This is a genomic window from Rhodoplanes azumiensis, from assembly GCF_042682915.1.
Taxonomy (GTDB): domain Bacteria; phylum Pseudomonadota; class Alphaproteobacteria; order Rhizobiales; family Xanthobacteraceae; genus Rhodoplanes; species Rhodoplanes azumiensis.
The window spans coordinates 1-54,771 of sequence record NZ_JBHUIW010000029.1; the positions used below are offsets into that span (position 1 = coordinate 1).

Consider the following 54,771-nt stretch of genomic DNA (forward strand, 5'->3'; position numbering starts at 1 on the left):
CAGAATCAATGCCGTGCACCTCTTCAAGCACAATCCGTGCCGGACAGCCGTGGGGCAAGCCCGGCCATGACGACATCGGACACGACGCCATGACCGACATCGCCGCTCCCTCCAACTCTCTCGTCGATCGCACGCGGACCATCGACGCCGGTGCGCCCGTGGTGGCGGTGGCCTTCATCGGGCTGAAGGGCCGCGAGGTCGCCGCCTTCGCGCTCGGCGAGGACACGGTGCTGCTCACCGGGGACGACGGCGCCGAGCGGCATATCGCCGTCCACGACGGCGGCATCCTGAGCGTGGCGAGCGACGGCGCGCGGCTGATCACGGGCGGCGACGACGGCCGGGTGATGGCGACGGCGCCGGACGGCACCACGAGCGAGATCGCCGCCGACGCCAAGCGGCGCTGGATCGACAATGTCGCGGTCGGCCGCGACGGCGTCGTCGCCTGGTCGGCCGGCAAGGACGTGTTCGTGCGCACGCCGAAGGGCGAGATCCGCACCGCCGAGGTCGGCTCGACGCCGGGCGGCCTCGCCTTCGCGCCGAAGGGCCTGCGGCTCGCGGTCGCCCGTTACGGCGGCGTCGCGCTGTGGTTCCCCAACGCCAAGGAGCCGCCCGAACCGCTCGAGTGGAAGGGCTCGCACACCGGCGTCACCTTCAGCCTGGACGGCCGCTTCGTCGTCACCACCATGCAGGAGCCGTCGCTGCACGGCTGGCGGGTGGCCGACGGCAAGCACATGCGCATGTCCGGCTACGCGGCGAAAGTGAAGTCGGTGTCGTGGACGGCGGACGGGCGCGAGCTCGCCACCGCCGGCGCCGACGCGCTGGTGCTGTGGCCGTTCCACGGTAAGGACGGGCCGATGGGCCAGCAGCCGCGCCTGCTCGCGCCGGCCAAGGATCTGATCGTCGCGGTCGCCTGCCATCCGCGCGAGCCGGTCGCCGCGGTCGGCTACGAGAGCGGCATGGTGCTGCTGGTGCGGCTGGAGGATTCGGCCGAGATCGTCGTGCGCAGGCCGGGCGGCGGCGCCGTCACGGCACTCGCCTGGAACGCCGCCGGCACGCGGCTCGGCTTCGGCACCGAGGCGGGCGACGCCGGCCTCTTGGCGTTGTGACGGCCCTGGCCTAGACGGCGCCGGCGGCCGGCGGCCGGCGGGCGCCGGCGAGTCCGACGCGCTCGAGCGCCTGCTGCACCAGGCCCGCGGCCTTCGCCTCCTCGATCAGCGCGGTCACGCAGGCGAGCGCCGCCGGACGACCCTTCGGCACGGCCACGGCCGTGGTGGTGGAGAGGAACGATCCCGGCAGGATGCGCGAGCCTTCGATCTGCGCCACCAGCCCGGACAGCACCTCGCGACCCATGGCGATGGCGTCGGCGAGCCCGCCATGCATCATCGCGACCGCGTCCTCCGGCGATTCGACCGGGACGTGCGAGGCGCGCGGGGAGGCGCGCAGGGAGGCCCGCAGCGTCGCACTGTTGCGCACGCCGACGATCCGCACGTCCGGGGCGTCGGCTTCGGCGAGCCGGCGAATCGGCGAGCCGGCCGGGACCAGGTAGCTGCTCTGGAGAGTGTGATAGGCGGCGCCGAAGTCGACATGCCGGCGCCGCTCCTCGTCGACCGGCAGGAAGCTGACGTCCCACAAGCCGCGCGCCGCGGTCGCCTGGATCTCGCCGGAACTGGGGAAGGGGACGAACTCGATCGGCAGGCCGGTCGCCGCCGCCAACGCCTCGGCGAGCGCCACCGGAACGCCGCGCAGCGCACCCCCCGCCCGGACCGCATAGACGGCCGACGGTGCTGGGCCGACCGCGATCGCCACGCGCAACCGTCCGGTCGGCGCCAGCTCGGCCGTGAGTTCGCGGTCGGCGAGGATCGCGTGCGCCATGAGCCTTGATAGCACGAGCTCCGGCATCGGCATGGCGATCGACCGGGATTGTCCCCACGGCGAATCAGCGCACCAAATAATATTATGACATCCGTATGGTGAATCAGCTACGACAGATGGCCGCGCGTCACGGGTTCGCGCTCCGGTTTCAGGCGGTTCCGGGATGTGGCGACGGCGGCTCGCCTGCGGGCTTCCGCACGCCGGTCGCGCTGCTAGGGTCTTCGAGGGGCGAATCCCTCCGCCCGTCGGAGACCGCGCATGCATGTGCTCGTGACCGGAGCGGCCGGGATGATCGGCCGCAAGCTCGCCGAGCGGCTCGGCCGTGACGGCGCCCTCGGCGACGCCGCGATCACCACGCTGACGCTGACCGACATCGTCGAGCCGCCGGTGCCGGCGGGCTTCGCCGGCGCGGTACGCCGGGTCACCGCCGATCTCGCCGATCCGGGCGTCGCCGAAAGCCTGGTGTCGGCCCGTCCCGAGGTGGTGTTCCACATCGCCGGCGTCGTCTCGGCCGACGCCGAGCTGAATCTCAAGAAGGGCTACCGGGCCAATCTCGACGGCACCCGGGCGCTTCTCGACGCGATCCGGCGGGTCGCCGACGGCTGGTGCCCCAAGGTCGTGTTCACGTCGTCCTGCGCCGTGTTCGGCGCGCCGTTCCCGGACGTGATCGGCGACGACTTCCATCTGACGCCGCTCACCTCCTACGGCACCCAGAAGGCGATGTGCGAGCTGCTGCTCGCCGACCACAGTCGGCGCGGCTTCCTCGACGGCGTGGCGCTGCGGCTGCCGGCCGTGTGCGTGCGGCCGGGGCCGCCCAACAAGGCCGCCTCGGGCTTCTTCTCGGCGATCATCCGCGAGCCGCTGGCCGGGCGCGAGACCCTCCTGCCGGTCGCCGAAACCGTGCTGCACACCCATGCGAGCCCGCGCGCCACGGTCGGGTTCCTGATTCATGCCGCCGGGCTCTCGCGCGACGTCCTCGGGCCGCGGATCGCCGTCACGATGCCGGGCGTATGCTGTACGGTCGGCGAGCAGATCGAAGCCCTGCGCCGGGTCGCCGGCGATGCCGCGGTCGCCCGCATCAAGCGGGCCCCCGACCCGCTGGTGGAGCGGATCGTCGCCGGCTGGCCGCACCGCTTCGACGCAGCGCGCGCTCGCGCGCTCGGCTTCGTCGCCGAGACGACGTTCGACGAGATCGTCCGCATCCACATCGAGGACGACCTCGATGGGCGAATTCCGGACTGACGCGCGGGCGACCACGGGCTAAACCGTCGCCATGCGATTTCCGACCTCGTTGACCCCGGCGACGCTGCTGCGCCGCTACAAGCGCTTTCTGGCCGATGTGGAGCTCCTGGACGGCACCGTCGTCACGGCGCATGTCGCCAATCCGGGCAGCATGCTGGGGCTCGCCGAGCCGGGCGCACGGGTGTGGCTGTCGCGCTCCGACAATCCGGCCCGCAAGCATGCCTGGTCCTGGGAGCTGGTCGAGGTTGATCTCGGCGCCGGGCTCGAGCTCGTCGGCGTCGACACGGCGCATCCGAACGGGATCGTCGCCGCGGCGATCGCGGCGGGAGGGATCCCGTCGCTCGCCGGTTACGCGACGCTGCGGCGCGAGGTGAGGTACGGGGCGGCGTCGCGCTGCGATCTCTTGCTGGAGGATCCGGCGAAGCCGCCCTGCTGGGTCGAGATCAAGAGCGTCACGCTGATGCGCCGCCCCGGCCTCGCCGAGTTTCCGGACGCGACGACGGCGCGCGGCACCCGCCATCTGGAGGAGCTCGCCGCCCGGGTGGCGGCCGGCGAGCGGGCCGTGATGCTGTTTTTGGTGCAGATCGGCTCGGCCGAGAGGGTCGACATCGCCCGCGACATCGACCCCGCCTACGGGCTCGCCTTCGACCGGGTGCGGGGCGCCGGCGTCGAGGCGATCGCGGTGCGCTGCCGGGTCTCGCTCGACGGCATCGACCTCGACGCGCCGGTTCCGGTGGCTCCGCCCCGGGCCATCACGGCCGTCGTCGTCCCACCGGTCAGGGCCGCGAGCCGACGCGGCGCGCGATCGGGATGACCAGGTGGATCATCGCCAGCACCATGGGCGGCACCACGACGGCGGTCAGCGCCGGGAACGGCCAGCCGGCGGTGAGCGGCGACACCAGGGCCAGCAGCGTGTTGATCACCAGATAGGCGCCGATCATCACGGCGGCGACGAAGCGCAGATGGGCGGCCGAGACGGCGGACAGGCGGGACTTGATCGATCGGAGAAAGGGCGTCATGGGTCGGCCTCACGTCGTTACGAAACGAGCCGTTTCGTTCGTGGCGCTTGATCTATACGGGCCGTTTCGTTACGTCAAGAGGCACGCCGCGGCGGCGCAGCAATTTTCTTGGCGCGAGCTGTCCCGCACCGGGAGCCCGACCTTGGTAGGATGCCGACGGCCCGGGCGACGGCGGTCGCGACCGGCCCCGGAGTGGGCCTCGTCGGCCGGACGCCCGAGCATGGAAGGCCGAGAATGAGCGAGCCCCGAAATCCCGATCCGCCGGATGCCGGTCCTGCCGGCCATCGCCGCGCTTCGATCGGGGCGCGCCGCCATCCCGCGGCCGAGATGGCGATCCTCGAAGCGGCGCGCGCCCTGTTGACCGAGAAGGGCTATGCGGGCTTCTCGATCGACGAGGTGGCGCGGCGCGCCGGCGCCGGCAAGCCGACCATCTATCGCTGGTGGCCGTCCAAGGCCGACCTGTTCATCGCCGTGTACGCGGCCGACAAGGCCGCCGCCATCCAGGCTCCGGATACCGGCGACCTCGCGGACGACCTCGCCGCCTACACGACGGCGCTGTGGCGGTTCTGGCGCGAGACGCCGTCCGGCGCCGCCTTCAAGGGTCTGCTCGCCGAGGCGCAGGCGAGCGACCCGGCCCTGACCGCCTTGCGCGAGAAGTTCCTGCCGGTGCGGCTCTCCGATCTCGGCTGCGTGTTCACCCGGGCGGTCGAGCGCGGCGAGATCGCGGCCGAGGACGCCCCGGCGCTGCTGCGGCTCTATATCGGCTTCCACTGGGTGCATCTGCTGACCGGGCGGATCGACGAGGATCCGGCCCTGATCGATCAGATGGCGCGGCTGATCGCGCGGGCCGGCCGACCGGCCCGGCCGGCCGGGCAGCACGATTGATTCGAGGCGGCAAAGGCCTACATTCGGCGCAACACCGACGAGGCGCGAATTTCATGACCTATATCGATGCGGCGGCGGCACCGCTGCGCAAGAACGGGCAGATCAAGCTGCACGATCCCGAGGCGTTCGCCGGCATGCGCAGGGCCGGGCAGCTCGTCGCCCGCTGCCTCGACATGCTGGTGCCAGAGGTGCGGCCCGGCGTGCCGACCGAGCGGATCAACCAGCTCGTCTTCGAGTTCGCCATGGACCACGGCGCCTATCCGGCGACGCTGATGTATCGCGGCTACAACAAGTCGACCTGCACGTCCATCAACCACGTCGTCTGCCACGGCATCCCCAACGACAAGCCGCTCCGCGAGGGCGACATCGTCAACATCGACGTCACTCTGATCCTCGACGGCTGGCACGGCGATTCCAGTCGCATGTACGGGGTCGGCGAGATCCCGCGCCGGGCCGAGCGGCTGATCGAGGTGACGTTCGAATCGATGAACCGCGGCATCGCGGTGATCCGGCCGGGCGCCACCACGGGCGACATCGGGGCCGCCATCGAGGCCTTCGTCGAGGGCCAGAACATGAGCGTGGTGCGCGACTTCTGCGGCCACGGCCTCGGCCGCCTGTTCCACGACGAGCCCAACATCGTGCATGTCGGCCGCCGCGGCGAGGGCGTGGTGCTGCGCCCCGGCATGCTGTTCACGGTGGAGCCGATGATCAATCTCGGCCGCCCGCACGTGAAGGTGCTGTCGGACGGCTGGACCGCGGTGACGCGCGACCGCTCGCTCTCGGCCCAGTTCGAGCACACGGTGGGCGTCACCGAGACCGGCGTCGAGGTGTTCACCTACTCGCCCATGGGCCTCGACAAGCCGCCGCTGATCACCGGCCGGGCGTGATCGGAGGCCGTCGTGCCGGGGCGCGAGCGGAAAGCTCGCGCGCCGTCGCGCGCTACGTCTCCTTCGGGTCGCGCCAGAACAGCGCCACCACGGTGGCCATCGCGGCGATCACGGCGAGCACCATGCCGACCGTCGCGGGCCAGCCGCCATAGGCCCAGGCGAGGCCGGGCAGCGAGGCGCCGGCGCTGCCGCCGACGTAGAACACCGTCATGTAGAGCCCGACCGCCGAGGAGCGTCCCTCCTTGGCGGTCGCCGTGACGGCGCCGGTCGAGACGCCCTGGCACATCATCCCGCAAGTGGCGCAGGTGGTGAGCCCGATCAGGATGCTCCACACGGCCGGGGTGAGCAGCAGGAGCGCGCCGATGCCCCACAGCATCAGGAGGCCGAGCACGAAGCGCCGGCGGCCGAACCGCGCGACGGCGCGGCCGATCGACGGCACGGTGGCCGAGCCGACCAGATAGGTGAGGAAGATCAGCCCGAGCATCGACGGCGAGAAGCCGTAGGGCGGCCCGGCGAGGTGGAAGTTCACGTAGGTGAACACCGCGATGAAGTTGAACAGCACGCCGAAGCCGACCGCGTAGAGCGGGACGAGCCGCGGGTCGACGAGGTGGCGCATCATCTGGCGCAGCGACGCCTTCAGCCCCTCGGAGCGCACGAAGTGGCGCTCCTTGTCGAGCGCCACCCCGAAGCCGACGGCGCACAGGAGGCTCACGAGCGCCAGCGAGCCGATCGCCGGCCGCCAGCCGACCAGATCGGTGAGCACGCCGGGGATCAGCCGGCCCGAGAAGCCGCCGAGGCTCGATCCCATCATGTAGATGCCGGCGACGCCCGGCACCTCGGCGGGCGGGAACTCGTCGCCCACATAGGCGAGCGCCGTGGCGAAGACGGGCGGCAGCGCGAGCCCCTGCACGAACCGCCAGACCACGATCTCCTGTACGCTGCCCGAGAGAGCGACCATCAGGGTCGGCAGCGCCACCAGCACCATCGCGACGACGATGACGCGCTTGCGCCCGAGCATGTCGGTGACGACGCCGGTGAACGGGGCGGTGAGCGCGATCGAGATCGTGCCGGCCGTCATCACGGCGCTGATCTCGGCCGCCGTGACCCGGAAGTCGTGGGCGAGCGCGGGCAAGAGGGCCTGGGGCGCGTAGAGATTGAGGAAGGAGCAGAAGCCCGCGAGGGCGATGCCGACGCGGCGGGAATCGAGGGTCATTTCAAGTGTCGTCTCGTGACGGGGACGCCGACTATAGCAAAGCCGGCCGACCGTGGTGTGTCACGAGGCCGAAGCGCCCAGCGCGGCGCGCAGGGCCGCCATGGTGTCGGCGGGTGTTCCAGCCGCATCGATCCGGGCCCAGCCGTCCAGCCGGCCGACGTCGTAGGTCTCCTGGTGGCGGGCGACGGCCGCGTCGGCGTCGGAGGCGTCGCGGACGCGGCCGCTCACCCGGGCCTCGCGCGTCGCCAGATCGGCCTCGAGGAACGCGCCGAAGAAGCGGACTCGTGCGGTCGTCGCGACGGCCGCGATCGCGCTCCGCTCCGCCGCGCGGGCGAACACGGCGTCGGCGACGACGCTGTGGCCGGCGGCGAGCACGCGCGCCGCCCGTGCGGCGAGCGCCGTGTAGACCCGCGCGGTCGCCTCCGGCGTGTAGGCCTCGGCCGGCAGCCGCGTGTGCTCCTCGACGCCGGCGAGCGCCTTGCGCAGCACGTCGGAGCGCAGCACCACGGCGCCCGGAACCGGCAGGAGGTCCGGCGCGATGGCGCGGGCGGCCTGCGACTTGCCGGTTCCCGACAGACCGCCGACCGCGATCAGCACGGGCGGCGGCGGATCGATCAGGGCGCAGGCGAGCCGGAAGTATTTTTGCGCGGCCGCGTCGCGCGCGCGCGCGCCGTCGGCCGGCGCCGGCTTCGCCGCCGTCACCTTGGCCCGGATGGCGGCGCGCAGCGACAGGAACAGCGGCATCGCCGCGAGGGCGTCGAGGTCATCGGGGCGGCCGGTCTGCGCGAGCCAGCGGTCGAGCACCCGGTTCGCCGCCCAGGGCAGGTCGCGCTCCCAGAGATCCATGAGCAGGAAGGCGAGATCGTAGAGCACGTCGCCCGACGCGACCGTCGCGTCGAACTCGAGCGCATCGAACGGCACCGGCCGGCCGTCGATCGTCGCGATGTTGCCGAGATGCAGGTCGCCGTGCCCGCGCCGCACCAGCCCGGCGTGTCCACGCGCTTCCAGCAGGGGCCGCAGGCGGTCGAGCGCTTCGCGCGAGCGCGTCGTCAGCATCGCCGTCGCGTCGGGATCGAACAAGTCCGGCCGGGACGCGAACGCTTCGGCGTTCTGCTCGACATAGGCGCCGAGCGCCGCGATCCACGGGGCCGCCGCGACGACCGGCGCGCGCGCATGCGCGGCCGCGACGATGGGACCGAGCGGCTCGACGATCTCGGGCGTGATCGCACCGGCGTCGGCCAGCCGGTCGAGCGTGCGGGTCTCGTCGAAGCGCCGCATCCGCACAGCCCATTCGACGGCCGGCCCCGTCCCGTCGAGCGCCAGCCGGCCGTCCGGCTCGCGCGTTATCGCCACCACGCCCGCGTAGAGCTCCGGCGCGAACGGCCGGTTGGCGACCAGCTCGGCCGCGCAGGCGGCCCTGCGCTTCTCCAGGGTCGAGAAGTCGAGGAACGGGAACGAGACGGCGCGTTTGATCTTGAAGGCATGCTCGCCGGCCAGGAAGACCGACGCCGCATGGGTGTCGATGCGCACCGGTGCGACGCCGCCATGGGTCGCCGGATCGGCCAGGAAGGCCAGCACGTCGGCTTGCGGGTCATCGACAGGCGGATGGTCGTCGTTCACGGCTTCGATTCCGACCCAGATCAAAGGACGTGCGTTCGCCCCGGTCCAAATTCATATTACGTCATCCGGCGACGGCACGGTGTCGCCGACCCGGGAGGATGCCGAGACGTTTCGTCCGGAATGGTTCGTCACGAGAGGCCCGCCATGACCACGCTGCCGCACAGCTTCAAGCGCATCCGGCTGAACCTCGCCCGCTCGAAGGAGCATCCGCTCGGCTCGGCGCAGCACGGCTACGAGTTCGTCGCGCCGCTCTCGGCCGACGGCCACATCGACGTCGAGCAGTGGCGCAAGGAGCGCGAGCATTGCCGCGTCCGCCGCTTCTGGGGCGACGAGGAGGAGGTTGGCCGCCTCGTCCACAAGCCGGGCGGGCCGGAGCACGCCCGCTGGGTGTTCGACTACGACGAGACGGCCGAGGAGGACGACGAGGCCGGCTATCGCTTCGGCGCCCACGCCTTCGTGCCCGGCGAGTACGTCTCGATCCGCGACGAGGACGGCGACATGCACACCTTCCAGGTCGTCACCGTGGAGCCGGCGACGTAGGCGAACGACGCTCAACTCACGCCCTCATCCCGACGTGCTCGGGCGAAGCCCGAGCCTCCGAGGATATGGCCCGGGCCGTCGCCCTTCGAGGCCCGGCTCTGCCGGGCATCTCAGGGTGACGGAGAGAGTCTGCCGAGCGCCGCACGGTTGCCGAGCCTAGTTAAAAGCCTCGGCGCTTCGCTTTTTCTTCAGCGATCAAAGTTGCCGCACAGAGCTCGCCGGAAATGCCGCTCGCCTTTCCTTCGTCCCACCTTCGACGAAGCAGTCCGATCAGATCAGTGTGCTGATCATCACCAATATTATCCAGCGAACGATCCGGGCCACGGTCCTCTTCGGACATTTGTCACGCCTCCTCGCCGACCCTTCGTGCTCACAAGAAGCTCGTCGGGTCGATGTCGATCTCGCGCTTGACGTCGCCCGTGGTCTTGGGGGCGCGGGCGAGCCAGTCGCGCATCCAGCCGGAGAGGTCGAAGGCGCGCGGCGACTTGATCAGCAGGCGGAAGCGGTGGCGGCCGCGCAAGAGCGACACCGGCGCCTCGGCCGGCCCGAGCACGCGCACCCGCTCGTCGCGCGGCGCGATCGCGGCGAGCTTTCGCGCGTGAGTCTCGACCGCGGCGCGGTCGGAGCCCGAGACGATCAGGCTGGCGAGCCGGCCGAACGGCGGGTAGTGCAACCGTTCGCGGATGTCGATCTCGCTCGCGTAGAAAGCCTCGCGGTCGCCGGCGATCAGGGCGCGCATCACCGGATGCTCGGGCTGGTGCGTCTGGATCAGGCCATAGCCCTGGCCTTCCGCGCGCCCGGCGCGCCCGGCCACTTGTGACAACAACTGGAAGGTCCGCTCGGCGGCGCGCGGATCGCCGTTGGAAAGACCGAGATCGGCGTCGACGATGCCGACCAGGTTGAGCCGCGGAAAATGGTGCCCCTTGGCGACCAGCTGGGTGCCGATGATGATGTCGACCCGGCCCTCCTGAATCTCGGTCAGCTCCTCGCGCAGCTTCTCGACGCTGGTGAGCAGATCGCTCGACATGACGAGCACGCGCGCCTCCGGGAACAGCGTGCCGACCTCCTCCTCCAGGCGTTCCACGCCGGGACCGCAGGCCGCGAAGCTGTCGACGGCGTCGCAGTTCGGGCAGGCTGGCGGATGCGGCGTGGAGTAGCCGCAGTGGTGGCAGACGAGCTGGCGCTTGAAGCGGTGGTCGACCAGCCAGGCGTCGCATTGCGGGCAGGCGAAGCGATAGCCGCAGGCGCGGCACAGCGTCAGCGGCGCATAGCCGCGGCGATTGAGGAACAGCAGCGCCTGTTGCTTGCGTGCGATCGCGTCCTTGACGGCGCCGGCGAGCCGCGGCGCGATCCAGCGGCCGCGCGGCGGCCCTTCACGCGACAGGTCGATCGCCTCGACATGCGGCAACGCCTGGCCGCCGAAGCGCTGCGGCAGCGGCAGCCGCCGATACCGCCCTTTTCGTGCGTTCACTTCTGTTTCGACGGAAGGAGTGGCGGAGGCCAGCACGATCGGCAGGGCGCCGATGCGGGCCCGCACCACGGCCATGTCGCGGGCGTGATAACGAACGCCGTCCTCCTGCTTGTAGGCGGGGTCGTGCTCCTCGTCGACGACGATCAGGCCGAGATCGGCGAACGGCAGGAACAGCGCCGAGCGCGCGCCCGCGACGACCTGCACGTCGCCCTCGGCGACGCCCTGCCAGGTGCGGGCGCGCCGTCGCGGCGTGATCTCCGAATGCCACTCGGCCGGCCGCACGCCGAAGCGCGCGGAAAAACGGTCGAGCGACTGCGCGGTCAGCGCGATCTCGGGCATCAGGATCAACACCTGCCGTCCCTGGCGGATCGTCTCGGCGACGCCCTCGAAATAGACCTCGGTCTTGCCCGAACCGGTGACGCCGTCGAGCAGGAAGGTCGCGAACGCTTTTGTCCGCACGGCGTCGCGCAGGATCGCGGCGGCGGCCGCCTGCTCGGGCGAGAGGTCGGGCGGCGCGTGGTCGGCGTCCGGCGCGCGGGCGATCGGCTCGGGCGGCAGCACCACGGTTTCGAGCGTGCCCTCGTCGATCAGGCCGTCGACGACGCCGGGCGATACGCCGGCCTCCTTGGCGGCCTCGCCCTTGGCGCGGACGAGCCCGTCGGCGAGCGCACGGAGCACCCGGGCGCGGGCCGTCGTCATGCGCTCCGGCGGCGCGCCGGCGAGCCGCACGCCGAGGCGCTCGCGCTCGGGGCCGAGCCCGTCGCCCATGCGCAGCGCCATGCGCAGAACCATGCCGCGCGGGGCGAGCGTGTAGTGCGACACCCAATCGACGAGCTTGCGCATGTCGTCGCGCAACGGCGGGACGCCGAGCCTGTCGGCGATCGCCTTGATGCGGTTGTCGAGCCGGGGGTCGAGCGCCGTGTTGTCGCCCCACACGACGCCCGTGCAGGCGCGGGTGCCGAGCGGCACCGTGACGATGTCGCCCGGCGCGACCGCATGATCGCCGGCCGCATAGGAGTAGGGCTGGTCGAGCGCGAGCGGCAGCAGCACGTCGACGATGCGTCGGGCCATGAGCGCCAATGTCCCGCCAGTTAACGACCAGTGAACGATCCCGCTCGATGATGGAGTCGGCGGTCGCTCTCGGCTTCGGTTCACCTCCCCCTGGGCATCGCGGCGAAGCCGCGACCGGGAGGTCGACCGGCCGCAGGCCGGTCGGGAGGGGGTGAGCGGCGAAGCCGTGCTTTGTGGCTTCACCCCACCCCGGTGCGCGCGTTGCGCGCCCCGACCCTCCCCCTCCAGGGGAGGGTGAAGATCAGACGCGACTCGGCGATTATTAGCATAGGCATTCCGGAGCAGGCGGATGCGATCGACCCCGGCGGTGGCCCCTCAGATCGACCTGCCCTTCGCGGGGCCGGACGTGTCGGCCGCGATGGCGCGCTGGCTCGTCCATGTCGGGGCCGAGCGGCGCATGTCCGCCAAGACGGTCGAAGCCTATGCGCGCGACGTGCGCCAGGTGCTTGGCTTCCTGTGCGAGCATCTGGGCGCCCGGGTGACCCTGAAGGCGCTCGGCTCCCTCACCACGGCGGACCTGCGGGCCTTCATGGCGGCGCGGCGCGGCGACGGCATCTCCGGCCGCTCGCTGATGCGGACGCTCGCCGGCATGCGCTCCTTCGCCCGGTATCTCGCCCGCGAGGGACTTTGCGAGATCGGCGCTCTCTCCGCGGTGCGCGCGCCAAAAGTGCCGAAGACACTCCCGAAACCGTTGCCGGTCGGCTCGGCGAAGCGAATCGCCGACGTCGATCTGCGGGCCGGCGAGGAGCGCGAGCCGTGGGTGCTGGCGCGCGACGCCGCCGTGCTGGCGCTGCTCTACGGCTCGGGGCTGCGCATCTCCGAGGCGCTCGGCCTGACGCGGCGCGACGTGCCGGCGCCGGGGGCCGGCGACGTCATCGTCGTCACCGGCAAGGGCAACAAGCGCCGCATGGTGCCGGTGCTGCGCAACGTCCTGCAGGCGATCGCCGACTATGTCGCGCTGTGCCCCTATGCGCTTCCCGACACCGGGCCGTTGTTCGTCGGGGCGAAGGGCGGGCCGCTGTCGCCGCGCATCATCCAATTGACCATGGAGCGGCTGCGTGGCGCGCTCGGCCTGCCCGACAGCGCCACGCCGCACGCGCTGCGGCACTCCTTCGCGACGCATCTGCTGATGCGGGGCGGGGATCTCCGCGCCATCCAGGAGCTTCTAGGCCACGCCTCGCTGTCGACCACCCAGATCTACACCGGCATCGACAGCGAGCGGCTGATGGAGGTCTACCGCGCCGCCCATCCGCGCGGGTAGAGCGAGCATCGGCCGGCGAGCGCCGCCGGGTCTCACGGCTGTGGGCCGTCGTAGCCCTCGACGATGACGAGATCGCCGTTCGAGGCAGCGTCGCGCAGCGCCTTGGCGGCCTGGTACTCGGGCGAGCGATAGCAGGCGAGCGCCGTCTCGTAGTCGGGAAACTCGATCACCACCTGGCGGCTGCGCGCCGTGCCCTCCGGCGCCTCGAAGCGGCCGGCCCGCACCAGAAAGCGCGCGCCGAATTTCGAGAAGGCGGCGGCATTGGCCGCCACATAGGCCTTGTAGGCCTCGGCGTCGGTCACGTCGACGCGGCCGATCCAATACGCCTTGGGCATCCTTGCACCTGTCCGGCTCACACCTGCTCGTTCACGGCGGCCTCGATCTCGGCCACGATGGCGTCGGCGCTCGCGCGCGGATTCGGCGCCGCCACGATCGGCCGGCCGACGACGAGATAGTCGGCGCCGGCCAGGATCGCGTCGCGCGGCGTCTTCACCCGTTTCTGGTCGCCGACCTCGGCGCCGCTCGGGCGGATGCCGGGCGTCACCAGGGCCATGCCGTGGCCGATCTTGGGGCGCAGCATCGCGGCCTCCTCGGCCGAGCAGACGAGCCCGTCGATGCCGATGTCGTGCGCCTGCGCGGCCCGCTCGGCGACCAGCTCCGGCACCGTGAAATCGTACCCGGCGGCGGCCAGATCGGCGTCGTCGTAGGAGGTCAGCACCGTCACGGCGAGGATGCGCAGGTTACTGTCGCCGCGCCCTTGCACGGCGGCCTTCATGGTCTGCGGATAGGCGTGCACGGTGAGGAAGGTCGCGCCCATGCGGGCGATGCTCTCGACCCCCTTCTCGACCGTGTTGCCGATGTCGTGCAGCTTGAGGTCGACGAAGACGCGTCGCCCCGAGAAGATCAGCTTCTGGGCGAGCGCGAGCCCGCCCGCGAAGGCGAGCTGGTAGCCGATCTTGTAGAACGTGACGCCCTCGCCGAGCCGGTCGATCACGGCCTCGGCGGCATCGACGCTCGGCAGGTCGAGGGCGACGATCAGTCGATCGCGCGGATGTTCCACGGCAGTTCCCCTTCTCGGCCGGTCGTCTAGACTCACCCGGCTCGGCGGCGCCATTTTGGTCAACGGACGCCGAGACGGAAGCGAATTTTTCGGGAGCGCGAGTTGGCGAGATGACGGCCCTGCCGAATGGCGACAAGGCGGTTCTCGATATCCGAAAACTCGAGGACTACTGCCTCGATCCGACACATCCGCGGGGCCGGCACAAGGCACGAGTGTTCCAGCATGCGCTCGGGCTACAGCGTTCCGATTCGGTTTGGCTCCGCAGCCTGCTCCTCAAAGCAGCCCGCGCCGATCTTGCGAATTACCTTTCGACGGACTCATGGGGCAGCCGGTGGCAGCTCGACGTCGATCTCTCGATCGGCGCATGACGTGCTAAAATTAGAACCGTATGGATCATAAGAACCGGGGAGGATATCCCACGGTTTGTCACCTGCTGGGTGCCATGATGACCCTCGACGCCGCGAACGACCCGAAAACCTCACAGCTCCTCGACGTGGTCGCCCTCCTGACCGATCGGCCGGACCTGCGGCTCGCGCGTGGGCAGGTCGGCACGATCGTCGAGGAACTCGACGTGGACACCGCGCTGGTGGAGTTCAGCGACGATCAGGGGCGCGCCTACGCCGTGGAACCCTGCGCCAAGGCCGAGCTTCTCGTCCTGCATTACGTCCCGGAGCAGGCCTGAGGGGCTTTCCCGCTCATCCCCGGCGGTAGACGAACACGCGGGCGGGGGGCAGGTTGAGCCAGATGCGCTCGGACGCCTCGGTGCGCACGCGGGCGAGCGAGCGCGGGATCGGCGACACCACCGAATAGGTGAACTGGATGAAGGGGCCGCCGGGCTGCAGGAGCCCGAACGCCTCGTTGAGCAGGCGCAGCCGCGCGCGCAGCGGCTTGGTCATCAGCGGCAGGCCGGAGACCACCGCGGAGACTTCGCCGCGCAAAAAATCGCCGAACAGGCCACGCAGCCGATAGGCGTCGCCTTGGATGACGGTCGCGGCCGGGTAGCGGGCGCGCAGGAGGCGGCAGAAGTTGGAGTTGAACTCGACCAGCACGAGGCGGGATTCGTCGACCCCGTGCTCGACCAGCGCCTCGGTGATGGCGCCGGTGCCGGGACCGAGCTCGATCACCTTGCCGGTCCCGTGCGGGTCGACATAGCTCGCCATGGCGCGCGCCAGCGGCTTGCTCGACGGCATCACGGCGCCGATCGCCAGCGGCTTCTCGATCCACGACCGGAGAAACCTCACATCGTCGTCGATGCGGAGGCCCTTCCTGGCAGTGCCCACAGCAGTCTGAAGCGGCGGCATCTCGTACAACGTGGCTGCGACGCGGCAAATGCACCGTCACGGAATTGTCACGGGTAACGGCCCAGCGCCTCCGGGTCAACCCTGTTCGCGCGCCGCGGTCCCATAAAGGCGCGGCCCGCGGGCGGCGGCGGGACGCCGCGGCGTCACGCCTTGTTGCCGAAGAACTCCTTGACCTTGCCGAAGAAGCCCGAGGATTCCGGGTGCGTCGCCGTGGACGACAGCTTCTCGAACTCGGCGAGCAGCTCGCGCTGGCGCTTGGTGAGGTTCTGCGGCGTCTCGACCACGACCTGGACGTACATGTCGCCCATCTGCTTCGAGCGCAGCACCGGCATCCCCTTGCTGGACAGGCGGAACCGTCGTCCCGACTGGGTGCCGTCCGGAACCTTCACCCGGGTCTTGCCGCCGTCGATCGTCGGCACCTCGAACTCGCCACCGAGCGCCGCCGTCACCATCGAGATCGGCACCCGGCAGTGCAGGTCGGCGCCGTCGCGCTGGAAGAAGGCGTGCGGCGTGATCGACAGGAAGATGTAGAGGTCGCCGGCCGGCCCGCCGCGCACGCCCGCCTCGCCCTCGCCGGCGAGGCGGATGCGGGTGCCGTCCTCGACGCCGGGCGGGATGTTGACCGACAGGGTCCGCTCGCGGGTCACGCGGCCGGCACCGGCGCAGGCCGGGCACGGGTCGTCGATCACCTGGCCGCGGCCGTGGCAGGCCGGGCAGGTGCGCTCGAGGGTGAAGAAGCCCTGGGCGTGGCGAATCTTTCCGTGGCCGCCGCAGGTGGCGCAGGCCTTCGGCTTGGTGCCGGCCTTGGCGCCGGTGCCCGAGCAGACCTCGCAGGTCACCGAGGTCGGGATGCGGACCGGCGCGACCTTGCCGTGGAAGCTCTCCTCGAGCGTGATCTCCATGTTGTAGCGGAGATCGGCGCCGCGCTCGCGGCCGGAGCCGCGGGCGCGCCCGCGCATGCCGAAGAAGTCGTCGAAGATGTCGGCGAAGGTCGAGGCGAAGTCGGCGCCGAAGCCGGGGCCGCCGCCGGCGCCCTGCTCGAAGGCGGCGTGGCCGAAGCGGTCATAGGCCGCCCGCTTGTCGGCGTCCTTGAGAACCTCGTAGGCCTCGTTGACCTCCTTGAACTTCATCTCGCATTCGGAGTCCCCCGGATTGCGGTCCGGGTGGTACTTCATGGCGAGCTTGCGATAGGCGGTCTTGAGCTCGACCTCGGTGACGGTGCGCTGGACGCCGAGCACCTCGTAATAGTCGCGCTTGGACATTCAGCCGGTCCCCCACGCAAAAACCCTCCGCCCCCGGGCCGGGCGAGCCGGTCCGGGGGCGAGAGGGGCAAACACCGTCACGCGCTCTTCTTGTTCTTCTTGTCGTCGTCGACCTCGGTGAACTCCGCGTCGACCACGTCTTCCTTCTTGCCGCCCGCGGACGCGCCGGCGTCGGGGCCGCCGTCGCCTTCGGACTGCTTGTACATGGCCTCGCCGAGCTTCATCGAGGCCTGGGCGAGCGTGTTGGTCTTGGTGCGGATCGCTTCGGCGTCGTCACCCTTGAGCGCCTCGCGCAGGTCGCCCATCGCGTCCTCGATCGCCCGGCGCTCGTTCTCGCCGACCTTCGAGCCGTGCTCGGAGAGCGCCTTCTCGGTGGAGTGCAGCAGCGCCTCGCCGTGGTTCTTGGCTTCCACCGCGGCCTTGCGCTTCTTGTCGTCCTCCGAATGCGCCTCGGCGTCCTTCACCATGCGCTCGATGTCGGCCTGCGACAGGCCGCCCGACGCCTGGATGCGGATCTGCTGCTCCTTCGACGTCGCCTTGTCCTTGGCCGACACGTTGACGATGCCGTTGGCGTCGATGTCGAACGACACCTCGATCTGCGGCACGCCGCGCGGCGCCGGCGGGATGCCCATCAGGTCGAACTGGCCGAGCAGCTTGTTGTCGGCCGCCATCTCGCGCTCGCCCTGGAAGACCCGGATGGTGACGGCGTTCTGGTTGTCCTCCGCGGTCGAGAACACCTGGCTCTTCTTGGTGGGGATCGTGGTGTTGCGGTCGATGATGCGGGTGAACACGCCGCCCAGCGTCTCGATGCCGAGCGACAGCGGGGTCACGTCGAGCAGCAGCACGTCCTTGACGTCGCCCTGCAGCACGCCCGCCTGGATCGAGGCGCCGATCGCCACCACCTCGTCGGGGTTGACGCCCTTGTGGGGCTCGCGGCCGAAGAACTGGCGGACGATCTCCTGCACCTTGGGCATGCGGGTCATGCCGCCGACCAGCACCACCTCGTTGATCTCGCCCGCCGACAGTCCGGCGTCCTTGAGCGCCAGGCGGCACGGCTCGACGGTCTTCTGGATCAGGTCGTCGACCAGCGCCTCGAACTTCGCGCGGGTCAGCTTCAGGGTGAGGTGCTTCGGGCCGGTCGCGTCGGCCGTGATGTAGGGCAGGTTGATCTCGGTCTGCGAGGTCGACGAGAGCTCGATCTTGGCGGCCTCGGCGGCCTCCTTCAGGCGCTGCAGCGCGAGCTTGTCGCGGCGCAGGTCGATGCCCTGCTCCTTCTGGAACTCGTCGGCCAGGTAGTTGACCAGCCGCATGTCGAAGTCTTCGCCACCCAGGAAGGTGTCGCCGTTGGTCGACTTCACCTCGAAGACGCCGTCGCCGATCTCCAGGATCGAGATGTCGAAGGTGCCGCCGCCGAGGTCGTAGACCGCGATGGTGCCGTTCTTCTGCTTGTCGAGGCCGTAGGCGAGCGCCGCCGCGGTCGGCTCGTTGATGATGCGCAGCACCTCGAGGCCGGCGATGCGGCCGGCGTCCTTGGTGGCCTGGCGCTGGGCGTCGTTGAAGTAGGCCGGGACCGTGATGACCGCCTGGGTCACCTTCTGGCCGAGATACGACTCGGCCGTCTCCTTCATCTTCTGCAGCGTGAAGGCGGAAATCTGCGAGGGCGAGTAAGTCTTGCCGTCCGCCTCGACCCAGGCGTCGCCGTTCGAGGCGCGCACGATCTTGTAGGGGACGAGCTTCTTGTCCTTCTCCACCATCGGGTCGTCGTAGCGGCGGCCGATCAGGCGCTTCACGGCGAAGAAGGTGCGCTCCGGATTGGTGACCGCCTGGCGCTTGGCCGGCTGGCCGACGAGGCGCTCGCCGTCGTCCGTGAACGCGACGATCGACGGGGTGGTGTTCTTGCCTTCCGAATTCTCGATGACCTTCGGCGTCTTGCCTTCCATCACGGCGACGCAGGAGTTGGTCGTGCCGAGGTCGATGCCGATGACCTTACCCATTGACTCTGTCCTTTCTTCTCAGCAGGCCGGCCGAGCCTGAACAGCACCCGGAAGCGTCCGCAGGCCTCGTGCCTGCACTGATGCCTTGGGTCCGGCCCCTCTTGGAACGAAGTGGGAACCGCTCGCGAGCGGGTTTCAGACGGTCATATAGGAGGGCGCCGATAAGCCGCAAGGCGGAGTTTTCGCGAATGCCACGGCCGGTTTCGTCGGCGTGCGCGGCGGTTTGGGTGTCTGCGGACAGGGCCGCTCCGGATTAACCCGGACGCAACCGGCCCGCGCCACACTGCCGGTGGCATCGGCGGGCCGAACGGGCGGTGCGGAGGGGTCCGCGCTGCGCGCGCGGGCGGAGCGGCCCGCCCCGCGGCGTCCCCCGCGGCCGACCCGGAGGACGCCAATGGCGATCATCGATGTGCTGGAGGCGGCCCGGACGTCGCCGCGCAAGCGGCGTCTCTACGCGGCCGTCCTCCTGGGCCTGTCGGCCCTGCTGCTGCTCGCCACGACGGCCCGCTTCGCCGGCCTGGTGCCCGGCCGGCGCGTTCCGACCGACTTCGACATCTTCCACATCGCCGGCCGGATGGTCTGGCGGGGCGAGATCGGCGACGTCTACTATTTCGCCCGGCTGAGCCCGCTGATGGCCTCGCTGTTCGAGGGCCAGCACTTCCTCCCCTGGACCTATCCGCCGCCCTTCGACCTGGTCGTCGGCGCCCTGGCGCTGCTGCCTCTGCCGGCCGCCTACCTCGTGTTCACGGCGACGACCCTCGCGGCCTATCTGGCGGCCTTGCGGCGGCTCGCCCCGCACGATCTCGTCACCACCCTGATCGTCTTCTTCCCGGTCCTCGCGGTCACCATCCGGTGCGGCCAGAACGGGTTCCTCACCGGGGCGCTGGTCGCCGTCGCCTGCCTCGCCCTGCGGCGCGGCTCCGCCTGGGCCGGGGTGCCGCTGGGCCTGATGGTGATCAAGCCCCATCTCGCGATCGCCTTCGGGGTGCTGCTCCTGGTCCAGCGCCGGTGGGCCGTGCTGGCCGTCGCGGCCGCGACGGCCGCGGCTGCCGCCGGCCTCGCCACCGCGCTGCTCGGCCCCGCCGTCTGGGTCGCGTTCCTGGACGGGGTGCGGGAGGCGCGGATCTTCCTCGAGGCGGGACTCTATCCCTTGTTCCGCATGGTCTCGCCCTATGCGGCGCTGCGCTCGCTCGACCTGCCGGCGAGCCTCGCCGGCCTCGCCCAGGTCGTGTCCGCGGTCGGCGCGCTCGGCGCCGTCGTGGTGGCGGCCCGGCGCTTCTCGCCCACCCAGGCGCTCGGCGTCACGGCGCTCGTCACGCTGCTGGTCAGCCCCTATGCCTACGACTACGACATGACGATCGTCGCAGTCGGCTTCGCCCTGCTGCTCCCCGATCTGGTGCGGCTCGCCTCCCCGGCCCGCCGGATGGCGATTGACGTCCTATTCCTCGTGTCGAGCGGGTTCGGCCTCGTGCAGAGCTCCTGGCTCGCCGGCGCCCACCAGAGCGAGCCGGACAAGCTGCTCGACGCCGCCCCGGTCTCGCTGGCCGCCGTCGGCCTCGTCGCCGCCGTCGCCATGGTCGTCCGGGTCGTCGCCGGCGCCCGCGAGGGGGCCGCCGCCGCGGAGGCGGCACGACCGTCCTGCGACGGAGCGAGGCCGAGCGGGCCGATCGTCGGCCACGTCGCCGGCGGCAACGCCTTGCCCGGGTGAGCGGCGACGGGACAGCGGCGCACGGCCGCGCGTCCACGCTTCGTTAAGGTTTACGGCGATCGCCGACGCCGGCCGCGGTCCGCCGCAGCCGGCCATTAACGCTCGGCTGCGACAGTCGTCCCGCATCTCGAAACGCCGTCGCGCCGGGGACTGGAGCGCCGCGGCGTGCCACGGACGGGGCCGCGATGACGGTGAGTGACGACGTGTCGGGCCTTCGCGCCTGGCCGCACGAGGGCTGGCCGCACGAGGGCTGGCCGCACGACGGCGGCTCGCGCGCCCGCCGTCCGCTCGCCGTCGGCCCGATGCGCCAGCGGCTCGCGCGCCTGCCGCGGCCGCTGCGCTTCCTCGGCGTCGGCGGCGTCGGCCTTCTCACCGACCTCGGCGTGTTCACGGCGATCCCGCAGCATCTCGACCATCCGCTGATCGTCCGGCTCGTCTCGCTGGCGATCGCCACGCTCGTCACCTGGCGGCTCAACCGCGCGATCACGTTCGCGACGAGCGGCCGGCGCCAGCCCGCCGAGGCGCTGCGCTACGCCGTCGTGACGGCGGTCGCCCAGGGCACCAGCTACGCCGTCTTCGCGCTTCTCGTCCTCACCGTTCTCGGCGCCCTGCCGCAGGCCGCCGCCGTGATCGGGGCGGCGATCGCCGCCGTCGTCTCCTACAACGGCCATCGGCTCTACGCCTTCGCGCCGATCGCCGCCTCGCGTTCCGGAGTGATCGAGCCATGACCTCGCGCCCGCCCGCCCCGCGACCGACGATCTCGCGACCCGCCGCCGCGCGGCAGGCCACCTCCGGTCGGCCTGCCGAGGGCCCCGGCTCCGGCCTGCCGGCCGCCACCCACACCGACGTGTTCGTCGTCGGCGCCGGTCCGGCCGGGCTCACGGCGGCCTACACGCTGAGCAAGCACACGCCGAACGTGATCGTGATCGAGAAGGATCCGGTGCATGTCGGCGGCATCAGCCGCACGGTCGCACACGGCGGCTTCCTGTTCGACATCGGGGGCCACCGCTTCTTCTCGAAGTCGAAGGAGGTGGTCGACCTGTGGAACGAGATCCTACCCGACGACTTCATCGAGCGGCCGCGGCTGTCGCGCATCTTCTACGACGGCAAGTTCTACTCCTATCCGCTGAACGCCGGCGAGGCGCTGCGCAATCTCGGGATCGTCGAGAGCGCCGCCTGCGTGATGTCGTATCTGGCCGCCCGGCTGTCGCCGATCGACCGGCCGCGAACCTTCCACGACTGGGTGCGCAACCAGTTCGGCGAGCGGCTGTTCGCGATCTTCTTCAAGACCTACACCGAGAAAGTGTGGGGCATGTCGTGCGACGACATCTCGGCCGACTGGGCGGCGCAGCGCATCAAGGGGCTCGACCTGAGGGTCGCGGTGACCAACGCGCTCCGCCGCTCGCTCGGCGCCCCGCCGCGCAAGCCCGGCGCCGGCGAGCCGGTGGTGAAGACGCTGATCGAGACCTTCCGCTACCCCCGCAAGGGGCCCGGCATGATGTGGGAGGCGGCCGCTCGCAAGATCGAGGAACACGGCGCACGGGTGCTGATGGGCCGCGACCTCGTCTCGCTCGCCTACGACGAAAAGCGTGAACTGTGGGACATCGAGGTGGCGACCGCCGACGGCACCGAGCGCTACACCGCGTGGCACGTGATCTCGTCGGCGCCGCTCGCCGAGCTCGTCGAGAAGATCCGGCCGCGGCCGATCTCGACCTTTCACGCGCGGGCGCTGCGCTATCGTGATTTCCTCACCGTCGCGCTGATGGTCGACGAGCCCGATCTCTTTCCGGACAACTGGATCTACGTCCACGATCCGGCCGTGAAGGTCGGCCGGGTGCAGAACTTCCGCTCCTGGTCGCCCCATATGGTGCCGGAGGGCAAGACCTGCCTCGGTCTCGAGTACTTCTGCTTCGAAGGGGACGGGCTGTGGACCGCTTCGGACGACGAGCTGATCGCGCTCGCCACCCGCGAGGTCGCGCAGATCGGCCTCGTCGCGGCGGCCGCCGTGACGGGCGGCTGCGTGGTGCGCCAGCCCAAGGCCTATCCGGTCTACGACGACACCTATCGGGACAACGTCGCGGCGATCCGGCGCGACCTGGAGCTCGGCTGCCCGAACCTGCATCTCGTCGGCCGCAACGGCATGCACAAGTACAACAACCAGGACCATGCCATGATGACGGCGATGCTCACGGCGGAGAACATCCTGTCCGGCGAGCGCCGCTTCGACGTGTGGAACGTCAACGAGGACGCCGAGTATCACGAGGCCGGCGGCAAAGCCGCGCCCGACGGCCGCCGCACCGCGCTCACCAGCGAGCGCGCCGTGCCGAAGAAGGTGTCCGACGCGGCGTGAGGTCGCCTTCCGCGGCGACCTCTCCTCGCGTGCGGGGAGAGGGAAGAAGGCTGCGCGCTCCGAGCTCAAAAATACTTCTTCAGATCCGCCGCGGCGTCCTCGGGGGCGCGCTTGATGTTGAAGGGGGCGACGAACTTGCCCTGCTTGTCCATCAGATAGACGATGGCGGTGTGATCCATCGTGTAGTCGCCGGCCTCCAGCGGAACCTTGCGGTAATAGACCCGGAACGCCTTCGCCACCGCCGCGATCGCCTCCGGCGTGCCGGTGACGCCGCGCAGGCCGGGCTCGAAGCTCGACAGATAGTCCTTCAGCACGGCCGGGGTGTCGCGCTCGGGATCGACCGAGACGAACAGCACGGCGGTGCGGCCGGCGTCCGGCCCGAGCGCGCGTAGAAGCTCGGAGGCCTCGAACAGCGCGGTCGGGCAGACGTCGGGGCAATGCGTGAAGCCGAAGAACATCAGGAACGGCTTGCCGCGCAGATCCGTGTCCGAGATCGGCTGGCCGTCCTGGTCGACGAGCCGGAACGGGCCGCCGACCGCCGCGGCGGTCGCCACCGACGAGTTGCCGCCGAGCCGGCCGGTCGCCACCAGCACGAGGCCGAGGCACAGCAGCAGGCCGATCGAGAAGGCGCCGGCCAGAAGGGCGAGGCGGGAGGCGCGTGAAGCCACGGATGTACTCCTCGGAACAAGTCGTCTCGGAACAGTCGTCGGCGCGCCGTGGGAGGGCGCCGATGCGGCAGGGCGGACGGTCAGAAGCAGCCGGCGATGCCGGCGACGATGACCTCGTAGAACACGGCCGGGCCGAGCCAGGCCCACAGGGCGAGCGTCGCGGCGATCATCACGGCGACGACCACGACGATCGCCACGCGGATGGCGCGCCGCGGGGCGGCCGCGGCGCGGGCGGAAAATTCGGCCGCCAGAGGATCGGACATCGCGGGTTCGGAGATCGCAGGGTCGGACATCGCACGCTCCCGCCCGGAAAGGGCTCGCGCCGGGACGGCCGGTCACGCGGCGGCACCGTGGCCCGCACTCCCGGAGGGCGCGTGCCCATCCTGGCGGGCTCCGGCGCCGCCGTCGTTGACATAGGTCGGTTCGGGCGCGGCGCCAACCCCGTCGGGCTCGGCGCCGGCGTTGCGGCCCGCGGCGCGGCGGGTCCGGTCAGGGCGCCGGGCGAAAGGCCGGCGGCACCGCAGGGGCCGCCGCCACGGTGGCCGGCCGGGTCGCCGCCTCGGTGACGGCGTCGGCCATCAGGCGGCCGAAGCAGGCATAGCCCCAGTCGTTCATGTGGAGCCCGTCCGGATCGATGAAGGTGTCGACCGGGATTCTCTCGGTCTCGTGCCAGCGCTTCATCACGGCGAAGCGGGGGAACAGGTCGGCGCTGCCCTCGCGCGCCATCGCGGCCAGGAGCGTGACCATCTCGGCCGCGTGCGGCTTGGCCAGCACGGCGGGGGCGTATTGCGGGTCGATCAGCACCACGTCGATGCCGAGCCGGCGCAGCCGGGCGATCCCGTCGGTCACCAGAACCCGTACATCGTCGAGCGAGTGGCCGCGCAGCAGCGCATTGGTGCCGGTCTGCCAGATCACGAGATCCGGCTTCTCGGACAGCACGCTGGCCTCGAAGCGGGCGAGCATCTCCTGGACATCCTCGCCGTTGACGCCGCGGTTGAGCACGCGCAGGGGCTGCTCCGGCAAGGTCTCGTGCAGGCGGGCCTCCATCCGGCTCGGATAGGAGGCGGCCGGGGAACTGGCGCCGGCGCCGGCCGTCGACGACGAGCCGAGCGCCACGATGGTGAGCAGCTGCTTCCGAGCGATCTTCTGCGCCGTCCGGGTCAGCCGGTCGGCGAAGCGGGTGAGGTCCGACTGCGACCGGCACGGCGGCGCCGCATCGGGCGCCGGGTCGGAGGCGGCGGCGGGCAGGACGAGACCGAAGGGGACGAGGAGGGCCGCCGCGAGAAGCGTGCGGCGCACCCGAGCGAGGCGGGACACCATCATGGCCGATCGTTTGCTTTCCGTTCCTCTCTTGTCAAGGCGACCCCGTCGAGAATCAGCCTTGCGAGAAGCTTGCCGAAGCACGCGTGTACCCGCTCGGCCATGTCCATTTTCTTAGTGACGGTCGTCAGATCGAAGATACCCGCCTCGTTCCAGTGCTTCATGACCGCAAATCGGTCGAAAAGGTTGACGGAATGCTGCAGAGCGACGAACCGCATGGTGTCCGCGTAGGCATTCACCGCGATCATCGACTCGGTGCGCGGGCTGAACTGCATGTTCATCAGCAGCACGTCGGCGCCGCCCTTCTGCAAGGCCTCGGTGCCTTCCTCGAGGGCGATGCGGAAGTCCTCCGGATCGACGCCGCGGATCGCGTCGGCGGTACCGGACTGCCAGATCACCAGTGCCGGCTTCTTGGCGGTCAGGATCTCCGGAATCGCGGCCTGCATCTCGGCGGCGCTCTGCTTGGGCTTGGCGAAGGTGCTCACCGTCACGGCGACGCCGGGCAGGGCGGCTCTCAGCGCCGCCTCGAGCGGCCCCGGATAGGCCTTGCCGGCGCCGGCCGGGCCGGCGAGCGCCGAGGAGGCGCTGCCCAGGACGGCGATCTCGAGCGTCTTGGCGGCGATCGCATCGGCCACCCGCGGCATCGCGAAATCCGCTTGGACCAAGCCGTCAGGCACCTGGCACGCGGCCTCCGGCTCGGCCAGCGCCGGGCCGGCGAGCAGGGTTGCGAGGAGGGCGAGGACCGCGCGGGTCATGACGAGCTCCCGGCCGGCCCGGCGCTCGACGTGGCCCGTGACCCGGCATGGCGGCCTTCGATCAGCTTGTACCAAGACATAACGGCCGCCGCGGCAATCATAACCATAACCCCGGCGACGCTGACAATGATCTGCATCGCGATTCCGTCCCACAACTCCGCCATGACGAAGTGCGCCGCGAAGGCGAGGAACACGCCGAGGCAGAAGATCTCTAGCGAATGCTGACCGCAGACCACGGCCGGCCGCGCCCAGCGCGACTTCAGGGCCGGCCAGTCGCGCGGAACGAAACGCACCGCCAGCACGGCGAGGGCGAAGAAGTGAGCGACCCGCAGGACGTCGAGATTGGTCTTGTCGATCGGGTACATCCACTCGGCCAGCGCCTTCGGGACGAACCGGGTCCATGGCGGCACGTACCAGGTCAGCACGACCGCGAAGGAGACGAGCAGATAGGCGACGGCGAGCGCCACCACCCAGGGCGAGCGGATGAAGCCGCCGATGCGGTCGATGCCGCCGAGCGCGCACCAAGCGCCGAAGCAGAACAGCAACTGCCAGGCGAACGGGTTGAACACCCAGTGGCCGCTCGGATAGGCGGGCAGGTTGATGCCGAACTCCCAGGCGAGCGCATAGACCGCCACGGTGACGAACAGCGCGACGGTCGGGGCGCGCAACGCCAGCCAGACATAGGGCGGGAAGAACGCCAGCAGCACGATGTAGAGGGGCAGGACGTCCATGTTGGCCGGCTTGAACTTGAGGAGAAGGGCCTGGACGAGCGTCACGTCGGGCTGCCGCAGGAACTCGAAGACGCCCATCTCTTCGGCGTAGAGCGGGTTCTCGAAGCTCGCCGAGACATAGGCGATCTCGGCCATGTAGATGGTGAACAGGAAGATGTGGGCGACGTAGACCTGCCAGGCGCGGCGCAGGATGCGGGCCGAGGCGACCAGGAAGCCGCGCTCCTGCATGGTGGCGCCGTAGACGAAGGCGGCCGTGTAGCCGGAGATGAAGACGAAGATTTCGGTGGCGTCGCTGAAGCCGTAGTTCCGGATGGTGATCCAGCTCACCACGTTCGACGGAATGTGGTCGAGGAAGATCAGCCAGAGCGCGAGACCGCGGAAGAGGTCGAGGCGCAGATCGCGTCCGCCGGCTGTCGACATGAGTGCGTCCCGAATCCGTCCGCATTGCACGAGACCCGACTTATTGCGACGCAATGGGGCGAAGCGACGACGGTGCCGTTCGTCGCGCGCGATCGGGTCGCGCGGCAGCCGGTCACACGGCAGCCGGTCACACGGCAGCCGGTCACACGCCAGCCGGTCGGATGGGCACCGGTCGGACGCCCACCGGTCCGATGGCCGCGATCCCCCGGCGCGGGGGCCGGGTGGACCGGTGCGGCGGCGGGACGGTTCGTTCCCGGCGGTCGACCGGGTATAACGGTCGGTGCTCGACCCCCGCACCCGCATTCCGCCGCGAGGAGCCCATGTTCATAACCCGGACCCGCGACATCGAGGTGAAGGTGACGCCGCGTTTCCTGCCGGAGCGCTCGTCCGCCGACAAGCGGTATTACTTCTGGTCCTACACGATCGAGATCACCAATCACGGCGACGCGACCGTGCAGCTCGAGAGCCGCCACTGGCGCATCACCGACGCGCACGGCCGCGTGCAGGAGGTGCGCGGTGCCGGCGTGGTCGGCGAGCAGCCCGTGCTCGCGCCCGGCGCCAGCTACGAGTATACCAGCGGCGTGCCGCTGACGACCGACTCCGGCTTCATGACCGGAAGCTACACGATGGTCGACGACGCCGGCGAGCGCTTCGAGGTCGCCATCCCGACCTTCTCGCTCGACCTTCCCCACGCCGCCGCCCGGGTGGTGAACTGAGGGGCCGGCGGAGCGTCATGCGGGAGGCGAGCCCGACGGACCGCCGCGGTCTTTTGCATGACTCCGGCAATCGTGGTCTGCGCCGGCGAGGGTATTGCGCGATCCGTCATCCCGGGCGCGAACCATAGGTTCGCGAGCCCGGGAGCCATAACCCCGGTGTCGGTGGCGCACGAGAGACAGGGCGTATGGATCCCGGGCTCGGCGCGTGCGCGGCGCCCCGGGACGACGGAGCAGATCCGCAAAGCCCTTGCCTTCGCGGATCTCGACGGGGGAGCGACCCCGGACCCAGGTCCGCTCAGAAATGCCCGAGGTCGTAGTCGTCGCAGGAGCAACCGAACTGGTCGAGCGCGTCCTCGAGATGGTCGGGCAGCATGGGCTTCGAGAGCAGGTAGTCCGCGGTGCGCTTGTTGTGGGCGCGGGCCGCCTCGGCGCGCAGATCGTCCCAGTCGTCGAGCGAGCCGTCACCGCGTCCCAGCCAGGTGAGGGCGACGAGATCGACCTGTTCGTCCTGATTGAGCGAGCGGATGAACGCCTTGAGCTCGCGATAGGTCGGGTCGTCGCGGCGGGCGTCGAGCGCCGACCAGCTCGTCTCGTCGGCGTCGTCGTCGCTGTCGGTGGCGACGTCCTGAACCTCGAACTCGCGCGCCTTCATGATGACGTAGCAGACTTTCTCGGGCGAGATGGTCAGGGCAGGCGCGGTGATCATGGCTGGCGTCCTCGTGCGGCCAGTCCCATGTCGACGTCGAAACCGGCCCTCACCCTCCGTCTGCTTCGCCGACAGCACCGACCGCTTGCAACCGGTGGAAAGCTTATGGCCGGGCGGCGCGCGGGCCTTGATTTGCGTCAAGCAGCCGGCTGCCCGCGGCTGCGCGCCGCGGGGCATGGCCCCGCCCGCTCCGGGGATTGACGCCCCGTCGCGACTGCCGCCACCCTGCGCGCTGCGACGCACGATCTTCCGCGACACCACAGATCCCCGACAGCACACAGATAGGCGGCGCACGCCGCCGGAGGCGAGGCATGAAGAAAACCTATCGGGTCGCCGTGATCCCGGGCGACGGCATCGGCAAGGAGGTGGTGCCGGAGGGCGTCCGGGTTCTCGAGAAGGTCGCCAAGCGGCACGGCTTCGCGCTCCAGCTCGACTGGTTCGACTTCTCCTCCTGCGACTACTACCTGAAGCACGGCCGCATGATGCCGGAGGACTGGAAGCAGCAGGTCGGCGGCCACGACGCGATCTTCTTCGGCGCCGTCGGCTGGCCGAAGGCGGTGCCGGATCACGTCTCGCTGTGGGGCTCGCTGCTGCTGTTTCGGCGCGACTTCGACCAGTACGTCAACCTTCGGCCCGTCAAGCTGATGCCGGGCGTGCCCTGTCCGCTCGCCGGCCGCGCGCCCGGCGACATCGACTTCTTCGTCGTGCGCGAGAACACCGAGGGCGAGTACTCCTCGATCGGCGGCAAGATGTTTCCCGGGACCGAGCGCGAGTTCGTCGTGCAGGAGACCGTGATGACCCGCACCGGCATCGACCGGGTGCTGAAATACGCCTTCGAGCTCGCCCGCCGGCGGCCGAAGCGCCATCTCACCTCGGCGACCAAATCGAACGGCATCTCGATCACCATGCCGTACTGGGACGAGCGCGTGGAGGAGATGGCGAAGGCCTATCCGGACGTGCGCTGGGACAAGTATCACATCGACATTCTGACCGCGAACTTCGTCCTGCATCCCGACTGGTTCGACGTCGTCGTCGCCTCCAACCTGTTCGGCGACATTCTGTCCGATCTCGGCCCGGCCTGCGCCGGCACGATCGGCATCGCGGCGGCCGCCAACATCAATCCGGAGCGCACCTGGCCGTCGGTGTTCGAGCCGGTGCACGGCTCGGCGCCCGACATCGCGGGGCAGGGCATCGCCAACCCGATCGGCCAGATCTGGTCGGGCGCCATGATGCTCGACCATCTCGGCGAGGGCGAGGCGGCCGCCGCCGTGCTCGGCGCGATCGAGAAGGTGCTGGCCGAGAAGACGCTGCGCACCCGCGACCTCGGCGGCAACGCCGACACGGTCGCCTGCGGCAAGGCGATCGCCGAGATGATTTGATCGTCGTCATTCCGGGGCGCGGCATCTCCTCCCCGTCGCGGGTCATCACATGTCCCGACGGATGGGCCGGCCCCTTGAGCAGATGGCGTTGGCGTTCTCTGACGGTACGGCGAGTCCAGCGCCGCTCCCTCTCCCCGCAGGGGAGAGGTGAAAACAAGATCGCGGAACGCCTACGCCCTCACACCCCGTTCGGCTCGCCGCCGGGCTCGTCGGGGGCGTCGCGCCAGCGGCGGACCGTGCCGGTGTCGATGTCGAACAGGTCGAGCACGCGGCCGACCGTGTGGTCGATCATCTCCTCGATCGATGCCGGCTTCGCATACATGGCCGGCACCGGCGGATAGACGATCGCGCCCATCTCGGTGACGGCCGCCATGTTGCGGATGTGGCCGAGATGGAGCGGCGTCTCGCGCGCCACCAGCACCAGCCGGCGGCGCTCCTTCAGCACGACGTCGGCGGCGCGCGGCAAGAGCGAGCCGGTGATGCCGTTGGCGATCTCGGCGAGCGTGCGCATCGAGCACGGGCAGACGATCATGCCGGCGGTGCGGAACGAGCCCGACGAGATCGCCGCGCCGATGTCGTTGGTCGCGTACCACACGTCGGCGAGCGCCTGCAGGTCGGCGAGCGTGCGGTCGGTCTCGAGTGCGAGCGTCACCTTGGCGGCGCTGGAGACGACCACATGGGTCTCGACGTCGACGGTGCGCAGGATCTCCAGGAGCCGCAGCCCGTAGACGATGCCGGAGGCGCCGCTGATCCCGACGATCAGGCGGCGCGGCGTCGTGGTCATGCGGGTCTCCTGTGACGGGCCGGCCGTGGCGGGACGACCGGTGGCGGCGACCGGCGGGCGGTGCGGTCGCGCCGGGGCGGGGTGGTGCGAGGGTCGGCCGCGCGGGACGGCATCGGCCGGAGGCCGACAGCTAGCGCAGTTCGGACGACGATTCATCCCCCGAATCGCGGCGCTCGCGGTATCATGACGCCGAGCCTGTGCGCGTGCCGCGTGATCGCGGCGCACTCGCGCCGCTCGACCGCGCAGGCCGCGTGCAACGACGGGCCAGGGGACGCCGATTTGCCGTCCCTTTACCAAATTCTCAGGGTTGGAATGCAGTCTCGAACCGCGGCGGACACGGTTTCCGCCTTGTTGCTGCCCTAACTTCTTCCCAGATGGTCGGCAATATCGGGCTCGAATTCGAGGGGGACGAGTCTTTTGCGCGCAACCTGTCTGATCCTGCTGGCCGCCGGCGTCGGGGTGTCCGCGCTGGCGACGTCCGCGGTCGATGCCACGGCCCAGACCTATCCGGGCGCCTATCGGACGCCGGGCACCTACGGTGCCCCGGGCCCTTACGGATCGGCGCCCGTCATGGACGAGGACGACGAGGTCGCGACCTATCCGGGCGCGCCGCAGCGTTCGATGGGCGGTGCCTACGGGAGCGGCGACCTCAGTGGCCATCCGGCCGCCGCGCCGGTGCCCTACGAGACCCAGCCGCTGCCGCCCCCCGGCCAGGCCGACTATTCGCGCGGCGTCGCGCCGACCTATCGGGACGGCACGCCCTATCGCGAGGCGCCGACCACCATCTACCGCGAGCCGCCGTCGTCCGCGCCCTACCGCGACACCTTCGCGCCACCGCAAGGCGCGATGCCGCGCTACGCCGCGCCGGCCCCGGCCGACGGTGCGCTGCGGCCGCCCGGCGAGATCGCCGGCCAGTCGCCGGTCGGCCAGCCGCCGATGGGCGGCCAGGGCTATGCGACGGCCGCTCCGCCGCCGGGTTACGGTGCCCAGCAGGCTCCCGGTTATGGCGCGCAGCCGGGTTACGGCGTCCAGCCGGGCACCGGCTACGGGGCCGCTCCGCCGGCCTACGGGGCGCAGCCCGGCTACGGGGCACCCGCCTATGGCCGTCCGGCCGAGGCCGACCGCGCGCCGGTCGGCAGCATTCCGCAGGGCAACCAAGCCTACGCCGCGCTGGGGCCCGACTACCAGCCCGAGACGGAGCGCAAGGAGCTGCCGCCGCAGTTCAAGCGTCAGCTCGTCGATTACCCGACCACCGAGCCGGCCGGCACCATCGTGGTCGACACGCCGAACACCTACCTCTACCTCGTGCTCGGCAACGGCAAGGCGATGCGCTACGGCATCGGCGTCGGCCGCGAGGGCTTCACCTGGGCCGGGGTCGAGCGCGTCACCCGCATGGCGGAGTGGCCCGACTGGCACCCGCCGGCCGAGATGATCGAGCGCCAGCCCTACCTGCCGCGCTTCATGGCCGGCGGCGAGAGCAATCCGATGGGCGCCCGCGCCCTCTATCTCGGCAAGACCGTCTACCGCATCCACGGCACCAACCAGCCGTCCACCATCGGCACCTTCGTGTCGTCGGGCTGCATCCGGCTGGTCAACGAGGACATCGAGGATCTGTATCGCCGGGTCGGCGTCGGCACCCGCGTGGTGGTGAAGCCGAAGGCGTCGTCCAGCGCCGCGCCACCTCCGCCGGCCGCGGCGCAGCGGCCGCGTGCCGCCGGTTTGCCGCAGGTGATCCGCTGACGGCTCGCGCCGGGCACCGAATTCGAGGACGACGGCCGGGGGATCCCCCGGCCGTCGTCGTATCCGGGAGACGGCCCGGAAGACCGGGCGGCGGCGATTGACGGGCCGGGGGCGGCGCAGCACCATCGCGGCGAGGGGGGACGACAGGATGAGACGCGCGATCACCGGTTTCGCCGGGCTGGCCGTCGCGGCCGCGCTCGGCGGCTGCGTGACACCCTCGACGACCGCCCCGAACACGGCACCGCTCGAGCTCGGGATGACGCCGCAGGCGGCCTCGATGGCGCTCGGCGTGCCGCTCGAGCCGGTCGCCGGGCAGGGCGCCTCGCGCACCCAAGGCGACTCGCGCATCTATGTGGCGCGCCTGCCGGCCGCGACCCCCGGCCTCACCTCGGTCGACGGCCTGGTCTGGCTGCAGTTTCGCGCCGGGCGGCTGACCGGCTTCAAGCGCGACTGGCACATGGGGCCCGGACCGACCCGGCCGTTCTGAGCCGGGTCCGACAGCCCGTCACGGCCGGCCGTCACGGCCGTCCGAGGCTTCGCCGCACGCCCAGATAGACACCGGACGATCCGCCGCTCCCGGATCCGGCCTCGTCGCTGCGGCCGCCCGGCCGAAACCCGCCCTTGAGCGTCACGCGGTCGTCGACGTCGTAGCCGACCCCGAGTCCTTCGAGATGAAGGCGCCGGGTCCGCGCGGTTCCGGCCGCGCGTGGGCCGGCCGCCGCGCGATCCGCGACCGTCCCGGGCGTGGTCGCCAGAACCGAGAAGTCCGGCTGCGTCGGCTGCGCCAGGACCGCACCGGCTCCGGCCGGCAGAGCGAGCCCGAGCCCGACGACGAGCACCCACGGCTTGACCATCCGGGCCTCTCCTGCGTTCGGGTTCCGCTTCGCGCCTGGTACGCTCGTGCCGCCCCGCGTCCTTCGCGTCGTCGCGGCACCCGCTTGCCACCCGAAGGAAACCCGCGGGCGCCGCGTAAAAGGTCCAGGAGCGCGGCCGTCAGGGGGTCGGAGGCCGATGGAGAACGACGTCGACGAGGGGCTCGTCGCGCAGGTCGCCGCCGGCGACCGGCTCGCCTTTCGTCGTCTCATGGAGCGTCACATGCCGCGCGCCGTGCGGGTCGCCCAGCGGGTCACCGGCAATGCCGCCGATGCCGACGACATCGCCCAGGAGGCGTTCCTGCGGGTGTGGACGCGGGCCGGCTCGTTCGATCCGGCCAAGGCGCGCTTCACCACCTGGCTCTACCGGATCGTCACCAATCTCGCGATCGACCAGCGCCGCCGGCCCTCGCACGCCGAGCTCGAGCTCGCCGCCGAGGTGGCGGACGGCGAGCCGGGCCCGGACGCGACCCTGGAGGCGCGCGAGGAGCGGCGCGCCGTCGACGCGGCGATCGCGGCGCTGCCGGCCCGGCAACGCGCCGCCGTGGTTCTGTTCCATATGGAGGGCCTGAGCGGCCGCGAGGCGGCGGCCGTGCTGGATCTCTCCGAGAAGGCGTTCGAGTCGCTGCTGATCCGCGGCCGCGCCGCCGTCAAGGCGGCGTGCCGGCCGCGCGCGGAAACTGCCGGGAGGGTACCGTGACGTTCACCGAGTTTCGCCGTCTCGCCGAGACCTATGGCGGCGATGTCGCGCGCTGGCCGGAGGCGACGCGCGACGCCGCCCGGGCGATCGCCCGCACGCCGGAGGGCCGGGCGGTGCTCGCCGCCGAGCGCCGGCTCGATCTGATGCTGGAGGAGGCGCCCGAGGTGCCGCGGCGACGGGCCGACGACCTCGCCTTCGCGGTGATGCAGCGGCTCGCCACGGCCCCGCCGGCGACGCTGGTCCAGCGTCCCGGGGGGCCGCCTTCGGGGCGGCCGATCGGCGCGACGGCGCGCGGCTGGCTGCGCTGGCTGGTGCCGGCCGCGAGCCTCGCCTGCTCGCTCCTCGTCGGCGTGTCGCTCGCGCGCGAAGTGCCCTACGCGGTCGGCCCGTCGCCCGCCGCCACCATCATCGCCATGGTGGTCGACGCCGGCGCCATTCCGAACGACTGGGGGCGGCCGTGAGTGTTCCGTCGCGCTTTCTTTCCGGACTCCGCGCCCGCAAGCTGCAGGTCGCGCTGCTCGCCTCGCTGTGCCTCAACGTCGGGCTGGGCAGCTATGTCGCGACCCAGTGGCTGGCGCCGCGGCCGCTCATCGCCACCGCGGCCGGGGCGCCGATGCGCCTGATCGACTCCATCGCGGACCGCCTGCCGGAGGAGGACGCGACGCGGCTGCGCCGCATCTACGACCTGAGAAAACCGGCTGTCGTCGCAGCGCAGGCCGACTACGAGCAGGCGCTGCGCCGCGCGATCCTGAAGCTCGCCGACCCGCGCCTCGACGCGGCGTCGTTCCGGGCCGCCGTGATGGAGGCGCGCGACAAGCGCGTCGCCATCGGCGACATCGTGATCGACGCCGTGGTCGAGGCCGCCGTCGAGATTCCGCCGCAGACCCGCGCCGACCTGGTCGGCCGGCTGCGCGGACGCTGATCACGTGGCAAGTGATCACGCGATCGAGTCTCACGAGATCGAGACACACGCGATGACCGTGCGGCGCGAAGGAAACGGCGGCCGGCGCCGTAGCAGGGCAAACGGCACCCGCCGTTCTCACCCACGGAGACCCTCATGACCCTGCTCCGCTCCACGCTCGCCGCGGCGCTTCCGGCCGCGCTGCTCGGCCTCGCCGTCCTGCCCGCACAGGCCGCCGACGTGGTCGTCCAGAACGGCCGTTATGTCGTCGTCGCGCCGCCTCCGCCGCCGCCCGTGATCGTTCCGCCGCCGCCGCCCGTGGTGGTCGCCGGTCCCTATTATTACGGCGGTTATTACGGCCGCTATTACGGCCCGCGCCCTGCCTATGTCCCGGCCGCGGGCGTCAGCCGCACCGTGGTGGCGGGGCCGAACTGCACCTGGCGCACGACGCGTGTCTGGGTCGGCGGCGGCTATGCGATGCGTCGCGTCCGCGTCTGCTGAGACGACTGGACGTGATCACGTCGGTGGTCGTTCCGCGGCGGCGCGCAGCGCCGAACCCGGAGTCCAGCCGAGAACCAGGAGCATGCCGCTGAATTCCGGGTTCGCGCCTTCGGCGCGCGCCCCGGGATGACGGACCTCGTCAGCCCAAACAGACTCTCGTCCCTCACCCCGCACGATCAACATCAGGAGAAGACGACATGCGATCGATCCTCGCCGCCACCGGCCTCGCCGTGCTGCTCGCCGCCGGCGTGCACGGCCCTGCTTTCGCGCAGGACCAGGGCGTGCTGCGCGACGCCTGCAAGGCCGACTACCAGAAGCTCTGCCAGGGCGTGCAGCCGGGCGGCGGCCGCATCATCAAGTGCCTGCAGGACCAGAGCGACAAGCTCTCGCCCGGCTGCAAGACGGCGTTGTCGTCGCGCAAGTGATCAGATCACCGGGACGTTAGGGACAACGACTCCGTCATGGCCGGGCTCGTCCCGGCCATCCACGTCCTTGCCGTGCCGCAGCGGCAAAGACGTGAATGCCCGGCACGTGGCCGGGCATGACGAGTCTCTCGTATGGTGCGACGGTAGTGGCTCGCAAGAACTGACTCTCTACCCTTCCGCATCCTCCGGGCCGACCACGCTCGCGGGATCGAACTCGTAGCGGGTGTTGCAGAACTCGCACGTCACCCCGATCCGGCCGTTCTCCACCATGGCGGCGCGGTCGGCGGCCGGGAAGCTCTTCAGGATCGTCTCGACGCGCGCGTGCGAGCACGAGCACTGGGCCTCGACGTCGACGGCGCGGAACACTCGCACGCCGTGCTCGTGGAACAGCCGGAACAGGAGCCGCTCGGTGGACAGCGCCGGATCGAGCAACTCGACGTCCTCGACGGTGGCGACCAGGGCCTGGCCCTCGACCCAGGCGTCGTCCTCCGGCACGACGTGCGGCGCCGTGCCCTCCGGCGCGTCACCGGGATGAAGATCGGCGACCCGCTGACGCTCCTGCGACTTCGGCAGGAACTGCAGCATCAGGCCGCCGGCCCGCCACCGCCGCTGCGCGCCGCCGCCGCCGGCCGCCGCCGAGAACTCCTCGGCGACCGCGAGCCGCACCCGGGTCGGGATCTGCTCCGAGCGCAGGAAATACTCGTGCGCGGCCTCTTCGAGCGTCCCGCCGCCGAGCGCCACGAGGCCCTGATAGCGGTTCATGTCGGCACCCTGGTCGATCGTCATGGCGAGATGGCCGCGCCCGAGCAGATCGCCGTCGGTCGTGCCGGTCAGCGCCGCCACGGCGTCGGCGTCGAACTGGGCGTAGGCCCGCACCTTGCCGGGGCTGCGCCAGTCGACCACCAGCATGCGCACCGGTCCGTCCGTCTGGGTCTGCAGGATGAAGCGCCCCTCGAACTTGAGCGACGAGCCGAGCAACACGGTCAGCACGATCGCCTCGCCGAGCAGGCGCGACACCGCGGTCGGATAGGCGTGGCGGGAGAGGATCTCGTCGACCATCGGGCCGAGCCGCACGGTGCGGCCGCGCACGTCGAGCGCCGCGACCTCGAACGGGACGACGGTGTCGTCGTGCGGGATCTCGCCGGGGGCGCGGGACGGAATGCTGATCTGGCTCATCGGACTCCTTGGCGACCAGGGTGAGGCGGACGCGGACGCGGCGAACGAAATTCGACTGCGAACGCAAGGCGACGGCCGGCGGGAGGCCCGCCGGCCGTTCGCGACGACCGCATCCGTCCTCAGATAGTCACTGGACGGCGGCTTGGAAGCACCAGGCCAGGATGCCCTTCTGGGCGTGCAGGCGGTTCTCGGCCTCGTCGAAGACGACCGACTGCGGTCCGTCCATGACGCCGGCCGTGACCTCCTCGCCGCGATGGGCCGGCAGGCAGTGCATGAACACCGCGCCCGGGGCGGCCTTGGCCATCAGCCGCTCGTTGACCTGGTAGGGCTTGAGCAGGTTGTGGCGGCGCGCACCGTCCTCGTCGCCCATCGACACCCACATGTCGGTGAGCACGCATTCGGCGCCGGCCACCGCCTCGTCGGGATCGGTGCCGATCCGGATCGCGGCCCCCGACTGCTTCACCCAGTCGACCAGCGCCGGCCGCGGCGCCAGCTCGGGCGGCGTCGCGATGGCGAGCTCGAACTCGAACCGCTCGGCGGCGTGCATCCACGAGGACAGCACGTTGGAGGCATCCCCCGTCCAGGCGACGCGCTTGCCGCGGATGGGCCCGCGGTGCTCCTCGAACGTCATCACGTCGGCCATCACCTGGCAGGGATGCGACAGCTTGGTGAGCCCGTTGATCACCGGGATGGTCGCCTCGTTGGCCAGCTCCTGCACCTTCTCGTGATCGAGGGTGCGGATCATGATGGCGTCGACGTAGCGCGACAGCACCTTGGCCGTGTCGGCGATGGTCTCGCCGCGGCCGATCTGCAGCTCGTTGCCGTGCAGCACGATCGTCTCGCCGCCGAGCTGGCGCATCGCGACGTCGAACGACACCCGGGTGCGGGTCGACGGCCGGTCGAAGATCATCGCCAGCATCTTGCCGGCGAGCGGCGCCGGGTGGGCGTCGGGATGGCCGTTGGTCTTGCGCGCCGCCTTCATGGCGAGGCTGGACTCGAGCATCCGCCGCAGCTCCGGCCGCGGGATGTCGATCAGGTCGAGAAAGTGCCGAACTCCGCTCACGCCTTCAGTCCTTCGAGTTTTGGCGCGACGCCTTGCGCGGCCCCGGCGGCGCGCTCGAGACGGGTCGCAGCCCGATCGATCCGGTCCACCGCCTCGGCGATCTCGGTCTCGTCGATGATCAGGGGCGGCAGAATGCGTACCACGTTGTCGCCGGCCGCCACGGCGAGAAGCTTCTCCTCGCGCAGCGCCGTGATCAGGTCGTTGTTCGGCACCACGCAGGCGAGGCCGAGCAGCAGCCCTTCGCCGCGCACCTCGCGGACGACGGTCGGATGCCGGTCCGCCACCGCGGCGAGCCGCTGCTTGAGCAGCAAGGCCTTGTGCTGGGCGGCCTCGAGAAAGCCGGGCGCCAGCATCACGTCGAGCACGGCGTTGCCGGCCGCGACCGCGAGGGGGTTGCCGCCGAAGGTCGAGCCGTGGGTGCCGACCGTCATGCCCTTGCCGGCCTCCGCCGAGCACAGCACGGCGCCGACCGGGAAGCCGCCGCCGAGCGCCTTGGCGATGCCCATCACGTCGGGCGTGACGCCGACGCGCTGGTGCGCGAACAGCGGTCCGGTGCGGCCCATGCCGGTCTGCACCTCGTCGAACACCAGGAGGAGGCCGTTCTGGTCGCAGATCTCGCGCAGCCCGCGCAGGAACTGCGGGGTGCCGACCCGCACGCCGCCTTCGCCCTGCACGGCCTCGACCAGGATCGCCGCGGTCCGTGGGCCGATCGCCGCCTTCACGGCGTCGAGATCGCCGTAGGGCACCTGGTCGAAGCCCTCGACCGGCGGGCCGAAGCCTTCCATGTACTTCTTCTGGCCACCGGCCGCGAGCGTCGCCAGTGTGCGGCCGTGGAAGGCACCCTCGAACGTGACGATGCGCACGCGCTCCGGCGCGCCGTTCGCCGCGTGGTACTTGCGCGCGACCTTGATCGCGCCCTCCATCGCCTCGGCGCCCGAATTGCAGAAGAACACCAGGTCCGCGAAGCTCGCTTCGCACAGGCGCGCCGCCAGGCGCTCGGCATCCGGCACGCGGAACAGGTTGGAGACGTGCCACACCTTCTCGGCCTGTGCCTTGAGCGCCTCGACCAGCACCGGATGGGCGTGGCCGAGGGCGTTCACGGCGACGCCGCAGTGACAATCGAGGTAGCGCTCGCCCGTGGTGGAGACGAGCCATGCGCCTTCGCCCCGCTCGAAGGCGAGGTTCGCACGCGCGTAGGTCGGCAGGAGATGCGACATGGCCGAACTTCTTCTGGCGACTCGTGAATTGAGCGGCGCACGCCGAAGAGATGCGCGGCCCATGAAATGAATCGTGCCGCCCCAGGGGCGGCACGACGACATCATTCTAGGTCCGGGCGGCGCGGTGTCAACCGGACCCGCGGCATCCGTCGTCTCACTTACGGACTCGAAACGGCCATGAATTGTGGATGCAATACTGGGGACTCTTGCGTGGGACTCGCGCCATATAGTAGCGTTTTCTTCGTAAGTATACGATATCTCGTGCGGCGGACTGCTCTCTCAGTTTCACATCCAGTTCCTGCGTACCCGCCGGTGGAGAGGCACCGCCGCGCGGCGTTGGGGGATTCGGTGAGACCCGTCCCGCGCCGCGAGGCGAAGAGGAACACATGTGGACCGACGAGCGCGTGGAACTACTCAAGAAGCTTTGGAACGACGGTCTCTCAGCGAGCCAGATCGCCGTCGAGCTGGGTGGCATTACACGCAATGCGGTGATCGGTAAGGTTCACCGACTGGGCCTGTCCGGACGGGCCAAGAGTCCTGCGGCGGCGGTGCCGCGGGCGAGAAAGCCGCGCGCGGCGGCGCCGGTGATGCGCGTCGCGCGGCCGGCGATGCGCGGCAACACGGCGCTGGCACGCGCGCCCGTCTACGAGGTCGAGTACGAGCAGGAGGTCGAGGCGGTCGCCAATGTGGTGCCGATGGGCCAGCGCTGCACGCTGCTCGAGCTCGGCGAGGGCAAGTGCCGCTGGCCGGTCGGCGATCCGGGCTCGACCGACTTCTTCTTCTGCGGCGGCCGCACCGCCGAGGGGCTGCCCTATTGCGGCTACCACGCGCGGATCGCCTATCAGCCGGTCGACCGCCGCCGCGACAAGCGGCTCGGGCGGATCTGATCCGACACGATTCCGGCGTCCGGCGCGGCCGGACGCCGAACCGTTCGGCGCCGCACGCCACGGGCGCTGCACGACATCATCGCGGGATCGCGCAGGATTGCCGGATCGCTGTGGTCCGCGATGCGGCAATCCGGCCATGACGTCGCTGCATTGCGCGCGACATCCGGGACGCACGCTGGTCGCGACCGCCGCGCACGCGCCGTTCGAGCCGGGGAGCGTGGCGGGCGGGCGCCCGCCGCTCCGTCCGGCCCCTCACGCTTCCGCGCTGCCGTAGCGGTCGTTGAGGGCGTAGCCGGCGCCGCGCACGGTGCGGATCGGGTCGGAGCGCTGGCCGCGGTTGAGCGCCTTGCGCAGCCGGCCGACATGCACGTCGACGGTGCGCTCGTCGATATAGACGTCGCGCCCCCACACCCGGTCGAGCAGCTGCTCGCGCGAGAAGACGCGGCCCGGGTTCTCCATCAGGAACTCGAGCAGGCGGAACTCGGTCGGCCCGAGCGGCACGTCGCGCCCGGCCCGCGCCACCCGCTTCTTCTCGCGGTTGAGCTCGATGTCGCCGGCGGTCAGAACGGCGGCGACCCGCTCCGGCTTGGTGCGGCGGAGCAGCGCGCGGATGCGCGCGAGCAGCTCGGGCACGGAGAACGGCTTGACGATGTAGTCGTCGGCGCCGGTGGCGAGCCCGCGCACCCGCTCGCCCTCCTCGCCGCGCGCCGTGAGCATGATCACCGGGAGCTGCTGGGTCTCGGTGCGGGCGCGCAGCCGCCGGATCAGCTCGATGCCGGACAGGCCGGGCAGCATCCAGTCGACGATGGCGAGATCGGGCGGGCTCTCCTTGAGGCGGAGATCGGCGTCGTCGCCGCGGCCGGCGGCGTCCACGGCGTAGCCTTCGGCCTCGAGATTGTAGCGCAGCAGCAGCGTCAGCGGCTCCTCGTCCTCGACGATCAGGATGCGGGCGGCCATCGGGTGGTATTCCTCTCGAGAAGCGCGAGCGCCCGGCGGCGGACGCTCGTTCCCTTCGTCAGGCGTCGAACGGAACCACGGTGCTCGCCGTCGTGTCGCCCTTCGGGCGCTCGTCGACGAGCGACTTGCCTTCGATCATGTAGTAGACCGACTCGGCGATGTTGGTGGCGTGATCGCCCATCCGCTCGATGTTCTTGGCGCAGAACAGCAGATGGATGCAGATGCCGATGTTGCGCGGGTCTTCCATCATGTAGGTGAGGAGCTCGCGGAACAGCGAGTTGTTGACGGCGTCGATCTCCTCGTCGGCCCGCCACACCGCCACGGCTTTCTGCAGGTCGCGCCTCGCATAGGCGTCGAGCACGTCCTTGATCTGCGACAGCACCAGCTCGGTCATGTGCTGGACGCCACGCATCACCTGCTGGGCGCGGAACTCGTTGTCGAGAGCGACGACCCGCTTGGCGATGTTCTTGGCGAGGTCGCCGATCCGTTCGAGATCGTTGGAGATGCGCATCGCCGCGACGATGTCGCGCAGATCGACCGCCATCGGCTGGCGCCGCGTGATGGTGAGCACCGCCTTGGCCTCGATCTCGCGCTGCAGCACGTCGATGCGGGTGTCGGCTCCGACCACCTTCTGGGCCGCGACCAGGTCGCGGCGGTCGAGCGCCTCGGTGGCGTCCGAGATCTGCTGCTCCGCCATGCCACCCATCTCGGCGACCATGCGCGCGAGATCCTGCAGGTCGGTGTCGAAGGCCTTGTGCGTGTGTTCGCCCATCGGGGGGGTCTCCGGAACGTCGTTGGGTCGGGTGTCGTCTTCGGGGGCCTTCATGGGGGTCATCCGAAGCGACCCGTGATGTAATCCTGCGTGCGCCGGTCCTTCGGCGTCGTGAAGATGTCGCTGGTGATGCCGATCTCGACCAGGACGCCGAGATGGAAGAAGGCGGTGCGCTGCGACACCCGGGCGGCCTGCTGCATCGAATGGGTGACGATGACGATCGTGAAGTTCTCGCGCAGCTCGTCGATCAGCTCCTCGATCTTCGCCGTGGCGATCGGGTCGAGGGCCGAGCACGGCTCGTCCATCAGGATGACCTCGGGGCTCACCGCGATGGCGCGGGCGATGCACAGGCGCTGCTGCTGACCGCCCGACAGGCTGGTGCCGGAATCGCCCAGGCGGTCCTTCACCTCGTCGAACAGGCCGGCCCGCTTCAGGCTGATCGCGACGATCTCCTCGAGCTCGGCCTTGTTGCGGGCGAGCCCGTGGATGCGCGGTCCGTAGGCGACGTTCTCGAAGATCGACTTGGGGAACGGGTTCGGCTTCTGGAACACCATGCCGACGCGGGCGCGCAGCTGCACCACGTCGAGCTGCGGGTCGTAGATGTCCTGGTCGTCCATGGCGATCCTTCCGGTCACCCGACAGGCCGGGATGGTGTCGTTCATCCGGTTGAGGCAGCGCAGGAAGGTCGACTTGCCGCAGCCGGAGGGGCCGATCAGGGCCGTCACGGCGCGCTCCTGGATGTCGAGGTCGACGTCGCGCAGCGCGTGCTTCTCACCGTAGTAGACGTTGACGCCCTGCGCCACGATCTTGACCGGGTTGCCCGCCACGGCGGCGGCCGCGGCGATCGCGGTCGCCGAGTCGAGCTGGACCATGCTGTTCATCCGGGGGGCCTCCCTGCCACCTGACTTACCACCGACGCTCGAACCGCTTGCGCAGCACGATCGCCGCCCCGTTCATGACGAACAGGAACACGAGCAGAACCATGATGGCGGCCGCCGTCTTCGCCTGGAAGGCGATCTCGGGCAGGTCGGACCACAGATAGATCTGGACCGGCAGCACCGTCGCGGCGTCCGTGATGCTGGTCGCCGGCTCGACGATGAAGGCCACCATGCCGATCATCAGCAGCGGAGCCGTCTCGCCGAGCGCGTGCGCCATGCCGATGATGGTGCCGGTCATGATGCCCGGCATCGCGAGCGGCAGGACGTGGTGGAACACCGCCTGCTGGTGCGACGCGCCGACCCCGAGCGCCGCCTCCTTGATCGACGGCGGCACCGCCTTGATGGCGGCCCGCGACGCGATGATGATGGTCGGCAGCACGAGGAGCGCCAGCACCAGGCCGCCGACCAGCGGCGCCGAGCGGGGCAACCCGAAGAAGCTGAGGAACACCGCGAGGCCGAGCAGGCCGAACACGATCGACGGCACCGCGGCGAGATTGTTGATGTTCACCTCGATGAGCTCGGTCAGCCGGTTCTTCGGCGCGAACTCCTCGAGATAGATGGCGGCGGCGACGCCGATCGGCAGGCACAGCACCAGCGTCACCAGGAGGGTCAGGGACGTGCCGACCAGCGCGCCGCGGATGCCGGCGAGCTCCGGCTCGCGACTGTCGCCGGCCGTGAAGAAGAGGGTGTTGAAGCGGTTCTCCACCATGCCGCGGTCGCGCAGCGCCTCCAGCCAGGCGATCTCCTGGTCCGAGACCTTGCGATTGGTCGCCGGGGTCAGGTAGGTGACGAGCTGCCAGTCGCCGGGCTTGGCCGTGGCGCCGCCGGAGGCGAGCGGCAGCAGCACCTCGCCGGCGGCGTCGCGAGCGCCGATGCGGGTGAGCTTGACGAGGCCCCCGTCGACGGCGACGAGCAGGCTCGGCACGGTGACGCCGAGCGGCTCCTCGGCGGTGGTCGCCTCGAAGCGCGCCTGCAGGGCGGCGGCCGTGTCGGACAGCTCCGTCATGCGGGCCGAGAGGCTCGTCGCCTCCTCGGTCGCGGCGGCGACCCGGCGCTCGGCGGCGGCGGCCTTCGCCGCGTCGCCGGCCGCGCGGGCGGCGGCGAGGTCGCGCTCGGCGGCGGCGCGGCTTCCCTCGATCGACTGGACGATGGTCCGCAGCCGGGCGGCCTCGGTGCGGGCCGTGCGGGCCTGAGCCGACAAGGTACGCTTGACGGCCGCGAGGGACGCGGCGAAGTCGTCGGCGGTCGAGCTCAGCGTCACCTCGCCCGTGGTGCCGGCGACCGTCAGCGTGCCGCGGCCGGGCGTGCGCTCGATCCGGGTGCCGATTCCCTTGAAATAGAGATCGACGTCGTCGGAGACCAGCACCGGCACCTTGACGGTTCGGCCGATCAGCGACGGGTCGGCGACGACGCGGCGGCGAAGCTCGTCGCCCGCGCCGGAGGAGAGGAGCCCGTCCAGCGCGCGACGCCCGAGCCGGCTGGTCACGTCCGGGAACTGGGCCCGCAGCGCGTTGCGCACCAGGAGCTGGAAGTCGCCGGTGCGGATCACGGCGGGGTCGTTGGTGCCCTGCGGGTCGATCTCGCTGCGGTCGACCATCACCTCCATCTCCAGCACGTGCTGGGTGAAGGCCGGCAGGCCCTTCACGACGATGTCGGCGAGCACCACGAGCAGAAACACCGCGGTCAGCGCGATCGCTCCGATGCCGTAGGCGCGGAACCGGGCTTCGGCGCGGTACCGTGCACGGATCCGGGCCTTGGCAGCGTCCGAGGTGACGTCGACGGTGCGGGTGGCGGGAAGCGCTAGGTCAGTCATATTGCTCTCGATACCGTTTGACGATCTGCATCGCGATGACGTTCAGCGTCAAGGTGAAGAAGAAGAGCACCAGGCCGAGCGCGAAGGCGGAGAGTGTCTTGGCGCTGTCGAACTCCTGGTCGCCGACCAGGATCGTCTTGATCTGGACCGTGAAGGTGGTCACGGCCTCGAGCGGGTTGAAGGAGAGGTTGGCGGCGAGGCCGGCGGCTATCACCACGATCATGGTCTCGCCGACGGCCCGGCTGATGGCGAGCATCATGGCCGAGACGATGCCCGAGAAGGCGGCCGGCAGCACCACCCGCTTGATCGTCTCCGACTTGGTCGCCCCCATGCCGTAGGAGCCGTCGCGCAGCGACTGCGGCACCGCGTTGATGACGTCGTCGGAGAGCGACGAGACGAACAGGATGATCATCATGCCCATCACGAGCCCGGCGGCGAGCGCGCTCTCCGAAGCGACGTTGAGGCCGATCCCCTGACCGAGATCGCGCAGCCACGGGGCGAGCGACAGGGCGGCGAAGAAGCCGAGCACCACGGTCGGGATGCCGGCGAGGATCTCGAGCAGCGGCTTGGCGACGGAGCGGACGCGCGGCGAGGCGTACTCGGCCAGATAGATCGCCGCGAACAGGCCGATCGGGCCGGCGACCACCATCGCGATCAGCGTGATCAGCGTGGTGCCGACGACCAGCGGTGCGATGCCGAAGGCGCCGGACGAGCCGACCTGGTCGGAGCGGATCGCCGTCTGCGGGCTCCACTCCAGGCCGAACAGGAAGTCGAAGGGCGACACCTTCTGGAAGAACCGGAGCGACTCGAACAGCACCGAGAAGACGATGCCGACCGTGGTGAGAACGGCGACGCAGGCGCAGGCGAACAGCACCACCTTGACGACGCGCTCGACCCGGTTGCGGGCCCGGAAGCCGGCCGAGATCGCGCGCAGCCCGTAGGCGATGCCGAGCAGGCCGACGACGGCGCCGGCGGTGAGGATCAGGCCGTCGGTGAAGCTGCGCAGCGACGACCAAGTCTCGGCGGCGCGGGCCAGCGCCGGCGAGACCTCGCCGGTGTGGCGGCCCGAGGCGACCGCGACGATGTCGCGCAAGGCGGCGCCGCGTCGCAGCTCGTCGTCGAGCAGGTTCGGGTCCAGGGCCTCGATGGCGCGGGTCTCGACGATGTGGTGCGCGATCGGGACGCCGATCATGAACACCAGCATCATCGGCAGCAGCACGCTCACCACCACGAAGGCGCCGTGATAGTGGGGGCGGGAGTGGAACGTCTCGGTGCGGCTGGCGACCGTCGCCCGGTTGCGGCCGAGCACGAATCCGGTGGCGACGAGCACGGCGAGGCCGATGAAATAAACCAGAGACATGCTCTCGGTCCCTCGAAAGTTCGCAACCGAAGTCGCCGGAACGCGATCAACCCGATGCGACGGACGGTAAGGTGCGACGGACGGTAAGCGGCACGACAGCGAATGCTTGCAGGCTAGATGCCTGCAGGCCGGATGCTTGCAGGCAGGTGGACCGGCGGAGCGCGACGAGCATCGGACGAGACGACCCGGCCACGACGACCTCGCCACGACGATCTGGCCACGACAACGGCGGCTGCGTCACGAGACGCAGCCGCCGCCGTTGATCGGATGTCAGCTTATCACGACAGCGGGTCGGCCGTCATCGGAACCATACCCTCGACGTTCTTGCGCGAGATCTCGAGCTGGTTCTTGGGCAGGGTCACGAGACCCTTCTTGGCGAGATAGCCGTCCTCGCCGGTCGCCTTGTTGGAGACGTACTCGGCCGCGAACTTGTCGAGGCCCGGGATCACGCCGATGTGCGCCTTCTTGATGTAGACGTACATGCGACGCGAGCCCTTGTACTTGTCCGAGGCGATCGTGTCGAAGTCGGGGGCGACGCCGTCGATGGGGACGCCCTTGAGCTTCGCGATGTTCTCCTCGAGGAACGAGTAGCCGAACACGCCGAAGGCGTTCTTGTTGGCCTCGAGCTTCTGCACGATCACGTTGTCGTTCTCGCCGGCCTCGACATAGGCGCCGTCCTCGCGGAGCGTCTTCCAGACCTTGTCGAACGCCTTGACGTCGGACTTCTTGAGGGCAACGAGAGCCGGGATCTGCTCGGCACCCTTCTCCATGAACAGCTCGTGCAGCGAGTCGCGCGTGCCCGAGGTCGGGGGCGGGCCGAGCACCTCGATCTTGATGTTCGGCAGCGACTTGTCGATGTCGGACCAGTTCTTGTACGGGTTGGCGACGAGCTTGCCGTCAGCCCCCGGAACCTCCTTGGCGAGCGCCAGGAAGAGCTGGCCGAGGGTCAGCGACATCGTCGGGCCGGCCTTGGACTGGGCGAGGGTCAGGCCGTCGAAGCCGATATTGATCTCGATGATGTCCTTGACGCCGTTCTTCTGGCACTGCTCGAACTCGTTCTTCTTCATCCGGCGCGAGGCATTGGTGGCGTCCGGATGATCGACGCCGACGCCGGCGCAGAACAGCTTCATGCCGCCGCCCGTGCCGGTCGACTCGACCACCGGCGTCTTCACGCCGCTGGTCTTGCCGAGCTGCTCGGCCACCGTGGTGGTGAACGGATAGACGGTCGACGACCCGACGATGCGGATCTGATCACGGGCCTCGGCGGCGCCGGTGAGCGCCAGGCCGGTCGCCGCGATGGCACCGACGGCGATGAGGGAACGGTAAAGCTTCACGGGGCTCTCTCCTGCTGGCAGCCGCCATCGACCGATGCGCAGGGCCACTCCGCATCAAGGGGGCGATCGATCGCGTCTGGCTTCTGGGACGTCTGTCGTTTCCCGGTTGACCCGAGGACCGGTGCGAACAATACCGGCGACCGGTCCGAACCTCGGCCCGACGGACCGGGTCCGCAGCCGTTGTAGGGACTCTCGATGACGGTTACATGACAGCGTAATGCCTTGAAGTATTTCATAAATACGTCATATCGCGGTCGATGTCGCAATTCGTCGCGGTCAGCCGACGGGATGCGCGGTATCGGGCTCCGGAAGCCGCTCGGCGAGCGGCGGGAGCCGCACCGTGAAGGTGGCGCCAGCGCCGACCGTGCTGTCGATCCCGAGCCGGCCGCGATGGCGCTGCAGGATGTGCTTGACGAGCGCGAGACCGAGGCCGGTACCGCCCTGGGCGCGGCTGTCGGCCACGTCGGCGCGATAGAACCGCTCGGTCAGGCGGGGCAGGTGCTCGGGCGCGATGCCGGGGCCGTAGTCCTTCACCGAGACCGCGACCTCCTCGCCCTGGGCGGCCGGGGTCAGCGCCATCCCGATGTCGACGCGGCCGCCGCTGGCGCCGTATTTCAGCGCGTTCTCGATCAGGTTCTCGAAGGCGCGCACCAGCTCGTCGCGGTCGCCCGCCACGGTGACGCCGCCTGGCGGCGGCTCGAAGGCGACGACGACGCCGCGCTCGGCGGCGAGCGGCTGCAGCCCCTCGACGACCTGGCGGAGCAGGAGGACGAGATCGACCGGCGTCTCCGGCCGGACATGGGCTTTCAGCTCGATGCGCGACAGCGACAGGAGGTCGTCGATCAGGCGCGCCATGCGGCTCGCCTGCGCCCGCATGATGGCGAGGAATTTTTCGCGCGCCGCCGTGTCGGCGCGGGCCGGGCCCTGCAGCGTGTCGATGAAGCCCGACAGCGAGGCGAGCGGGGTGCGCAGCTCGTGGCTGGCATTGGCGATGAAATCGGCCCGCATCTGCTCGGAGCGGCGCAGCGGTGTGAGGTCGTGGAAGCTCACCATCAGGAGCCGCTCGCCGGCCGGCCGACCCGGACCCGGCGGCAACCGTACCGGCGTGATCACGGTCTCCCACCAGCGTTCGGTCGGCACCCGTTGGGCCATCTCGGTGCGCACCGTGCCGGCCGTGCCGGGCTCCTCGGCGGCGCGCCGGACGGCGTCGAGGACGCCAGGATGGCGCAGCGCGAAGGACAGCGGCCGCGCCGTGGCGAGTGCCGGCGCCACCTCGACGGCGCGCCGGTTGAAGGCGCGCACCAGACCGCCGCGCTCGAGCACGATGACCGGGTCGGGGACGCCCGCGATGGTGGCATCGATGACGAGGTCCAGGGCCTCGGTGCCCAAGCCGCGGTCGACGGTGTCGGCGGCACGTGCCCGCGCGGCGCGGCGCTGGTCGACCGCGAGGGCGAGCGCGACGGCGGCGAACACCAGCACGGCCGGCAGCGGGGCGAGCTCGCGGGCCAGAACGGCCGCGAGCAGGGTGGCGGCCGTGATCACCACGGCCACCCGGACACGGCGGACGTCGCCGACCGCGGTGCTGATGAGCCGCCGCGCCCCGCCGGTCTCCTGCGGTTCGTTCGCCACGGCCATGCGCCTCCGCCCTGTCTGTGTCTGTCCTGCGCCCCGCCGGGGGGCGCTTCGCCGGCCGTCGCCGCGGTCCTGCCTCGCCGGTCGGCCTTCCGGGCCTTCCGGTCCCTGGCCGTCCGGCCCTTCGCCGCTCGGCTCCCCGGCCCGGTGCTCAGCCGGTCCGGTGCTCAGCCGGTCCGCTCGTCCCCGGCGGCGGCCTGGGCGGGCCCGAGACCCGCCGCGGGCTCGGTCGACCGGCCGCGGCTGCGCGCGATCGCGAGCCACGCCTCGCGGCCGCCGAGAATCAGCAACGCCAGCGCGAACGGCACCAGATAATACAGCAGCCGGAACAGCAGCAGACCGGCGAGGAGCTGCTCCTTGTCGAACTGCCACAACGCCACCAGCATGGCCGCGTCGAACACCCCGAGCCCGCCCGGCGAGTGGCTGGCGAAGCCGAGCAGGGTCGCGGCGACGAAGATCACGGCCAGCGTGACGAAACCGATATACGGCTCGTGCGGCACCAGCATGTACATGGCGGCGGCGCAGCAGCCGAGATCGATGATTCCGATGGCGATCTGGAGGAGCGTGAGCGGCCCGCCCGGCAGCGTCACCTCCCAGTTGCTGCGGCCGATCACCCGCCGGGTCTTCCACACCCAGCCGACATAGGTCGCGAGCGCGATCAGGGTGACGATCGCCAGCCCCCGGTTGATCCAGGCCGGCACCTGGTTGATGGCGGAGGCCGCCTCCGGGGCGATCGCGATGCCGAGCCCCAGCACGGTCGCGTTGCCGAGCCAGAACGTGAAGCCGGCGACGAAGCAGACCTTGGCCACGTCGATGGCCGACAGCCCGTGGCGCGAGTAGATGCGGTAGCGCACCGCGCCGCCCGTGAAGGCGCTCGCCCCGACATTGTGCCCGACCGAGTAGCTGGTGAAGCCGGCCAGGGCCGCGATCCGGTACGGCACGTCGCCGCGGCCGATCGTGTGCAGGGCGAAATAATCGTAGAACGTCAGGGTGAAGTAACCCGCGGCGACGAAGGCGCCGGCGACCACGATGTCGAAGCGCGGGATCGCCTTCACGGCGGCGATCACCTCGTGCACGTCGATCCCGCGCAGCATCCGCCAGAGCACGACGGCCGCCGCTGCGATCACGGCCAGGCTGACCACGAACCCCACCCGGTGCCAGCCAATCTTCCGGTCGAAGGCCTCCGAGGCCGCACGCAGCCGATGGTACATCTTGAGATCCTGGCGCTCCGTGCAGGGAATCCGGGCGGGGGTCGCGCGCCCCGGCCGGCGCGCCGTTCGCGTCTAACAGAACCCCGTGCGGATTACGAGCACGGGGAACTGCGACCCGTTCCCGCGCCGGCCGCCCTCCGGCGGTCCCCCGCCGGCCCACCGCGGGCGGCCCGGCCGGACCGCCGGGTCGGCGGCCGCGATGGACAATCCGGCCGGCATCGGGAATTGTCCGGATGCTGCAGCGCCGTAGGCTCTGGCCGCCGGGCGGGGGCGCCGGAGCGATCCGAGGGGGAGAGGATGACCGAGACCGACACGATGCTGGCGAACGTCGCGGACGGCATCGGCACCATGACGTTCAACAATCCGGAGCGCCACAATGCCGTCTCGCTGGAGATGTGGGAGGCGGCCGGGTCGATCCTGGAGGATTTCGCCAACGACCCGCAGGTGCGCGTCGTGGTGCTCACCGGCGCCGGTGGCAAGGCCTTCGTGTCGGGCGCCGACATCTCCAAGTTCGAGGACGAGCGGGCGAGCCAGGCCGCCTACGAGCGCTACAACGCCGCCGTCGACCGCGCCTCGACGCTGCTCTCCGACCACCCGAAGCCGACCATCGCCAAGATCCGCGGCTGGTGCCTGGGCGGCGGCGTCGGGCTCGCGACCTGCTGCGACCTTCGGATCTGCTCGGACAATTCCCGCTTCGCCGTGCCGGCCGCCAAGCTGGGGCTGGGCTACGCCTACAAGGGGCTGAAGAAGATCGTCGATCTGGTCGGGCCGGCCTACGCCAAGGAGATCCTCTACACGGCGCGCCAGTTCACGGCCGCCGAGGCGCACGGCATGGGGCTGGTCAACCGGGTCGTCGCGGCCGACGATCTCGACGCCTACGTGCAGGACTACGCCGTCACGATCGCCGGCAACGCGCCGCTCACGGTCGCGGCCGCCAAAGTGGCGGTCGGAGAGGCCACGAAGCCGGACGCCGAGCGCGACCTCACCCGCTGCGAGGCGATGGTCAACGCCTGTTTCGCCAGCCAGGACTACGTCGAGGGTCGCCGCGCCTTCATGGAGAAGCGCAAGCCGGACTTTCAGGGGCGGTAGACGAGCGCCGTCGAAGAGCGGCGCACCGTGCGCTTCGCAGTTGCGAAGCAGATCGAGCGTGCCGTTCGGCACGGGAGCCATGCAAGAGATCTCCTGCGACATCTCTTGCGGCGAGGGTGGGGATGCAGAACACTGCGCCTCCCTCCATGACACGCACGCGCCCCGCGCGTCGCCGTTCCGGGTGAGCCCATGGCTTCCGTCAGCCGCCGTCTCTTCGCATCCCTGGCGTTGGTCGCCGCGTTCGCCGCCGCGCCGCTCGCGCTCGCCGAGCCGGACGTCAAGACCGACCTCAAGACCGACCTCAAGACCGTCCTGGCGCCGTCCGGCAAGCTGCGCGCCGGGCTCTACCCCGGCACGCCGACCTCGTATCTGGCCGGCGAGAACGGCGCGTCGCCGCGCGGCGTCGGCTACGAGCTCGGCAAGGCCTTGGCCGAGAAGCTCGGCGTGCCCTACGAGCCGGTGGTCTTCAAGAAGAACGCCGAGGTGCTGGAAGCCGTGCAGAGCGGCGCCGTCGACGTCGCCTTCACCAACGCCTCGGTGGCGCGCGCCAAGGTGATGGATTTCGGCCCCGCTTATCTCGACATCGAGCTCGGCTATCTGGTGCGGGAGAACGCGCCCGTGACGGCCGTCGACGCCGTCGACAAGCCGGGCGTCAAGATCGGGGTCACCAAGGGCTCGTCGTCGGACGGCGTGCTGACGCGCGAGCTGAAGACTGCCGAGGTCGTGCGGGTCGAAACCGTCCTGCTCGCCGCGGAGTTGCTGAAGGAGGGCAAGATCGACGCCTTCGCCACCAACAAGGCGACCCTCTACGAGATGGGCGAGAAGGTGCCGGGCGCCAAGGTTCTCGACGGTCGCTGGGGCATGGAGCGTCACGCCGTCGCGATCCCCAAGGGCCGCGAGGCCGGCCTGCCGATGGTGCGCGCCTTCACGGCCGAGGTGAAGGCGAACGGCCTCGTCGCTGGTGCCGTCCAGCGCGCCGGCCTGCGCGGCGCCCAGGTCTCGGAGATGAAGTAGGGGGCAAGCGGCGTTCTGATCATCTCCTCATGGCGAGGAGCGGCCGAAGGCCGCGTCTCGAACCATGCGGCCCCCGCGGTGGCCGTCCCCGCCCTTCGAGACGGCCCGCTGCGCGGACCCCTCAGGACGAGGACGGAGTGGAGTCCGCGCTGATGGCGCGGTCTCCGACCTCTCCCCGCAAGCGGGGAGAGGCTCTTGGGCGGAGAGGCTTTTGGTCAGCAGCGCCTCGGATCACGGCTGCTGCACGCCTGCCGCCTTCACGACCTCCTGCCACTTCTTGCGCTCGGCCGCGATGAAGGCGGAGAACGCCTCGGGCGTGCTGGGCGCCGCGACGGCGCCGACCTCGGCGAGCGTCGTCTGCACCTCGGGAGTCGAGAAGATCGCCTTCACGTCGGCGGCGAGCTTGTCGACGATCGGGCGCGGCGTGCCGGCCGGCGCGAACAGGCCGTGCCACGAGGTCGCGTCGAAGCCCGGCAGTGTCTCGGCGACGGTCGGGACGTCGGGGGCGATCGGGCTGCGCTTCAGGCTGGTCACCGCGATCGGGCGCACCGTGCCGGCCTTCGCCTGCGGCCAGGCGAGCGTCATGTTGTCGAAGGCGAGATCGATATGGCCGCCGATCAGGTTGTTCATGATCTCGTTGGAGCTGCGATACGGCACGTGCGTCATCGTCGTGCCGGTCCTGATCTTGAACAATTCGCCGGCGAGATGGTTGGAGGCGCCCACCCCCGAGGAGCCGAAGGACAGCTTGTCCGGGTTCTTCTTCAGATAGTCCGCGAGCTCGGCGACCGTCGCCACCGGGAGCTTCGGGTTGACGACGAGGAGGTTCGGCAGGGTCGCGAACAACGACACCGGCTGGAAGTCCGTCTCCGGGTCGTGCGGCATGTTTTTATAGACGAACTGGTTGATCGAGTGGCTCGACACCGTGCCGACCAGGAGCGTGTAGCCGTCCTTCGGCGCGCGGGCGACGACGCTCGAGCCGATATTGCCGCCGGCGCCGGCCCGATTCTCCACCACGAACGGGATGCCGGTCCGCTGCTGCATCGCGTTGGCGAAGATGCGGGCGAACATGTCGGTGGTGCCGCCGGCCGTGAACGGCACCACGACCGTGACCTGCTTGGTCGGCCAGGCCGGGGCGCCACCGCCGGGGGCCGCCTGCGGCGCCGGGGCCTGGGCGGCGGCGGTGCCGAGCGCGGCGGCGAGCGCCAGTGCGACGGCGACGAGAAGCTTTGGCATGCGACGTCTCCACGGTCCCGCGCGTGTTCTTCGGCCGCCGGACCCGCGGGGCGTCGCAGGGCGGCCATGGTCGCCTCGTTAGGCGCGCCTCCGTCAGGGGTCAATCTGTAGTGCATCAGATTGACAGACTGGTGCATCAGTGCCTATGAGCCAAAAGGCGCCCGGACGGCGATTCGAACGGCCGAAGGCGCGGCACGAAGGAGACCCGCGTGAGCATCGTCGACCTGACCGCAGCCCGGGACGCGGGGGACGAGGCGGGGCCGCGCCTGCCGGCGGGCGCGACCGTCTACGAGCGGCTGCGCCAGATGATCGTGACGCTGGCGCTGCCGCCGGGCGCCGCGATCAACCGCGCGGAGCTGCAGGCGAGCTTCGGCCTCTCTTCGACGCCGGTGCGCGACGCGCTGACCCGGCTCGCCGAGGAGGGGCTCGTCGACATCAAGGCGCAGAGCGCCACGCGGGTGAGCCTGATCGACGTCGCCGCCGCCCGGCAGGCGCAGTTCCTGCGTCGCGCCGTCGAGCAGGAGGCGGTGCGCCTTCTCGCCGCGCTGCCCGACAAGGAGTTCGAGCCGGAGCTGCGCGCCCTCCTCGACGCGCAGACGCTGCGTGCCGCCGCCGGCGATCTCGACGGCTTCGACACGCTCGATCGCGCCTTCCACCGGCGCCTCGTCGAGCTCGCCGGCGCGCCCGATCTCGATTCCCTGGTGCGGTCGCGCTGCGGCCATATCGACCGCATCCGCCGGCTGCATCTGCCGGTGCGCGGCAAGGCCGAGGAGGTGGTGCGCGACCACGCCCGCATCCTCAAGGCGATCGTCGCCGGCAATGCCGAGAAGGCGCAGGCGCGGGTGCGCGACCACCTGGCCCGCTCGCTCGCCTATGTCGAGACGCTGCGGGCCGCCCATCCGGGCTTTTTCCGCGGTTGAGCGCTGTGCCAAGCGACCACCTCGCTGTCATTCCGGGGCGCGGCGAAGCCGCGAACTCGGAATCCAGCGACGCGTTCCGAAGTCTCGGCTGGATTCCGAGTTCGCGGCTTCGCCGCGCCCCGGAAGGAATGACCACCGAGTTGATCGAGCGAAGACGTGTGAACAAGCCGAGCCGGGAGACACGAAATGTATATCGGCGAGCAGCTCATCGCCCCGACCGACGCGCGGCTGCGCCTCTCCGCCCAGCTCGGCTGCCGCGGCATCGTCATCGACACGCGCCCGGCCCTCGAGGTGATCGAGGCCGACGGCGCGTGGAACCCGCAGAAGGTCGCGGCGCTGCGCCGGCGCATCGAAGGCTTCGGGATGCGGCTCGACGGCATGGCGCTCGACGTCGGCTCGCTGCTGCTCGACAGCCTCCGCGCCCCCGACAGGGCGAAGGAGACCGCGGCGCGGCTGCGCCAGCACATCCGGGCCGCCGCCGAAGGCGGCGTGCCGCTGCTCAAATACACGGTCGCGATGGTCGGCATCACCCGCACCGGCATGGTCGAGGGCCGCGGCGGCATGCAGTGCAGTGCCTTCCGGGCGGCCGACTACCGGCCCGAGGCGGATGCACGCTTCTCCTACTGGGGCACGGTGCTGCCCGAGGACGGCGAAGGAAACGGCGGTGGCGGGGTGTCACCCGTCGATCGGCAGGGCGCGCCCGAGACCTGCGGGCAGGTGATGGCGAGCGCCGCCGGCCCGATCAGCGAGGCCGACGGTTGGCGGGCGATCGCGTTCCTGG

Annotated in this window: 55 protein-coding genes and 3 pseudogenes (1 of these 58 only partly in view); 26 read left to right on the forward strand and 32 right to left on the reverse strand. The window is 70.6% G+C overall.

The window, feature by feature from the left end; all coding sequences use genetic code 11:
- The first annotated feature begins 89 nt into the window (after positions 1–89).
- A complete protein-coding gene (locus ACFSOX_RS20195) occupies positions 90–1,106 on the forward strand; it encodes a WD40 repeat domain-containing protein (RefSeq protein ID WP_378479627.1) in 1,017 nt (338 codons plus the stop codon).
- Positions 1,107–1,116: 10 nt separating this feature from the next.
- Here ACFSOX_RS20195 and ACFSOX_RS20200 read toward each other — a convergent pair whose 3' ends face one another.
- The gene (locus tag ACFSOX_RS20200; protein WP_378479628.1) at positions 1,117–1,905 is read right to left on the reverse strand and encodes a transporter substrate-binding domain-containing protein; all 789 of its coding nucleotides are present in this window, start codon (positions 1,903–1,905) and stop codon (positions 1,117–1,119) included.
- A 225-nt stretch (positions 1,906–2,130) separates the two neighbouring features.
- Here ACFSOX_RS20200 and denD point away from each other — a divergent pair, with 225 nt between their 5' ends.
- Complete coding sequence (gene denD / locus ACFSOX_RS20205; protein WP_378479629.1) at positions 2,131–3,114, forward strand: D-erythronate dehydrogenase; 984 nt, start codon at positions 2,131–2,133, stop codon at positions 3,112–3,114.
- Positions 3,115–3,145: 31 nt separating this feature from the next.
- Positions 3,146–3,928 (forward strand): DNA/RNA nuclease SfsA, encoded by a 783-nt coding sequence (gene sfsA, locus ACFSOX_RS20210; protein WP_378479630.1) that lies wholly within the window; start codon positions 3,146–3,148, stop codon positions 3,926–3,928.
- Here the strand turns inward: sfsA and ACFSOX_RS20215 are convergent.
- Entirely contained in the window at positions 3,891–4,133 is a 243-nt protein-coding gene (locus ACFSOX_RS20215) for a putative antibiotic biosynthesis monooxygenase (protein ID WP_378479631.1), read from the reverse strand. The two genes, sfsA and ACFSOX_RS20215, sit on opposite strands and share 38 nt — an antisense overlap.
- Positions 4,134–4,367: 234 nt before the next feature.
- On the opposite strand from ACFSOX_RS20215, the gene ACFSOX_RS20220 reads away from it, so the two are divergent.
- Both ACFSOX_RS20220 and map read left to right on the forward strand, forming a co-directional pair.
- The gene (locus ACFSOX_RS20220) at positions 4,368–5,018 is read left to right on the forward strand and encodes a TetR/AcrR family transcriptional regulator (RefSeq protein WP_378479632.1); all 651 of its coding nucleotides are present in this window, start codon (positions 4,368–4,370) and stop codon (positions 5,016–5,018) included.
- 53 nt (positions 5,019–5,071) lie between these two features.
- The gene (gene map / locus ACFSOX_RS20225) at positions 5,072–5,905 is read left to right on the forward strand and encodes a type I methionyl aminopeptidase (protein WP_378479633.1); all 834 of its coding nucleotides are present in this window, start codon (positions 5,072–5,074) and stop codon (positions 5,903–5,905) included.
- A 52-nt stretch (positions 5,906–5,957) separates the two neighbouring features.
- Here map and ACFSOX_RS20230 read toward each other — a convergent pair whose 3' ends face one another.
- Positions 5,958–7,118: an MFS transporter gene (locus ACFSOX_RS20230; protein ID WP_378479634.1), complete on the reverse strand. Its 1,161-nt coding sequence runs from the start codon at positions 7,116–7,118 to the stop codon at positions 5,958–5,960.
- 60 nt (positions 7,119–7,178) lie between these two features.
- Positions 7,179–8,738, reverse strand: a complete 1,560-nt coding sequence (locus ACFSOX_RS20235) for a bifunctional aminoglycoside phosphotransferase/ATP-binding protein (protein WP_378479635.1) — start codon at positions 8,736–8,738, stop codon at positions 7,179–7,181.
- Positions 8,739–8,882: 144 nt separating this feature from the next.
- Between ACFSOX_RS20235 and ACFSOX_RS20240 the strand changes: the two genes are divergently transcribed.
- Positions 8,883–9,278: a hypothetical protein gene (locus tag ACFSOX_RS20240; protein WP_378479636.1), complete on the forward strand. Its 396-nt coding sequence runs from the start codon at positions 8,883–8,885 to the stop codon at positions 9,276–9,278.
- A gap of 160 nt (positions 9,279–9,438) precedes the next feature.
- On the opposite strand, the gene ACFSOX_RS20245 is transcribed toward ACFSOX_RS20240, so the two are convergent.
- A complete protein-coding gene (locus ACFSOX_RS20245; RefSeq protein WP_378479637.1) occupies positions 9,439–9,618 on the reverse strand; it encodes a hypothetical protein in 180 nt (59 codons plus the stop codon).
- A 30-nt stretch (positions 9,619–9,648) separates the two neighbouring features.
- A complete protein-coding gene (locus tag ACFSOX_RS20250) occupies positions 9,649–11,820 on the reverse strand; it encodes a primosomal protein N' (RefSeq protein ID WP_378479638.1) in 2,172 nt (723 codons plus the stop codon).
- Between the two features lie 289 nt (positions 11,821–12,109).
- Between ACFSOX_RS20250 and ACFSOX_RS20255 the strand changes: the two genes are divergently transcribed.
- Positions 12,110–13,081 (forward strand): tyrosine recombinase XerC, encoded by a 972-nt coding sequence (locus ACFSOX_RS20255; protein ID WP_378479639.1) that lies wholly within the window; start codon positions 12,110–12,112, stop codon positions 13,079–13,081.
- Positions 13,082–13,113: 32 nt separating this feature from the next.
- On the opposite strand, the gene ACFSOX_RS20260 is transcribed toward ACFSOX_RS20255, so the two are convergent.
- Together ACFSOX_RS20260 and pyrF are read right to left on the reverse strand one after the other, a co-directional pair.
- Positions 13,114–13,416, reverse strand: coding sequence for a DUF1330 domain-containing protein (locus ACFSOX_RS20260; protein WP_378479640.1), 303 nt, complete (start codon positions 13,414–13,416; stop codon positions 13,114–13,116).
- A 17-nt stretch (positions 13,417–13,433) separates the two neighbouring features.
- Positions 13,434–14,195: an orotidine-5'-phosphate decarboxylase gene (gene pyrF, locus ACFSOX_RS20265; RefSeq protein WP_378479641.1), complete on the reverse strand. Its 762-nt coding sequence runs from the start codon at positions 14,193–14,195 to the stop codon at positions 13,434–13,436.
- 56 nt (positions 14,196–14,251) lie between these two features.
- Here pyrF and ACFSOX_RS20270 point away from each other — a divergent pair.
- Positions 14,252–14,587 (forward strand): annotated as a pseudogene (locus ACFSOX_RS20270) (DUF6883 domain-containing protein).
- Positions 14,587–14,823 carry a DUF4926 domain-containing protein gene (locus ACFSOX_RS20275; RefSeq protein ID WP_378479642.1) on the forward strand — a complete coding sequence of 79 codons (237 nt, stop codon included), beginning with the start codon at positions 14,587–14,589 and terminating at the stop codon, positions 14,821–14,823. The pseudogene ACFSOX_RS20270 and the gene ACFSOX_RS20275 overlap by 1 nt, the downstream one beginning before the upstream one ends.
- 13 nt (positions 14,824–14,836) lie before the next feature.
- Here the strand turns inward: ACFSOX_RS20275 and ACFSOX_RS20280 are convergent, their stop codons facing one another.
- From ACFSOX_RS20280 to dnaK, 3 genes are all read right to left on the reverse strand, one after another.
- A complete protein-coding gene (locus ACFSOX_RS20280) occupies positions 14,837–15,442 on the reverse strand; it encodes a class I SAM-dependent methyltransferase (protein ID WP_378479643.1) in 606 nt (201 codons plus the stop codon).
- A gap of 143 nt (positions 15,443–15,585) precedes the next feature.
- Entirely contained in the window at positions 15,586–16,704 is a 1,119-nt protein-coding gene (gene dnaJ, locus ACFSOX_RS20285) for a molecular chaperone DnaJ (protein ID WP_378479644.1), read from the reverse strand.
- Between the two features lie 77 nt (positions 16,705–16,781).
- Positions 16,782–18,698, reverse strand: a complete 1,917-nt coding sequence (dnaK, locus tag ACFSOX_RS20290; protein ID WP_378479645.1) for a molecular chaperone DnaK — start codon at positions 18,696–18,698, stop codon at positions 16,782–16,784.
- 394 nt (positions 18,699–19,092) lie between these two features.
- Between dnaK and ACFSOX_RS20295 the strand changes: the two genes are divergently transcribed.
- From ACFSOX_RS20295 to ACFSOX_RS20305, 3 genes are all read left to right on the forward strand, one after another.
- Positions 19,093–20,406, forward strand: a complete 1,314-nt coding sequence (locus ACFSOX_RS20295) for a glycosyltransferase family 87 protein (RefSeq protein ID WP_378479646.1) — start codon at positions 19,093–19,095, stop codon at positions 20,404–20,406.
- A 185-nt stretch (positions 20,407–20,591) separates the two neighbouring features.
- On the forward strand, positions 20,592–21,134 hold the full coding sequence (locus tag ACFSOX_RS20300) for a GtrA family protein (protein ID WP_378479647.1): 543 nt from the start codon (positions 20,592–20,594) through the stop codon (positions 21,132–21,134).
- A complete protein-coding gene (locus ACFSOX_RS20305; RefSeq protein WP_378479648.1) occupies positions 21,131–22,756 on the forward strand; it encodes an NAD(P)/FAD-dependent oxidoreductase in 1,626 nt (541 codons plus the stop codon). The genes ACFSOX_RS20300 and ACFSOX_RS20305 overlap by 4 nt, the downstream gene beginning before the upstream one ends.
- A 65-nt stretch (positions 22,757–22,821) precedes the next feature.
- Here the strand turns inward: ACFSOX_RS20305 and ACFSOX_RS20310 are convergent, their stop codons facing one another.
- The 5 genes from ACFSOX_RS20310 to ACFSOX_RS20330 all read right to left on the reverse strand — a co-directional run bounded on the left by ACFSOX_RS20310 (position 22,822) and on the right by ACFSOX_RS20330 (position 26,650).
- On the reverse strand, positions 22,822–23,424 hold the full coding sequence (locus ACFSOX_RS20310; RefSeq protein ID WP_378479649.1) for an SCO family protein: 603 nt from the start codon (positions 23,422–23,424) through the stop codon (positions 22,822–22,824).
- Positions 23,425–23,504: 80 nt separating this feature from the next.
- Positions 23,505–23,687 (reverse strand): hypothetical protein, encoded by a 183-nt coding sequence (locus ACFSOX_RS20315; protein WP_378479650.1) that lies wholly within the window; start codon positions 23,685–23,687, stop codon positions 23,505–23,507.
- 226 nt (positions 23,688–23,913) lie between these two features.
- Complete coding sequence (locus ACFSOX_RS20320) at positions 23,914–24,747, reverse strand: SGNH/GDSL hydrolase family protein (protein WP_378479651.1); 834 nt, start codon at positions 24,745–24,747, stop codon at positions 23,914–23,916.
- Entirely contained in the window at positions 24,744–25,499 is a 756-nt protein-coding gene (locus tag ACFSOX_RS20325; protein WP_378479652.1) for an SGNH/GDSL hydrolase family protein, read from the reverse strand. Before ACFSOX_RS20325 ends, ACFSOX_RS20320 begins: the two co-directional genes overlap by 4 nt.
- Positions 25,496–26,650, reverse strand: a complete 1,155-nt coding sequence (locus ACFSOX_RS20330; protein WP_378479653.1) for an OpgC domain-containing protein — start codon at positions 26,648–26,650, stop codon at positions 25,496–25,498. Before ACFSOX_RS20330 ends, ACFSOX_RS20325 begins: the two co-directional genes overlap by 4 nt.
- Before the next feature lie 320 nt (positions 26,651–26,970).
- On the opposite strand from ACFSOX_RS20330, the gene apaG reads away from it, so the two are divergent.
- Complete coding sequence (apaG, locus tag ACFSOX_RS20335; protein ID WP_378479654.1) at positions 26,971–27,366, forward strand: Co2+/Mg2+ efflux protein ApaG; 396 nt, start codon at positions 26,971–26,973, stop codon at positions 27,364–27,366.
- Positions 27,367–27,661: 295 nt separating this feature from the next.
- Here the strand turns inward: apaG and ACFSOX_RS20340 are convergent, their stop codons facing one another.
- Positions 27,662–28,072 (reverse strand): DUF3775 domain-containing protein, encoded by a 411-nt coding sequence (locus ACFSOX_RS20340; RefSeq protein WP_378479655.1) that lies wholly within the window; start codon positions 28,070–28,072, stop codon positions 27,662–27,664.
- A gap of 311 nt (positions 28,073–28,383) precedes the next feature.
- Between ACFSOX_RS20340 and ACFSOX_RS20345 the strand changes: the two genes are divergently transcribed.
- A complete protein-coding gene (locus tag ACFSOX_RS20345; protein WP_378479656.1) occupies positions 28,384–29,451 on the forward strand; it encodes a tartrate dehydrogenase in 1,068 nt (355 codons plus the stop codon).
- Between the two features lie 178 nt (positions 29,452–29,629).
- Here the strand turns inward: ACFSOX_RS20345 and ACFSOX_RS20350 are convergent, their stop codons facing one another.
- Positions 29,630–30,235 (reverse strand): UbiX family flavin prenyltransferase, encoded by a 606-nt coding sequence (locus tag ACFSOX_RS20350; protein WP_378479657.1) that lies wholly within the window; start codon positions 30,233–30,235, stop codon positions 29,630–29,632.
- A 417-nt stretch (positions 30,236–30,652) separates the two neighbouring features.
- Between ACFSOX_RS20350 and ACFSOX_RS20355 the strand changes: the two genes are divergently transcribed.
- Together ACFSOX_RS20355 and ACFSOX_RS20360 are read left to right on the forward strand one after the other, a co-directional pair.
- Entirely contained in the window at positions 30,653–31,975 is a 1,323-nt protein-coding gene (locus tag ACFSOX_RS20355; RefSeq protein ID WP_378479658.1) for a L,D-transpeptidase family protein, read from the forward strand.
- Positions 31,976–32,123: 148 nt separating this feature from the next.
- A complete protein-coding gene (locus tag ACFSOX_RS20360; protein ID WP_378479659.1) occupies positions 32,124–32,462 on the forward strand; it encodes a hypothetical protein in 339 nt (112 codons plus the stop codon).
- A 31-nt stretch (positions 32,463–32,493) separates the two neighbouring features.
- On the opposite strand, the gene ACFSOX_RS20365 is transcribed toward ACFSOX_RS20360, so the two are convergent.
- The gene (locus ACFSOX_RS20365) at positions 32,494–32,829 is read right to left on the reverse strand and encodes a hypothetical protein (protein ID WP_378479660.1); all 336 of its coding nucleotides are present in this window, start codon (positions 32,827–32,829) and stop codon (positions 32,494–32,496) included.
- A 157-nt stretch (positions 32,830–32,986) separates the two neighbouring features.
- On the opposite strand from ACFSOX_RS20365, the gene ACFSOX_RS20370 reads away from it, so the two are divergent.
- From ACFSOX_RS20370 to ACFSOX_RS20390, 5 genes are all read left to right on the forward strand, one after another.
- Complete coding sequence (locus tag ACFSOX_RS20370) at positions 32,987–33,547, forward strand: RNA polymerase sigma factor (protein WP_378479661.1); 561 nt, start codon at positions 32,987–32,989, stop codon at positions 33,545–33,547.
- Entirely contained in the window at positions 33,544–34,008 is a 465-nt protein-coding gene (locus ACFSOX_RS20375; protein WP_378479662.1) for a hypothetical protein, read from the forward strand. The genes ACFSOX_RS20370 and ACFSOX_RS20375 overlap by 4 nt, the downstream gene beginning before the upstream one ends.
- Positions 34,005–34,469, forward strand: coding sequence for a periplasmic heavy metal sensor (locus ACFSOX_RS20380; RefSeq protein ID WP_378479663.1), 465 nt, complete (start codon positions 34,005–34,007; stop codon positions 34,467–34,469). Before ACFSOX_RS20375 ends, ACFSOX_RS20380 begins: the two co-directional genes overlap by 4 nt.
- Before the next feature lie 135 nt (positions 34,470–34,604).
- Positions 34,605–34,949: a hypothetical protein gene (locus ACFSOX_RS20385; RefSeq protein WP_378479664.1), complete on the forward strand. Its 345-nt coding sequence runs from the start codon at positions 34,605–34,607 to the stop codon at positions 34,947–34,949.
- 197 nt (positions 34,950–35,146) lie between these two features.
- Positions 35,147–35,374 carry a cysteine rich repeat-containing protein gene (locus tag ACFSOX_RS20390; RefSeq protein WP_378479665.1) on the forward strand — a complete coding sequence of 76 codons (228 nt, stop codon included), beginning with the start codon at positions 35,147–35,149 and terminating at the stop codon, positions 35,372–35,374.
- 168 nt (positions 35,375–35,542) lie between these two features.
- Here ACFSOX_RS20390 and ACFSOX_RS20395 read toward each other — a convergent pair whose 3' ends face one another.
- From ACFSOX_RS20395 to ACFSOX_RS20405, 3 genes are all read right to left on the reverse strand, one after another.
- Positions 35,543–36,550, reverse strand: a complete 1,008-nt coding sequence (locus ACFSOX_RS20395) for an Hsp33 family molecular chaperone (protein WP_378479666.1) — start codon at positions 36,548–36,550, stop codon at positions 35,543–35,545.
- Positions 36,551–36,677: 127 nt separating this feature from the next.
- The gene (gene argF, locus ACFSOX_RS20400; RefSeq protein ID WP_378479667.1) at positions 36,678–37,613 is read right to left on the reverse strand and encodes an ornithine carbamoyltransferase; all 936 of its coding nucleotides are present in this window, start codon (positions 37,611–37,613) and stop codon (positions 36,678–36,680) included.
- Complete coding sequence (locus ACFSOX_RS20405) at positions 37,610–38,830, reverse strand: aspartate aminotransferase family protein (RefSeq protein ID WP_378479668.1); 1,221 nt, start codon at positions 38,828–38,830, stop codon at positions 37,610–37,612. The genes argF and ACFSOX_RS20405 overlap by 4 nt, the downstream gene beginning before the upstream one ends.
- Positions 38,831–39,216: 386 nt before the next feature.
- On the opposite strand from ACFSOX_RS20405, the gene ACFSOX_RS20410 reads away from it, so the two are divergent.
- Positions 39,217–39,717, forward strand: coding sequence for a GcrA family cell cycle regulator (locus ACFSOX_RS20410; RefSeq protein ID WP_378479669.1), 501 nt, complete (start codon positions 39,217–39,219; stop codon positions 39,715–39,717).
- A 252-nt stretch (positions 39,718–39,969) separates the two neighbouring features.
- On the opposite strand, the gene phoB is transcribed toward ACFSOX_RS20410, so the two are convergent.
- The 9 genes and pseudogenes from phoB to ACFSOX_RS20455 all read right to left on the reverse strand — a co-directional run bounded on the left by phoB (position 39,970) and on the right by ACFSOX_RS20455 (position 49,734).
- A complete protein-coding gene (phoB, locus tag ACFSOX_RS20415; protein WP_378479670.1) occupies positions 39,970–40,674 on the reverse strand; it encodes a phosphate regulon transcriptional regulator PhoB in 705 nt (234 codons plus the stop codon).
- A 58-nt stretch (positions 40,675–40,732) separates the two neighbouring features.
- Complete coding sequence (gene phoU / locus ACFSOX_RS20420; protein ID WP_378479671.1) at positions 40,733–41,446, reverse strand: phosphate signaling complex protein PhoU; 714 nt, start codon at positions 41,444–41,446, stop codon at positions 40,733–40,735.
- A 59-nt stretch (positions 41,447–41,505) separates the two neighbouring features.
- On the reverse strand, positions 41,506–42,327 hold the full coding sequence (gene pstB / locus ACFSOX_RS20425) for a phosphate ABC transporter ATP-binding protein PstB (protein ID WP_378479672.1): 822 nt from the start codon (positions 42,325–42,327) through the stop codon (positions 41,506–41,508).
- A gap of 25 nt (positions 42,328–42,352) precedes the next feature.
- Positions 42,353–43,150 (reverse strand): annotated as a pseudogene (gene pstA, locus ACFSOX_RS20430) (phosphate ABC transporter permease PstA); the annotation flags it as partial.
- Positions 43,151–43,711: 561 nt separating this feature from the next.
- Positions 43,712–44,197, reverse strand: a pseudogene (locus ACFSOX_RS20435) (DUF3333 domain-containing protein); the annotation flags it as partial.
- The gene (gene pstC, locus ACFSOX_RS20440; RefSeq protein WP_378479673.1) at positions 44,190–45,557 is read right to left on the reverse strand and encodes a phosphate ABC transporter permease subunit PstC; all 1,368 of its coding nucleotides are present in this window, start codon (positions 45,555–45,557) and stop codon (positions 44,190–44,192) included. The pseudogene ACFSOX_RS20435 and the gene pstC, both read right to left, overlap by 8 nt.
- Before the next feature lie 278 nt (positions 45,558–45,835).
- Positions 45,836–46,891, reverse strand: a complete 1,056-nt coding sequence (locus ACFSOX_RS20445) for a substrate-binding domain-containing protein (protein WP_378479674.1) — start codon at positions 46,889–46,891, stop codon at positions 45,836–45,838.
- A 276-nt stretch (positions 46,892–47,167) separates the two neighbouring features.
- Positions 47,168–48,520 carry an ATP-binding protein gene (locus ACFSOX_RS20450; protein WP_378479675.1) on the reverse strand — a complete coding sequence of 451 codons (1,353 nt, stop codon included), beginning with the start codon at positions 48,518–48,520 and terminating at the stop codon, positions 47,168–47,170.
- Positions 48,521–48,690: 170 nt separating this feature from the next.
- Complete coding sequence (locus ACFSOX_RS20455; protein WP_378479676.1) at positions 48,691–49,734, reverse strand: lysylphosphatidylglycerol synthase domain-containing protein; 1,044 nt, start codon at positions 49,732–49,734, stop codon at positions 48,691–48,693.
- Positions 49,735–50,031: 297 nt separating this feature from the next.
- Between ACFSOX_RS20455 and ACFSOX_RS20460 the strand changes: the two genes are divergently transcribed.
- Positions 50,032–50,823, forward strand: a complete 792-nt coding sequence (locus ACFSOX_RS20460; RefSeq protein ID WP_378479677.1) for an enoyl-CoA hydratase — start codon at positions 50,032–50,034, stop codon at positions 50,821–50,823.
- 189 nt (positions 50,824–51,012) lie between these two features.
- Positions 51,013–51,837: a transporter substrate-binding domain-containing protein gene (locus tag ACFSOX_RS20465; RefSeq protein WP_378479678.1), complete on the forward strand. Its 825-nt coding sequence runs from the start codon at positions 51,013–51,015 to the stop codon at positions 51,835–51,837.
- 231 nt (positions 51,838–52,068) lie between these two features.
- Here ACFSOX_RS20465 and ACFSOX_RS20470 read toward each other — a convergent pair whose 3' ends face one another.
- Positions 52,069–53,070 carry a Bug family tripartite tricarboxylate transporter substrate binding protein gene (locus tag ACFSOX_RS20470; RefSeq protein ID WP_378479679.1) on the reverse strand — a complete coding sequence of 334 codons (1,002 nt, stop codon included), beginning with the start codon at positions 53,068–53,070 and terminating at the stop codon, positions 52,069–52,071.
- A gap of 209 nt (positions 53,071–53,279) precedes the next feature.
- On the opposite strand from ACFSOX_RS20470, the gene ACFSOX_RS20475 reads away from it, so the two are divergent.
- Together ACFSOX_RS20475 and ACFSOX_RS20480 are read left to right on the forward strand one after the other, a co-directional pair.
- Positions 53,280–53,990, forward strand: coding sequence for a GntR family transcriptional regulator (locus ACFSOX_RS20475; RefSeq protein WP_378479680.1), 711 nt, complete (start codon positions 53,280–53,282; stop codon positions 53,988–53,990).
- Between the two features lie 186 nt (positions 53,991–54,176).
- Positions 54,177–54,771, forward strand: partial view of a mannonate dehydratase gene (locus tag ACFSOX_RS20480; RefSeq protein WP_378479681.1) — the 5' portion only. It continues 491 nt past the right edge of the window; 595 of the gene's 1,086 nt are visible here — the first part of the coding sequence; its start codon is at positions 54,177–54,179; the stop codon falls past the right edge of the window.

Coding starts and splice junctions, on each gene's coding strand:
- ACFSOX_RS20195 (WP_378479627.1), top strand. CDS start 90: ATGACCGACATCGCCGCTCCCTCCAACTCTCTCGTCGATCGCACGCGG.
- ACFSOX_RS20200 (WP_378479628.1), bottom strand. CDS start 1,905: ATGCCGATGCCGGAGCTCGTGCTATCAAGGCTCATGGCGCACGCGATC.
- denD (WP_378479629.1), top strand. CDS start 2,131: ATGCATGTGCTCGTGACCGGAGCGGCCGGGATGATCGGCCGCAAGCTC.
- sfsA (WP_378479630.1), top strand. CDS start 3,146: ATGCGATTTCCGACCTCGTTGACCCCGGCGACGCTGCTGCGCCGCTAC.
- ACFSOX_RS20215 (WP_378479631.1), bottom strand. CDS start 4,133: ATGACGCCCTTTCTCCGATCGATCAAGTCCCGCCTGTCCGCCGTCTCG.
- ACFSOX_RS20220 (WP_378479632.1), top strand. CDS start 4,368: ATGAGCGAGCCCCGAAATCCCGATCCGCCGGATGCCGGTCCTGCCGGC.
- map (WP_378479633.1), top strand. CDS start 5,072: ATGACCTATATCGATGCGGCGGCGGCACCGCTGCGCAAGAACGGGCAG.
- ACFSOX_RS20230 (WP_378479634.1), bottom strand. CDS start 7,118: ATGACCCTCGATTCCCGCCGCGTCGGCATCGCCCTCGCGGGCTTCTGC.
- ACFSOX_RS20240 (WP_378479636.1), top strand. CDS start 8,883: ATGACCACGCTGCCGCACAGCTTCAAGCGCATCCGGCTGAACCTCGCC.
- ACFSOX_RS20245 (WP_378479637.1), bottom strand. CDS start 9,618: ATGTCCGAAGAGGACCGTGGCCCGGATCGTTCGCTGGATAATATTGGT.
- ACFSOX_RS20250 (WP_378479638.1), bottom strand. CDS start 11,820: ATGGCCCGACGCATCGTCGACGTGCTGCTGCCGCTCGCGCTCGACCAG.
- ACFSOX_RS20255 (WP_378479639.1), top strand. CDS start 12,110: ATGCGATCGACCCCGGCGGTGGCCCCTCAGATCGACCTGCCCTTCGCG.
- ACFSOX_RS20260 (WP_378479640.1), bottom strand. CDS start 13,416: ATGCCCAAGGCGTATTGGATCGGCCGCGTCGACGTGACCGACGCCGAG.
- pyrF (WP_378479641.1), bottom strand. CDS start 14,195: ATGGCGCCGCCGAGCCGGGTGAGTCTAGACGACCGGCCGAGAAGGGGA.
- ACFSOX_RS20275 (WP_378479642.1), top strand. CDS start 14,587: ATGACCCTCGACGCCGCGAACGACCCGAAAACCTCACAGCTCCTCGAC.
- ACFSOX_RS20280 (WP_378479643.1), bottom strand. CDS start 15,442: ATGCCGCCGCTTCAGACTGCTGTGGGCACTGCCAGGAAGGGCCTCCGC.
- dnaJ (WP_378479644.1), bottom strand. CDS start 16,704: ATGTCCAAGCGCGACTATTACGAGGTGCTCGGCGTCCAGCGCACCGTC.
- dnaK (WP_378479645.1), bottom strand. CDS start 18,698: ATGGGTAAGGTCATCGGCATCGACCTCGGCACGACCAACTCCTGCGTC.
- ACFSOX_RS20295 (WP_378479646.1), top strand. CDS start 19,093: ATGGCGATCATCGATGTGCTGGAGGCGGCCCGGACGTCGCCGCGCAAG.
- ACFSOX_RS20300 (WP_378479647.1), top strand. CDS start 20,592: ATGACGGTGAGTGACGACGTGTCGGGCCTTCGCGCCTGGCCGCACGAG.
- ACFSOX_RS20305 (WP_378479648.1), top strand. CDS start 21,131: ATGACCTCGCGCCCGCCCGCCCCGCGACCGACGATCTCGCGACCCGCC.
- ACFSOX_RS20315 (WP_378479650.1), bottom strand. CDS start 23,687: ATGTCCGATCCTCTGGCGGCCGAATTTTCCGCCCGCGCCGCGGCCGCC.
- ACFSOX_RS20320 (WP_378479651.1), bottom strand. CDS start 24,747: ATGATGGTGTCCCGCCTCGCTCGGGTGCGCCGCACGCTTCTCGCGGCG.
- ACFSOX_RS20325 (WP_378479652.1), bottom strand. CDS start 25,499: ATGACCCGCGCGGTCCTCGCCCTCCTCGCAACCCTGCTCGCCGGCCCG.
- ACFSOX_RS20330 (WP_378479653.1), bottom strand. CDS start 26,650: ATGTCGACAGCCGGCGGACGCGATCTGCGCCTCGACCTCTTCCGCGGT.
- apaG (WP_378479654.1), top strand. CDS start 26,971: ATGTTCATAACCCGGACCCGCGACATCGAGGTGAAGGTGACGCCGCGT.
- ACFSOX_RS20340 (WP_378479655.1), bottom strand. CDS start 28,072: ATGATCACCGCGCCTGCCCTGACCATCTCGCCCGAGAAAGTCTGCTAC.
- ACFSOX_RS20345 (WP_378479656.1), top strand. CDS start 28,384: ATGAAGAAAACCTATCGGGTCGCCGTGATCCCGGGCGACGGCATCGGC.
- ACFSOX_RS20350 (WP_378479657.1), bottom strand. CDS start 30,235: ATGACCACGACGCCGCGCCGCCTGATCGTCGGGATCAGCGGCGCCTCC.
- ACFSOX_RS20360 (WP_378479659.1), top strand. CDS start 32,124: ATGAGACGCGCGATCACCGGTTTCGCCGGGCTGGCCGTCGCGGCCGCG.
- ACFSOX_RS20365 (WP_378479660.1), bottom strand. CDS start 32,829: ATGGTCAAGCCGTGGGTGCTCGTCGTCGGGCTCGGGCTCGCTCTGCCG.
- ACFSOX_RS20370 (WP_378479661.1), top strand. CDS start 32,987: ATGGAGAACGACGTCGACGAGGGGCTCGTCGCGCAGGTCGCCGCCGGC.
- ACFSOX_RS20385 (WP_378479664.1), top strand. CDS start 34,605: ATGACCCTGCTCCGCTCCACGCTCGCCGCGGCGCTTCCGGCCGCGCTG.
- ACFSOX_RS20390 (WP_378479665.1), top strand. CDS start 35,147: ATGCGATCGATCCTCGCCGCCACCGGCCTCGCCGTGCTGCTCGCCGCC.
- ACFSOX_RS20395 (WP_378479666.1), bottom strand. CDS start 36,550: ATGAGCCAGATCAGCATTCCGTCCCGCGCCCCCGGCGAGATCCCGCAC.
- ACFSOX_RS20405 (WP_378479668.1), bottom strand. CDS start 38,830: ATGTCGCATCTCCTGCCGACCTACGCGCGTGCGAACCTCGCCTTCGAG.
- ACFSOX_RS20410 (WP_378479669.1), top strand. CDS start 39,217: ATGTGGACCGACGAGCGCGTGGAACTACTCAAGAAGCTTTGGAACGAC.
- phoB (WP_378479670.1), bottom strand. CDS start 40,674: ATGGCCGCCCGCATCCTGATCGTCGAGGACGAGGAGCCGCTGACGCTG.
- phoU (WP_378479671.1), bottom strand. CDS start 41,446: ATGGGCGAACACACGCACAAGGCCTTCGACACCGACCTGCAGGATCTC.
- pstB (WP_378479672.1), bottom strand. CDS start 42,327: ATGAACAGCATGGTCCAGCTCGACTCGGCGACCGCGATCGCCGCGGCC.
- pstC (WP_378479673.1), bottom strand. CDS start 45,557: ATGTCTCTGGTTTATTTCATCGGCCTCGCCGTGCTCGTCGCCACCGGA.
- ACFSOX_RS20455 (WP_378479676.1), bottom strand. CDS start 49,734: ATGTACCATCGGCTGCGTGCGGCCTCGGAGGCCTTCGACCGGAAGATT.
- ACFSOX_RS20460 (WP_378479677.1), top strand. CDS start 50,032: ATGACCGAGACCGACACGATGCTGGCGAACGTCGCGGACGGCATCGGC.
- ACFSOX_RS20465 (WP_378479678.1), top strand. CDS start 51,013: ATGGCTTCCGTCAGCCGCCGTCTCTTCGCATCCCTGGCGTTGGTCGCC.
- ACFSOX_RS20470 (WP_378479679.1), bottom strand. CDS start 53,070: ATGCCAAAGCTTCTCGTCGCCGTCGCACTGGCGCTCGCCGCCGCGCTC.